Below are 57,671 nucleotides of genomic sequence, written 5' to 3'. Positions count from 1 at the left end.
GATGACTAGTCTTGAGTCTCGCCAAATCTTGACCGAAGAGGAATATTTAGATGCATTGGAAGAATTTGGAGACGAATTCGAAGCCAAAATGGGAGCAGAAGCTATTCAAATTTTACTAAAAAATACAAATTTAAAAAACGAATGCGAATTCCTACGAGACGCATTAGAAGATAGCAATTCTGAAACTAAACGCAAAAAAATAACAAAACGCATAAAATTAATAGAAGCATTTATATATTCTGAAAATAAACCTGAATGGATGATTTTAAATGTATTACCAGTATTACCTCCAGATTTAAGACCATTAGTTCCACTAGATGGAGGGCGGTTTGCTACTTCTGATTTAAATGATTTATATCGTCGTGTTATTAATAGAAACAACAGGTTAAAACGTTTATTAGATTTAGCTGCTCCAGAAATTATAGTGCGCAATGAAAAAAGAATGCTGCAAGAAGCGGTAGATGCGTTGCTAGACAATGGGCGTAGGGGTCGCGCAATTACTGGTTCTAACAAACGTCCGTTGAAATCTTTAGCTGACATGATCAAAGGCAAACAAGGTCGATTTCGTCAGAATCTTTTAGGAAAACGTGTTGATTATTCTGGTCGTTCAGTGATCACTGTTGGGCCTTATTTAAAATTGCATCAATGTGGATTACCTAAAAAAATGGCTTTAGAATTATTTAAACCATTTATTTATGGAAAATTAGAGTTACAAGGTTTCGCTAGTACCATTAAAGCTGCTAAAAAAATGGTAGATCGAGAAGAATCTGTAGTATGGGATATTTTGGACAACGTAATTCGAGAGCATCCAGTGATGTTAAATCGTGCTCCTACATTACATAGATTAGGAATTCAAGCCTTTGAACCGGTATTGGTAGAAGGAAAGGCCATTCAATTACATCCATTAGTCTGTGCCGCTTATAACGCTGATTTTGATGGAGATCAAATGGCGGTACATGTACCATTAACATTAGAAGCTCAATTAGAAGCCAGAGCGTTAATGATGTCTACTAATAATATCTTATCACCCGCTAATGGTGAGCCGATTATTGTCCCGTCTCAAGACGTAGTATTAGGTTTGTACTATATGACTCGTGAACGCGCAAATTCTAAGGGCGAAGGAATGGTGTTAACTGGTCCGAAAGAGGCAGAATGTCTTTATCGTTTAGGTTTGGCTGAACTACATGCTCGTATTAAAATACGTATTATTGAATATGAATATGACAAAAATGGAGAATGCGTAAAAAAAATAAATATTGTTAATAGTACAATTGGACGCGCTATATTTTGGATGATTGTTCCTAAAGGATTACCATTTACTTTGGTCAATCAAGTGTTAGGAAAGCAAGCTATATCTACAATGTTAAACAGTTGTCATCGTTTGCTAGGATTGAAAGCTACTGTTATTTTAGCAGATCAAATCATGTATACTGGATTTGCATATGCTGCTCGTTCTGGAGCTTCTGTAGGTATTGATGATATGATTATTCCTTCTAAAAAAGCTGATATAATCAGTGAAGCAGAGTCTGAAGTGGTAGAAATACAAGAACAATTTCAAACTGGATTGGTGACAGCAGGTGAGCGATATAATAAGGTTATTGATATTTGGGCGGCGGCTAATGAACGCGTTGCACAAGCGATGATGGATAATTTAGCTACTGAAACCGTGATCAATCGTAATGGGCAAGCAGAAGTTCAAGCATCATTCAATAATATTTTTATGATGGCAGATTCCGGGGCTCGAGGATCAGCAGCGCAAATCCGTCAACTTGCTGGCATGCGTGGTTTAATGGCAAAACCAGATGGATCAATTATTGAAACCCCTATCACTGCAAACTTTAGGGAAGGATTAAATGTATTGCAGTATTTTATTTCCACACATGGAGCGCGTAAAGGATTAGCTGACACTGCTTTAAAAACGGCTAATTCTGGTTATTTGACGCGTCGTTTAGTAGATGTCGCGCAAGACTTGGTTGTCACGCAAGACGACTGTAATACATTTGCTGGTATTGTGATGAGTCCTGTGATTGAAGGAGGAGATGTCAAGGAACCACTCAGAGAACGTGTATTAGGTCGAGTTTTAGCAGCAGATATTTTAGAATCCGATGAAAATAATAAAGTATTGATTGTACGCAATACTTTATTAGATGAGTATTGGTGTGATATTTTGGATGCATATTCAATTGATACGGTTAAAGTGCGATCTGTTGTGACTTGTGATACTGATTTTGGCGTCTGTTCTCAATGTTATGGTAGAGATTTGGCTCGAGGTCAACTTGTAAACAAAGGAGAAGCAGTTGGTGTCATTGCCGCTCAATCTATAGGTGAGCCGGGTACTCAATTAACTATGCGTACCTTTCATATTGGTGGAGCTGCCTCTCGATCTGCCTCGGAATCAAGTATTCAAATAAAAAACAAAGGTATTGTTCACTTAAAAAATATCAAATCTGTAATAAATGGAGAAGGAAAATTGGTGGTTACATCTCGTAACACTGAGCTTAAAATTATTGATCAATTTTCTCGAACAAAAGAAAGTTATAAAGTACCTTATGGGGCTATAATAACTAAGAAAAATGAAGAAGAGGTAACACATGGAGAAATAGTAGCTTATTGGGATCCACATACTATGCCAGTGATTGCAGAAGTGAGTGGATTTGTTCAATTTATTGATATGATAGATGGGCAGAGTATTGTTAAACAAACAGATGAATTAACAGGATTAACTTCTATTGTAGTATTAGATACTTCGGAACGTGTAAGTAGCGCCAAAGATTTAAGACCCACATTAAAAATAGTAGATGTTAATGGTTATGATATCTTTATTCCAGGTACAGATGTTCCTGTACAATATTTTTTACCTGGTAGAAGTGTGATCCAATTAATTGATGGATCTAGAGTTATCTGTGGAGATACGTTAGCAAGATTACCGCATGAAAGTAGTGGTACTAAAGATATTACCGGTGGTTTACCGCGTGTTGCCGACTTATTCGAAGCACGTCGTCCGAAAGAGTCAGCAATTTTAGCAGAAATTAGCGGAACAATTTCTTTTGGAAAAGAAACTAAAGGCAAACGTCGTTTAATGATATCTCCTATTGAAGATGGAGATATTTATGAAGAAATGATCCCAAAATGGCGTCATCTTAATGTTTTTGAAGGCGAATATGTAGATCGTGGAGATATTATTTCCGATGGGCCGGAGTCTCCTCATGATATTCTGCGATTACGTGGAGTACACGCAGTAACTCGTTATATTGTCAATGAAGTACAAGATGTTTATCGTTTGCAAGGAGTAAAAATTAATGATAAACATATAGAAGTTATTGTCCGTCAAATGTTACGTAAAGCTACTGTTATTCGATCAGGGAATTCTGATTTTTTAGTAGGTGAACAAGTAGAATATTCGCGTATTAAAATTGCCAATAAAAAACTAGAAAACGAAGGAAAAGTCAAAATAAGTTTTATACGTAATTTGTTAGGTATTACTAAAGCATCGTTGGCTACGGAATCATTTATTTCTGCGGCATCTTTTCAAGAAACAACACGTGTTTTAACAGAATCATCTGTAGCGGGAAAGCGAGATGAATTACGTGGTCTGAAAGAAAATGTCATTGTTGGAAGATTGATTCCAGCTGGAACTGGTTATTCTTATCATAAGGAACGCATAGATCGTCATGCTAGTGATCAGAACGCAGCAGATAAATCTTCTACAATAACAACAGCAACAAATATTTCTGCTCAAATTACTGCAGATGAAGCATCAGCAAATTTAACCGAATTATTAAACGCAACTTCTTCTTAAATGAATTTTAATGTTTTAAAATATGAATAGATAGCTATTATTCTATGTTATAAAAAATTGTGTTGTACAGTCATAACTATAGTATACCATACTATACTACTCGATATAATGTCATTTAATCCAGGATTAAACATAAGCAGAATATAATTACTTTTTATTTTTTAAAATTAATTTTTATATGAAGATTAGTATATAATAATCAATCTCCATGAACAAAAGTTTTCTGCATAATACACATAATATTTAGTAATTGATTGGCAAACTCGTTGTATAATTTATTTAACAATATAAATTGTATATTTAAAATTAAATAGACATTTAATCGACTATAATTATTGGATACATTTGGGTCAAATATAAACGTTTATTTTTTTAAGTAAGATTTAACACCACTCCAATCAAATAAATTTAGTTTCAAGGTATATTTGAGTTTTCTATATACAAAAAAATTAGTCTTAAATTAAAACTTACAAGAACAACAAAATTAAATTTTTCATTAACAATGTATTTTAGAAAACATTGCTTACAACTTTTAAAGACAAAAAGATATTCATTAATAGTTATTAGACACAATTACGTGCACTCAAATATTCAAATAATTATAATTTTTTCCATACTTTTAATTATCAGAAATGTTTTGTGTTCTTACTTGATACTCAAGGCTAATACAATAATTTTTAGTTTTGCATGTATGGTATGATTAATGCCTAAAATGACGGATATGTGTAAAAATCATTGCGATACTATACCGATTGGCAGTTCTAACGATTTCTTGATCTCGAATAGATCCTCCTGGTTGTATAATACAACTAATACCTTTTTCAGATGCAATATGTATTATATCTGAAAAAGGGAAAAAAGCGTCAGAAGCCATTACTGATCCTTGAATATTTAATGTATCCTGTGTTGCTTTATTAAAAGAAGAAGTAGCTATTTTTGCTGCAGATACCCGATTCATTTGACCGGTTCCAATTCCAGTTGTTTGACAATTTTTGCCGCAAACAATTGCATTAGATTTAACAAATTTAACTACTTTCCAACAGAATAATGCATCTCTCATTTCTTCTTCTGTGGGTCGACGAATAGTAACTATTTCTAAATGTTCTAAATTTGTCATGCCATCATAATCTTGTATTAATAATCCTCCATTAATTCGTTTGAAATCTACATCTGACGTTCTCGAGGTCCATATACCACATTTCAATACTCGTATATTTTTTTTATTTGATATGATATCAAAACAATTTTGATGAATACTTGGAGCAACGATTGCTTCTACAAATTGTTGTTCAATAATAGATTGAGCCGTATTTTTATCTAAAGACCGATTAAAAGCAATGATTCCTCCGAATGCAGAAATGGGATCGGCTTGATAAGCTTTAACATACGCACTGCAAATAGTATCCGATGTAGCTACAGAACATGGATTAGTATGTTTAACGATCACACAAGTTGGTTCATCGAACATTTTTACACATTCCAAAGCTGTATCCATGTCTATTACATTATTGTAAGATAATGGTTTTCCTTGTAATTGCTGAGCAGTAGCAACAGATCCTGTTTGTCGCGTGCATGCATCTACATAAAATGCCGCTCGTTGATGTGGATTTTCCCCATAGCGCATATCTTGTTTTTTTATAAATTTAAGGTCTACAAAAGTTAATTTTTTAGGAAAACGACGATAAGATTGATTGTAATTGTGCTCATTCGTGACAGCTGTATGGCAACTATTTCGTAATTGATGATCGAAATAATCAGAAATTTCATTATCATATTCAGCGACATATTTAAACGCTTTTACGGCCAAATGAAAACGAGTGTTGAGGCTAAGCAATCCGTTGAAACAATTAATTTCATCTAAAATTTTATTATAATCACAGTTATTGACCACAATAGCCACATTTTTATAATTTTTTGCTGCTGCTCTCACCATGCTTGGACCACTGATATCGATATATTCTAACATTTCTTCCTGAGAATATTTTTTATTTTTTGAAAACGAAGCAGCAAATGAATAAAAATTCACCACTACCATATCAATTGGTAGGATATTATATTGATGCATTACCGCATCATCTAATCCCCGTCTACCAAGAATTCCAGCATATATTTTGTAGTGTAATGTTTTAATGCGTCCGTTCATGATTTCAGGTAGTTTAGTGTAATTAGAAATTTTAAGCACTGGTAATCCAGCATCAGACAACATTTGAGCCGTGCCTTCAGTAGACAACAATTGAATACCACGTTGAATTAATGACTTAGCAAATTCTAAAATATTAGATTTATCGTATACACTAATTAGTACACGACGAATTAACAACGATGATTGCGTCATGATATCCTCATAACAATAATTAAACTACGATATTAATGCAAATTTAACAAATATTACATATAGTAACATAATTATAAAATGTAGTTAAATATGTTCAATTAAAACTTCAAATTATAGAAATAGTATTTAAATACTATTGACATCGATTCAAATCAATGGTAATGATATACTGTTTTGTTTTATAAATAGTATAAAGTATTATGATTAGATATATTGTTCTTTAACAAATAGAGTTTTTAGATAATTGATGTGGGCACTTGAGCGCATATAAGATATAGTACAATGCTGTTTTAAAAATATAAAGAGTTAATTTAATTAGTAATTTGTACATAAAAGTTAACAAAATTATATTTTTACAAATAGAAATTTGATTTAAATTGAAGAGTTTGATCATGGCTCAGATTGAACGCTGACGGTAAGCTTAACACATGCAAGTCGAGCGGCAACAGAGAGTAATAGTTTTTAATTGCTCTGCTGGCGAGCGGCAAACGGGTGAGTAAAGTCTGGGAATCTGCCCGGTGGAGGGGGATAACTATTGGAAACGGTAGCTAATACCGCATGAAGTCATTACGACCAAAGTAGGGGACTTTTATTAATAAAATAAGAAAAGCCTTATGCCATCGGATGAGCCCAGATAGGATTAGCTAGTAGGCGGGGTAATAGCCCACCTAGGCTACGATCCTTAGCTGGTCTGAGAGGACGATCAGCCACACTGGAACTGAGACACGGTCCAGACTCCTACGGGAGGCAGCAGTGGGGAATATTGCACAATGGGGGAAACCCTGATGCAGCTATACCGTGTGTGTGAAGAAGGCCTTCGGGTTGTAAAGCACTTTCAATGGGGAAGAACTTAATATTGCTAATATCAATATTAATTGACGTTACCCATACAAGAAGCACCGGCTAACTCCGTGCCAGCAGCCGCGGTAATACGGAGGGTGCAAGCGTTAATCGGAATTACTGGGCGTAAAGAGTACGTAGGTGGTTTGTTAAGTCAGATGTGAAATCCCTAAGCTTAACTTAGGAACTGCATTTGAAACTAGCAAGCTAGAGTTTCGTAGAGGGGGGTAGAATTCCAGGTGTAGCGGTGAAATGCGTAGAGATCTGGAGGAATACCAGTGGCGAAGGCGACCCCCTAGACGAAAACTGACACTCAGGTACGAAAGCATGGGGAGCAAACAGGATTAGATACCCTGGTAGTCCATGCCGTAAACGATGTCGATTTGAAGGTTGTAGACTTTGAGCTGTGACTTTCGGAGCTAACGCGTTAAATCGACCGCCTGGGGAGTACGACCGCAAGGTTAAAACTCAAATGAATTGACGGGGGCCCGCACAAGCGGTGGAGCATGTGGTTTAATTCGATGCAACACGAAGAACCTTACCTACTCTTGACATCCAAAGAATCTCATAGAAATACGAGAGTGCCTTCGGGAGCTTTGAGACAGGTGCTGCATGGCTGTCGTCAGCTCGTGTTGTGAAATGTTGGGTTAAGTCCCGCAACGAGCGCAACCCTTATCCTTTGTTGCCAACGAGTAAAGTCGGGAACTCAAAGGAGACTGCCGGTGATAAACCGGAGGAAGGTGAGGATGACGTCAAGTCATCATGGCCCTTATGAGTAGGGCTACAAACGTGCTACAATGGCGTATACAAAGAGAAGCAATCTCGTGAGAGCAAGCAAACCTCATAAAGTGCGTCTTAGTCCGGATTGGAGTCTGCAACTCGACTCCATGAAGTCGGAATCGCTAGTAATCGTGGATCAGAATGTCACGGTGAATACGTTCCCGGGCCTTGTACACACCGCCCGTCACACCATGGAAGTGGGTTGCAAAAGAAGTAAGTAGTTTAACCTTCGGGAGGGCGCTTACCACTTTGTGATTCATGACTGGGGTGAAGTCGTAACAAGGTAACCGTAGGGGAACCTGCGGTTGGATCACCTCCTTACTTATCAAAATAATATGAGTAAAGTGCCCACATAAATTATCTAGCGCTCTTTTGTTAAAAATTATAAATATTATGTGTATTATGCATGTAAATACCAATTTTAATTCTGTTGTTACCAGCAGAGATCGGTCCCCTTCGTCTAGAGGTCTAGGACACTGCCCTTTCACGGCGGCAACAGGGGTTCGAAGCCCCTAGGGGACATTGTAGGTTTGTATACAGATATAGAATAAATAAGTTGCTATTTAAAATTAAAATAAAATAAGAATTGGTGTTTTTGCTCTTTAACAATAAGGATAAAGCTTAAAACTTGAACTTTAAAATATTAGTATGAACACTATGTTTACGATAGCTCATAGGAAACAAGTTATATTATTTTTATGCGTCTAAAGAAATTATAGAGTAATAGTAGCGTCTTTTATATTAGATTTTATATTATACAATATTTGCGATATTGCATAAATATAAAATAGATTTTACTGAAGTATTTATATCATAGACGTGATTGAGTTCATATAATAAAAAATTAGAAGTCTGAGGATTGCGAAGTTAAGTAATTTAAGCGTACACGGTGGATGCCTTGGCAGTCAAAGGCGATGAAGGACGTGCTGATCTGCGAAAAGCATCGGTAAGCTGATGTGAAGCGTTTTAACCGGTGATTTCCGAATGGGGAAACCTAATGCAATTTTAAATGTGCATTATCATTTAGTAAATTCATAGCTGAATGAAGCAAACCAGAGGAACTGAAACATCTTAGTACTCTGAGGAACAGAAATCAATTTGAGATTCCCTTAGTAGTGGCGAGCGAACAGGGAACAGCCCAGAGTTATATAGTATCACTGGTATATTAAGAGAATAATTTGGAAAAATTAGCAATATAGAGTGATAGCCTCGTATCTGAAAATATATTAGTTATCATAACTCAATGAGTAGGACGGGACACGTGATATCTTGTCTGAAGATGGGGGGACCATCCTCCAAGGCTAAATACTCTTGACTGACCGATAGTGAACCAGTACCGTGAGGGAAAGGCGAAAAGAACCCCGGCAAGGGGAGTGAAATAGAACCTGAAACCGTGTACGTACAAGCAGTAGGAGCGTAAATTATGTTGTTTATTTGCGTGACTGCGTACCTTTTGTATAATGGGTCAGCGACTTATATTCTGTAGCAAGGTTAACTAAATCAGGGAGCCGTAGGGAAACCGAGTCTTAATTGGGCGTTAAGTTGCAGGATATAGACCCGAAACCCGGTGATCTAACCATGAACAGGTTGAAGGTTAGGTAACACTAACTGAAGGACCGAACCGACTAATGTTGAAAAATTAGCGGATGATTTGTGGTTAGGGGTGAAAGGCCAATCAAACCGGGAGATAGCTGGTTCTCCCCGAAAGCTATTTAGGTAGCGCCTCGTAAATTCATCTTTAGGGGTAGAGCACTGTTTCGACTAGGGGTCCATCCCAGGCTACCAACTCGATGCAAACTACGAATACTAAAGAATGCTATTACGGGAGACACACGACGGGTGCTAACATTCGTCGTGGAGAGGGAAACAACCCAGATCGCCAGCTAAGGTCCCTAAATCATGATTAAGTGGAAAACGATGTGAGAAGGCTTAGACAGCCAGGATGTTGGCTTAGAAGCAGCCATCATTTAAAGAAAGCGTAATAGCTCACTGGTCGAGTCGGCTTGCGCGGAAGATGTAACGGGGCTAAATCATGTACCGAAGCTGCGGCAATAAATATTTTATAATTAGATATTTTTTGTATTTATACACTTCTTATTTAAGAATAAGATTTATTTATTGGGTAGGGGAGCGTTCTGTAAGCCTGAGAAGGTGTGTTGTAAAGCATGCTGGAGGTATCAGAAGTGCGAATGCTGACATAAGTAACGATAAAGCAGGTGAAAAACCTGCTCGCCGAAAAACTAAGGGTTCCTGTCCAACGTTAATCGGGGCAGGGTGAGTCGACCCCTAAGGTGAGGCCAATAGGCGTAGCTGATGGGAAACAGGTTAACATTCCTGTACTAGATATGGCTGCGATGGGGTAACGGAGAAAGCTAGGTTCGCCGAGGATCGGTAGTCTCGGTTTAAGCGTGTAAGCGGAAGAACTAGAAAATCTATTCTTCTTAACGCTGAGGCGTAATGACGAGCCATCTCGATGGCGAAGGAATTTATGCTATGCTTCCAGGAAAAACCTCTAAGCTTCAGGTTATATCTAATCGTACCATAAACCGACACAGGTGGTTAGGTAGAGAATACTCAGGCGCTTGAGAGAACTCGGGTGAAGGAACTAGGCAAAATGGTGCCGTAACTTCGGGAGAAGGCACGCTGGCATGTAAGTGAAGGAACAATAAAATATTGCTTCTGGAGCTGAAGCCAGTCGAAGATACCAGCTGGCTGCAACTGTTTATTAAAAACACAGCACTGTGCAAACACGAAAGTGGACGTATACGGTGTGACGCCTGCCCGGTGCCGGAAGGTTAATTGAGAGGGTTATCTTTGTAAAAAAAAGAAAAGCTCTTGATCGAAGCCTCGGTAAACGGCGGCCGTAACTATAACGGTCCTAAGGTAGCGAAATTCCTTGTCGGGTAAGTTCCGACCTGCACGAATGGCGTAATGATGGCCAGACTGTCTCCACCCGAGACTCAGTGAAATTGAATTCGCCGTGAAGATGCGGCGTACCCGCGGCAAGACGGAAAGACCCCGTGAACCTTTACTATAGCTTGATACTGAATATTAAATATTGATGTGTAGGATAGGTGGGAGGCAGTGAATTAAAAGCGCTAGCTTTTATGGAGCCATCCTTGAAATACCACCCTTTAATATTTGATATTCTAACTTAGATCCGTTACCCGGATCAAGGACAGTGTCTGGTGGGTAGTTTGACTGGGGCGGTCTCCTCCCAAAGAGTAACGGAGGAGCACAAAGGTTAGCTAATCACGGTTGGAAATCGTGAGGTTAGTGCAAAGGCATAAGCTAGCTTAACTGCGAGAGTGACGATTCGAGCAGTTGCGAAAGCAGGTCTTAGTGATCCGGTGGTTCTGTATGGAAAGGCCATCGCTCAACGGATAAAAGGTACTCCGGGGATAACAGGCTAATACCGCCCAAGAGTTCATATCGACGGCGGTGTTTGGCACCTCGATGTCGGCTCATCACATCCTGGGGCTGCAGTAGGTCCCAAGGGTATGGCTGTTCGCCATTTAAAGTGGTACGCGAGCTGGGTTTAGAACGTCGTGAGACAGTTCGGTCCCTATCTGCCGTGGGCGTTGGAAAATTGAGAGGGGCTGCTCCTAGTACGAGAGGACCGGAGTGGACGCACCACTGGTGTTCGGGTTGTCATGCCAATGGCATTGCCCGGTAGCTATGTGCGGAAAAGATAACCGCTGAAAGCATCTAAGCGGGAAACTTGCCTCAAGATGAGTTTTCCCTGAGGATTAAAATCCTCCTGAAGGGACGTTAAAGACTATGACGTTGATAGGTCGGGTGTGTAAGCGCTGTGAGGCGTTAAGCTAACCGATACTAATGGCCCGTGAGAGCTTAACTTCGCAATACCTGAGATTTTTAAGAGTTAATTGTTATTGATTGATATTGATGGTTTCTATAATGTCAGGAGTAATAGAACACGAAAAAGTTATATTCATCATTTAATTATTACTATCACAAAATACGATTAATCAAGCGATCAAATTTGATCTTATGTATTCTGTAAAGTAATTGCCCTACTTTTTCAGGATAATCAGATATATTTTGTAATGACGTATAATGCATTACAGCATTCGTATATGTGCGAATTGTATTTAATTCTTTATTTTTTTGGTAAAGTAACACTTTATGTGGATCATGTATAAGCAAAGCATTTTCTAAATCAAACCTTGCAGCTCTAGGATTTAAATTATTTCCAGTAAGTAATTGCCATTCATCATCTATCCAAATACCTTTAACATGATATCCGTTATCTCTTTCTTTCCACATACGTACCATTAATTGTTTATTATCAACATATTTTTGTAACTTTTTCAAAAAGTGACGCAAATTTAATTCATACAAATATGGTAAAGCACTAATTAATTTAAATGGCTGATGCACAGGGATATAAAAATCATTAGCAATTTTATCTCCTACAATAATTTCTATATTTACACCTTGACTTAATAAACAAATCAAAGCACGTATTAGCATATTGGACATATTAAAATAAGGTGTACACAATACAACTTTATTTTTTGCCGAATAAATCAAATGATAAATGGTTTGATTTAGCGTACTATTCTTACCTAAACCAACTAATGGAGTAATTGATAATTCATCAAATCCAGCGTTACCTTGAAAACAATAACAAACTTTTCGTAAATTACGACGCAATAAACGAATATTGTTTCTACTTTTGTTTAATTTATTTAAAGAATTTTTATATCCTAAACAATTAATCGCCTTTGAAGATAATAATTCTTTGTTAATATAATTGAGCATGATGTCAGATAATTGTTGATTGCGTATCATATGATATCGATCATATCGATACTTAGTATTTATATGTAAATACTCATTGCTTAAATTAGCTCCGCTATATAATATCTGATCATCAATAATAAATCCTTTCAAATGAAGTACTCCTAATGCTTCATTTACATTAATTGGTATTCCATAGATTGCAATCTCAGTATTGGGATATTTTTTAATGATATCTACATACCAATCAACATTTGTATATTTTTTAGATGAACCGATCCGATTTCTCTGAGCACGATGCCAATCTACTAAGATTTGAATTTTAATTTGAGGACGCATTTGTTTAACTTGAAGTAAAGCATCAATAATTTTTTTACCACCTTGATCACCATCTAAATACAATGTAACTAAACAAATATGATTATGTGCTTTAGAAATAGCACATAGTAATTCATCCCTAAATTCCTTAGGACTATACAAAATCTTAAAATAATCTATTTTCTGAAAAATTTTGGGTAATTCTACAAGAAATTTTTGGTGATCAGTATACTTATTCAAAGTATTATGTTTTCTGTTTTTTATCATAGTAAATAAAAATATTTTTAATTTTAAAAATGCATATTTCAATACATTAATCATTAAATATTAAAATAATGATTTAATAAATTAATTTCATCTGATATATATATGTGTGTGTATAAAAATTTAAATATTGCAATATTTAAATTTTTAAAAAATAATTTTTTATTCATAGTTGCACTATCATAAAACTACGCTGGTATTTAATTATTAATACTATATTACATGAATATATATATATTTTAATTTAGATAAAATTTGATAATAATTTTTAATGATACATAGATTATAATAATAATATGGTTATTAAATACTTCAATTATGAAGTAAAACAAATCACAAGCAAATATTAAATTTTAAACTATATATTTACTTTATACTGTGTATGATGTTATCTATTTTATAGAACATACAAATTGAATTGATTAGAGCGCTGTTAAATATATATGTTTTAACGTGTATTTTGTGTACATCTCACAATATAATAAATAAAAAATTACTTTTTTAAAAGCACATAAAATATATATAATTGTAACTAATGTTCTATTGTTCTAGAAAATACATTAATTAATATAACACCAATAATAATCAAAGTAATACCGATAATCGCTAAACTATCTAATTTTTGATCATAAAATACATATCCTGCTACAGTGATAAATATAATACCAAGTCCAGCCCAACAGGAATACGCAATACCCATTGGGATAGTTTGTAATACTAAAGATAATAATATAAAAGAAATAGTGTAACCAATCACCACTACAATAGCAGGATATAATTTACTAAATCCTTCAGATGCTTTTAAAGAGGCGGTAGCAATAACTTCTGAAAGAATAGCAATAAATAAATATAAATAATCCATAGAATTTCATTTTTCGTTCTTAAAGTTTTTTGTAATTACGTACAATAGATATTTTTGTATTGAATAAAATTATCTTACGAACGAATAGCTATCATGCTATTCGTTCGTAAGATAATAACAACAAGAAAATAAATATGACCTCATTAAGAAGTTTTTGAGTGATACAATAAGAAAATTTTGTATATTGAATAAGTTATAAATGCAAGATTCAAATAATATCAGAATATAAACACCTTATTTTAATTTATATCAACATATTAATTATCATAAATAGACTGTTCAAATAATAAAAGACCATATAAACATATTATCTTTCATCACTCAATTTTATTTTTTTTCTGTATTGATTGAATACTTAAAATCTTGGTGGAGCTGGCGGGATTCGAACCCGCGTCCAGAATACTTTTTATTTGCAGTAACCTACATGCTTAGGTCTTAAATTACATTTCGTTGGTTTAGATATATTAAGACCAATCACTGAACCAACTAGCTCTTTCCAACTTAGCGTTAAGCTAAAAGCAAGCACTCACGCGCACTCTTATATATATGACCTCTCATTATCTATTTTAACGCTTAAGAGTAAACATTGTGTCAGAGAGGGAATCTTCAGGTTTTTAATCTGACTTAAGCTGCTAAAGCAACAGATTCATTATGTGTTCTATTTGCATTTATTTTTTGAGGCTTTTTTACGAGGCCTACCTCACCTCGGCATGCACTTCAAACATGAGACATTCCGTCGAATCCAAAATCAGCCCCATCTTAAACACTAAACACAGTTATTGTACCATCAAAATACTATATATACAAATATTATTTATTTTATATATTTTAAAATATGTGTTTTTTCTTGCTTCCATTTATGTTTATATATTTTATTTCTTTTGTCATATTTTTTTTTGCCTCTAGCAACTCCAAGATTTGCTTTAATCCAAGAATTTTTCCAATACAAATCCAAAATAATTATGGTATAACTTTGTAGATTAACTTTTTCCATTAAAAATAATAATTCATGTTTTTTTAATAATAATTTACGGATTCGAACTGAATTGTAAATTTCATGATAAAATTGGGTTGTATTTGATTGAAATACAGAATTATAAAGATATGCTTCTTTGTTATAAAAGGAGACATAACTATTATCAATTGTTACCATGTTAGAACGTGCAGATTTTACTTCCCATCCTAACAATGAAATTCCAGATTCAAGTTTTTTTTCAATGAAATATTCGTGATATGCACGCTTATTTTGTGTGATTTTTGTTAAAATTGATTGATTCATGAATTTTCAAAAAATAATTTTTTTATTATTTTAAAAATATTATATTATTAGTATAATACGTCACGTACTTTATGATATAACTAATTTTTGCCTATAATAATATAGTTGACTATTAGTATAAGTGTAAACAATTAAAATACGCAATAGGGTAGATATGTCTTATATCAAATGTTTTATCTCAGTTCCGTATAGTGTAGAGCAAATGTTTCATTTAGTAAATGATGTTAATTCTTATGATAAATTTATACCTGGGTGCAATATAAGCAAAATTTTAGAACAAAGTAATAACGAATTAATTGCTGAAATGAATATAATTATTAATGGAATCGTTAAATCATTAGTTACTCATAATTTTTTTGTGAATAACAAAAGTATTTCAATCCTTTTAATACAAGGACCATTTAAATCGTTTTATGGGTGTTGGAAATTTATTCCTATTACTTCTACTATTAGTAGAATTGAATATTTTTCTCATTACGAATTTAAATCAATATTTATTGAAAAATGCTTTGATTATATTTTTAAGGAAAAGTATAAAAATATAATCAAAGCATTTATTTCTAGAGCCTATGCAATATACGACGATACGACATGTATTGTAAGTCAATAATCGATATTACTTTATCTCTTAATAATAATCGTAAAAATTATATTAAATATGAATAACTTTATTATTTAAAGTATCACAATTATTATTTCTTGCTAATAATCACTAAAACATCATGAGCATCAAATTTCAGTGTTAAAATTTGATACTCTGTCATTTTATTGCCTCTACGATGATAAAAAATATAATACCATGTATTTGATTCTGACACACTTTGTAGTGTTGGATCTCCAATATTAGAAGATATTTCAAATTTTGTCATGCCAACACGAATTTTTTCGATATCGCATGCGCGCAAATAATTACCCTGTTTGATATCAAAAGATTTGGATGTATATTTTAGAATAGTACTAGTACAATTCACGTTAAGCACCATCGTTGTTGTAATTACAATGGTGCTTAACATATTGTAAAATACCTTCAAATGCATAATCTCCTACTTAATATATGTTTAGTTATAATATTATAAAAATTAATATTTGTATAAATAATTAATTGTATTTATAATTATTTTATTGTAGTTGATAATAAAATTATCAACTACAATGTTTATTTTTTTATTTTAGAAATGTTCTTTGACCAACCAAGTTTAATATTTAGTGTTCTAAAGTAGTTATAGTTATTAGGATGAATCAAATCAAGATAATGATTACTACGTTGGATAAAAATTTTTTCTTCCTTACATATAAAAATAGGAGTTTGATTATCATAACCGATTTTTAATTCGGATGTTACTTTAGAAAATTTCAAACAAATTATACTTTTGCTATTGATCACAACTGGCCGAGATGATAAAGTATGAGGGCATATTGATACTAATACAATAGCATCTACTGTTGGACTAAGGATAGGTCCTCCAGCAGATAAAGCGTATGCAGTTGACCCGGTTGGAGTAGCAATAATTAATCCATCCGATCTTTGAGAAAAAATAAAATTATCATCAATGTATAACTCAAACTCGATCATATGTCTGATTGTATTTGTATGTAAAATAACTTCGTTAATCGCACTACCTAATCTAGTAAAATTGTTGTAACGTTGTACTGTTACATCTAATAAAAAGCGTTTTTCATTAATAAAATGACCGGATAGAACCTCGGATAATTCCATTAATGCTGAATTAGGATCTAAATCAGTGAGGAAACCAAGGGTTCCGCGATTAATACCAATAACTTTAATATCATGTTGTGCTAAGATATTTGCAGCTCTTAGCATATTGCCATCTCCACCTATAACTATAGCTAAATCTGCGAAATTACCTATATCATTTAAATCACCTACAACTGCATTTTGTGCATTTAATAAACTAGCAGCATGATGTTCAATCATCACTGTAATCCCTTTGTTATACAACCAACGATATAAAATATCATATGTATGTACAGCCTGCGGATAACGAGAATATCCTATAATACCAACAGCACTAAAAATAGAAGCAGTCATATTTTTATTGAATCCTTTCTGTTTCGTTTATAACTCTTATTCATAATAAATGATATCTTGAATACCTGTTATTCATCCTTATAATAACTGAATTATAGAACATATGATCAGGAATCGGAGGAGAAAATTCATGATAGACAACAATGCAAAAAATAATATTGATGAAAACATATTACAAGGCGAAACAGTAGAAAAAGAAGAGTCATTAGAATCTATTTCTACAACAGATAGTGTTGTTGATCCCAAAAATGATCAAATTATCCAATTAAAAATCGAATTAGCTCAACTGCAAGAACATGAGCGTAATACAGTATTGCGTCTTACAGCTGAAATAGAAAATATTCGTCGACGTAACCTTCAAGAAATAGAAAAAGTTCATAAATTTGGATTAGAACGATTTATCTTCGAATTATTGCCAGTTATTGATAATTTAGAACGTACATTAGATATTTCAGATAAATCTAATACCTTGCTATCTGTTATAATAGAGGGTATTGAATTAACATTAAAATTATTTTTAGATACTGTGCACAAATTTGGATTAAAATCCATACATGAAATTTATGTTCCATTTAATCCTGAGATACATCAAGCAATATCTATAGTAGAATCTGAAGATCAAAAACCAAATCAAGTATTAACAATTATCCAAAAGGGGTATATCTTGAATGGTAGATTAATTCGACCTGCTATGGTTACAGTATCAAAAGCCAAAAGCTAGGTGCTATGTTTATAAACATTGTTACTAATAAATAGCGCCACTGCTATTTACATGTATTTCTTGTACGTGTATTAGGTATAAACATAACGTACAGTAGTTATGCTTTAACTGAATATTATAATGTTTTATAGAGAATTATTGTAAAATAATATAACTGTTGTTGTGCAGTTTAATTGCAATCAACTGATCATTTAATCATTTAATCATTTAATCATTTAATCATTTAATGAAAGATGATATCTTACATAAGATATTACAAGTTCTTAATTTAAGATATGTTATGTATTATAATAAACAAATAGTTTTTTTAAATATAAAATATAAAAACTATTTAAAAAAAACCGTATGATGATGTTAGTGACATTCTTTTAAAAATTGTAAAAAAGGAAACATTCTTTAGAATATATTTTAACTTGTATAAATTTCCAGTTAATTATTTTAGGTGCCAATCAATAATTTGTTTATTTTGTTGTTTCAACAACATATTAGCTTTAGAAAAATGGCAACATCCTAAAAATCCACGTTGAGCTGATATAGGCGAAGGGTGCGATGCAGTTAAAATATAATGTTTTTTATGGTCAATGATGTTTCCTTTTTTTTGAGCATACCTACCCCATAACATAAATATAATTTTTTCCTTATAAGTATTTAGTATGTGTATTATTTTATCTGTGAATAGCTCCCATCCAATATTAGCGTGAGAACAGCTTCTTCCTGCTTCAACAGTTAGAATACTATTAAGCAGGAATACTCCTTTCTGCGCCCAACTTTGTAAACAACCGTGATCTGGTATTATAAAATTAGGTATATCGGAAGCGAGTTCTTTATAAATATTCTCAAGTGAAGGAGGTACCGAAACACCGGGTAATACGGAAAAAGCGAGACCATGTGCTTGATGCGGTCCGTGATATGGATCTTGCCCTATAATTACAACCTTAATGGATTCAAAACTAGTAAAACGAAATGCATTAAAAATATCTTGTTTTCTTGGATAAACCGTGATACCTCTTTTTTGACGTTCTTCTACAAAAAACAATATATTCTTAAAGTATAATAGTGTTTTTTCTTCTGATAAAAAATAGGGCCAAGTTAATTCGTGAATCACAACATATTCCTATATTATACACATTATATAATAGTGAAAATAAATTGTATTATTTATCGTCTCAATTTGATTAATTACTAAAATTTAGAAATTTAAATAAACATAAACTATTGTGCATAACATTTTAATTTTAATTATTCAAATCGGAATAAACAATTAATATTTGACATCATACATAATTTATCAAATTACTTACTGTAATTAATTTATGATAATGTAATATAACTTATTGTATCCCCAATTGTGTACACTGCATATAATTCCTTATAAAATATCGTAAACGATCATTTTCATATCTATTTACGATATCGTATTATATACTAACTAATTATAATTTTATACTAACTATATTTAGTTTTTAGATTCAATTAATATTAATCATGATAAGATACATACGTAATTTTTCTATTATTGCGCATATTGATCACGGAAAATCGACGTTATCTGATCGATTTATTCAAACTTGCGGTGGGTTAAATTCACGTGAAATGACATCTCAAGTATTAGATTCTATGGAATTAGAACGCGAACGCGGTATTACTATAAAATCACAAAATGTAACACTTAATTATACATCTAAAAATGGTCAATCTTATCAATTAAATCTTATTGATACTCCCGGACACGTTGATTTTTCTTATGAAGTTTCTCGATCGCTGGCGGCATGTGAAGGTGCTTTATTAATAGTAGATGTTACCCAAGGAGTCGAAGCACAGACTGTGGCTAATTATAAAATTGCCACAGAAATGAATTTAAAAGTTATTGTGGCGTTAAATAAAATTGATTTATCCACAGGTGATCCTAAGCGAGTATCTCAGGAGATTAAAGACATCGTTGGTATTGATGCAGATAACGCAATACAGTGTTCAGCTAAAACTGGTTATGGTATATCGGAATTACTAGAATCTTTAATTCATAATATTCCTCATCCTAAAGGAGATTTATGCGCTCCTCTACAAGCACTAATTATCGATTCTTGGTTTAATAAATACTTAGGTGTCGTATCTTTAATATGCATTAAAAATGGAAAATTATATAAAGGTGATGTATTACAATCCATGAATACAGGTCAAAAATATACTGTTGACCAAATAGGCATTTTTACTCCAAAACAAGTAAAACGTGAAATGTTAGTGTGTGGAGAAGTAGGTTGGTTGGTGTGTGCTAATAAAAATATTATACGGACTCCTGTCGGAGATACATTAACACTATCAACTTATCCTGCGAAAAATGCATGCCATGGTTTTAAGAAACTTCAGCCTTATGTTTATGCAGGGTTATTTCCTATAGGATCTAAAAATCAAAAAATTTTTCACGAAGCTTTATACAAACTGAGTTTAAATGATGCTTCTTTATTTTATGAACCAGAAAGATCAGAATTTTTAGGTTTGGGTTTTCGTTGTGGATTTCTTGGATTATTACACATGGAAATAATTCAAGAAAGATTAAAACGTGAATATTCACTCGATTTAATTGTTACAGCTCCAATGGTAATTTATGAAATATTAACTATTGAAGATAAAATAGTGTATGTAGACAGTCCGTCGAAACTACTTTCTTTAACTAAAGTTAAAGAAATACGTGAACCCATTGTTTTATGTAACATATTACTTCCAAAAACGTATCTTGGAGAAATTATTTCTTTATGTGTGGCGAAAAGAGGTACTCAAATTTCCATGGTATATCACGATACTCAAATTACACTGATTTACGAATTACCTATGTCTGAAATAATATTAGATTTTTTTAATCAAATAAAATCAGCATCTCGTGGATATGCTTCATGTGAATATAAGTTTAAACGTTTTCAGGCGGCAAATATAGCATGTGTAGAAATATTAATTAATAAAAAACGTATTGATGCATTAACAATAATCACACATCAAGCACAATCTATATATCGTGGACGTGTATTAGTTAACAAATTACACAAATTAATTCCAAGACAACAATTCGATATTGTGATTCAAGCAACCATTGGTAAACGAATAATATCACGTGATACTGTAAAACAACTACGAAAAAATGTTGTAGCGAAATGTCATGGAGGTGACATAACACGGAAGAAAAAATTATTATATAATCAAAAAGAAGGGAAAAAACGTATGAAACAAATAGGTAATGTTAATTTACCATATACTGTGTTTTTAACAATTTTTGACATCAATAACAGTAAAAAATAACTTAAAGGATTTTATTTGTATGATTAGTACATTTTCTTTAATCTTAGTAATTATTACAGGAGTATCAGGTATTTTCTGGAGCATAAAACAGCTATGTACTATGATGTGTAATCGTTATAAAAATAAAAAAATATTTCTTCAAAAATCAGATAATATTTATCAAGAATCAAGAAATACTTATTCGTTAATAATTTCATATTTTTCAAAAATTTATGAATTTATATCCTCAATTTTTCCGATATTATTGTTAGTATTTATAATACGATCATTTGTTTTTGAACCGTTCCGAATACCTTCTGGATCTATGATGCCAACTTTATTAATAGGAGATTTTATCTTAGTTAAGAAATTCGTATATGGTATTAAAAATCCTATTACTCAAAAAACATTAATTGATACTGGACATCCAAAACGCGGAGATGTAATAGTCTTTAAATACCCCAAAAATACTACATTAAACTATATTAAACGAATAATTGGGGAACCAGGGGATAAAGTGATCTATAATGTCATTACTAAACAGTTAACAATATATCCCAATACTAATAATAGTATTACAACATGTATTCAGCCATTACCGATTGTTTATAGTAATGTTGCTTCTAGCAATTTTATTCAAGTATTTGATAGTGATGCAAATGGAAAAGTTAACTCTACTTTTGTTCAAATAGGAGAACGTCAAGAATATTCTCATGGAATTCGATTAATTCGTACTACAGAATCGTTCAATGGCATAGAACATAATATTTTAACAATGATACCACCCGGTGATCAAAACTTAATCAAAATGTATGATCAACAAATAAAACATTTAATATCTGAATGGTTAGTACCCGCAGGTGAATATTTTGTAATGGGAGATAATAGGGATAACAGCTCGGATAGTCGTTACTGGGGATTTGTTCCTGAACGTAACATAGTGGGAAAAGCAACAATAATTTGGATGAATATAAAAAAACAACAAGCAAGCATATGGCCAATTGATATCCAACTCAATAGAATTGGTAGCATACAATAAGATATTATCTTTGCTAATTATAGATTAAACATTCTTGTATTATACTTGTTATAATTAATCCTTATTGAAGTTTGATCATAAAAGTTTCTATTATAGACATTGTATATAATATATAATACATGAAGATTATGTTAGTTAATGTACTTCAAAAAAAACTTGGTTATATTTTTACTCGATATGATTTATTATTACAAGCGCTGACCCATAGAAGTTCTAGTAATCAGCATAACGAAAGATTAGAATTTTTAGGAGACGCTATTTTAAATTATGTGATCGCTAACTTGCTATATCATAAGTTTCCTCATATCTCCGAAGGAGATATGAGTAGGATGCGCGCAAATTTAGTACGCGAAAATACTTTAGCAGCGTTAGCACGAGGATTTAGTTTAGGAGATTATCTGCAATTAGGACAAGGAGAATTAAAGAGTGGTGGATATCGACGTGAATCTATTTTAGCTAATACAGTTGAAGCGTTAATAGGTAGTATATTTTTAGATAGTAACATCCAAACCGTTGAAATATTAATTATTAATTGGTATAAAATTCGTTTGGATACAATGGACCCTTGTGATAAACAAAAAGATCCAAAAACTCGTTTACAAGAATATTTGCAACATCGTCGTTTACCGTTACCTGTATATTGGGTTAATCAAATCATCGGAGAAGCACATAATCAAATATTTAGCATAAACTGTCAAATTAGTGAGTTAATGCAACCGATTATTGGGTGTGGTTCTAGTCGACGTAGAGCTGAACAAAATGCAGCAGAAAAAGTTTTAAAAGTATTAGAACATAATAAAAAAAGATAATTTAATTACATTACTATTTATATAAATGATATTTTGGACGCCAAAAATAACCTAATGCTAATTAGGTTTGTTGGGTAGACAGGTATATTTTTATAAAAAATATGTCTGCTGTTCTAACACATAACTGCACAGTATTAAAATTAAGTTAAACAATTATTGATTAATTATATTCTCAAAAATATATGAGTTATATACTCATATAATGGAGTAACTTTTTATATCATCACAAATACATGTGTATGCATACATTAATTATTTAATTCGTTATTGTTTTCAGTAATTCTATATTCATAATTTTAGTAAATAATAATAATCTTCCGAAACTTGCATACTCATATGTCTAGTATTGTAAGTGAATTTACACTAATGACATTTATGTAAATAAATACATACAATTATGTAGGTACTCTTATAAAATGTAAATTTGTATGTTCTAACAAAATTTATTCAACAATTAAGAATTAAACATAAAATACAATTTTGAAAAATAATAATATATTTGTATATATAACTATATTTTAATAGATAATATCACGGCATAATGCATTTTAATTAAGTAGAAATAGCGAAAAAGCAGATGTATATATATTTATATGGCAATAAGTCACACATATTAAACTACATTTAAGGATATCATATAATGTCAAATTTATTATTGGGTGTAAATATTGATCATATTGCAACATTACGCAATGCAAGAAGTACTACCTATCCTGATCCTGTATATGCTGCGTTTGTTGCAGAACAATCAGGAGCAGATAGTATTACTGTGCATTTAAGAGAAGATCGTCGTCACATTACAGATCGAGATGTCAAAATGTTACGTAAAACCATACAAACAGCTATGAACTTAGAAATAGCAGCAACAGATGAAATGATTAACATCGCGTGTGTATTAAAACCGCATTATTGTTGTTTAGTTCCTGAAAGACGTCAAGAACTGACAACTGAAGGTGGTTTAGATGTTGTGAATCAATCAAATAGATTACGAGATATAATATTTAAGCTTGCTGATGTTGGAATTAGGGTTTCACTCTTTATTGATCCTGACGAACAACAAATTAGCGTTGCATATAGTATAGGTACTCCTTGTATAGAAATACATACTGGTATGTATTCTGACGCTATAGATCCAATGACTCAAAATTTAGAATATAAACGTATTAAAAAAAGTGTACAATACGCTGTAGATCATGGTTTAAAAGTTAACGCTGGACATGGTCTTAATTATTATAATGTACGACCTATCGCGATGCTATCCGGGATACAAGAGTTAAATATAGGGCATTCTATAATTAGTCGATCAATGTTTTGTGGATTACCTAAAGCCATTCAAGATATGAAGAGATTAATACAAGATTCAGCAAGAGGTTAATAGTGATTCACGGAATTGGTATAGATATTGTTGATATTAGAAAAATAAAAAAAATAATAACACATAGCGGAAACAAACTAGCTAAACGTGTACTTAGTTCATCAGAATGGAAAATATATGAGAATAAAAAGTGTCCTGCACATTTCCTGGCAAAACGTTTTGCCGCAAAAGAAGCAGCAGTTAAAGCGTTTGGTACAGGAATAACTCAAGGAGTGACATTTAATCAAATTGAAATATTTAACGATAAACTGGGAAAACCAATGTTACATTTATTCTCATATGCGGCTCTATTAGCTGATAAATTATCGTTAAAAAAAATGCATATTACTCTATCTGATACTAATTCATATGCATGTGCGTTCGTGATATTGGAGCGATAAATCAAAAATAGGAATGTAATAAATAATTGTAATTTAAACATTCAGTTTCACAATATAGATATCAATGACTTATTTAAGTAGAAACTATTTTCATGTTTTGTAGTAGCAAAAGATCAATATATAAGTTTGATGTGTATCAATTGACATTGATAATGTTTTGTATTACTTCAGAGAAAATTGTATGTATGAAATAGAAAATATAGACGTGATATGGATGCGTCATGCTATTGCGTTAGCTGCTTATGCTGAAATTATTGGAGAAATGTCGGTAGGGGCTGTTTTAATTCAAGATAGCAAGCTTATAAGTTGCGGTTGGAATTCTTCTATTATACACCATGATCCAAGTGCTCATGCAGAAATTATAGCATTACGTACAGGGGGGGAAATTTTGGGTAATCATCGATTACTAGGTACTACTCTTTATGTTACTCTAGAACCGTGTATGATGTGTATTGGAGCAATAATCCATGCTCGTATTCGTCGATTAGTTTGTGGCGCAAAAAATAATAAAATCGGACGAACATCATGGCTAAAAAATGTACTCCAGTATCCAATGATTAATCATCATGTGTCTTTAACAACTGGAGTGTTAGAAAAAGAATGTGCTTCTCAGTTAAATAAATTTTTTAAGCGTCAGCGTCAAGATGTGGTTCTATCATAAAAATATTAATAAAATTTACAATAGAATATATATATATTTTATATCTCACAATGATACGGTGTTACATTTTTTATACAAAATATCTGAAAACAACAAGATACCACCAAACATTACATGTTTGAATATTTAAATCACTATATAAGAACAATATTTTTAATTTAAATAAAAATAAACCACTTTCATCATCTGATCACAATCAATATTTAACAACATAAATGTATAATATACGTACCATCTATATTGATAGATGTATCATATTATTCAAGTGTAAATATAAAATAACTATTTTATATTTACAAGAAAAATGTAAAATTAACTTTTAATGTTACTTTATTTTGTAAAAAAATGGACGGTATTTCCATTGATTTAATTAAATTTTTAAACAATATGTTTAGTATATTATTATAGGTAAATTTTTACTATAATACTTATTATTTCATTTCAATTAAAATAATCCTATATATTATATATAAAATGTATTTTTTGATATAGCAAAGATAGGTGGTTATTATGTCCATGTGTACAAATTATGATGTTGAATTATGGGAAATAATAAAACATGAAATCATTAGACAAGAAGAACATATTGAATTAATAGCATCTGAAAACTATGTTAGCCCTCAAGTTATGCAAGCACAAGGCTCACAACTTACCAATAAATATGCTGAAGGATATCCAGGTAAGCGTTACTATGGTGGATGTGAATATGTCGATATGATTGAACAGTTAGGTATTAACCGTGCAAAAAAATTATTTTCTGCAGATTATGCAAATATACAGCCACACTCTGGATCACAGGCTAATTTTTCTGTGTATAACGCTCTATTACATCCCGGAGACACAATTTTAGGTATGCACCTAAACCATGGAGGACATCTAACACATGGCTCACAAGTAAACTTTTCAGGAAAAATATATAATTCTGTATTTTATGGCGTCGACGAAACTGGCTATATTAATTACGAAAAACTGTATCATTTGGCTAAAAAACATCAACCACAAATGATTATAGGAGGGTTTTCTGCATATTCTGGTGTTATAAATTGGTCTAAAATGCGTCAAATTGCTGACGCTGTTCAAGCATATTTATTCGTTGATATGGCTCATATCGCAGGATTAGTTGCAGCGGGTATATATCCAAATCCACTTCCACATGCACATGTAGTAACTGCTACTACTCATAAAACGTTAGCAGGGCCTAGAGGTGGTTTAATTTTAGCTAATGGAGGTGATTCTGAATTATATAAAAAACTAGATGCTTCAGTTTTTCCTGGTTCTCAAGGAGGGCCTTTAATGCACGTCATCGCGGCTAAAGCAATTGCTTTAAAAGAAGCAATGGAGCCATCCTTTAAGCTGTATCAACAAAAAGTTATTCAAAATGCTAAGGTAATGGTTAAAGAATTTTTATTGCGCGAATTTACAGTAATTTCTGGAATGACTCATAATCATCTTTTTTTGTTAGATTTAAGAAATAAAAACATTACTGGACAGGCTGCTAGTGCAGCATTAGAACAAGCCAACATTATTGTTAACAAAAATAGTATACCAAATGATTTTAGAAGTCCTTTCGTTACTTCAGGTATACGTATTGGTACACCAGCGATAACCAGACGCAATTTTAATGAAAATGATGTTAAAAAATTATCACATTGGATCTGTGATATACTAAATCATATCAATAATGATGAAGTTATTTTATCTATAAAAACCAAAGTTCTACGTATATGTTCTCAGCGTCCTATATATAATGAATGTTATAATAAAAAATCAATTAAGTAATATCATTGTAGATATTATATATTTTATGTAATAAAAATTGTTCTTTTAAAATTAAAGAAAATTTATTAGAAACCTATTCAAGTTATCTGTTCAGATAACCGTATAACTGTTAAAATGGTTCGGATTATTTTTATGTTACCTGCGATTATATTTCCAGACAGTAAATAATTATCAGTTCCAGCAAAATCGATAATTAATCCTCCCGATTCACGAATTATCAAAGTACCGATAGCCAATGATGTATTTTTATGGTCAGGTTTTTCAAAAAAAAAGGTAATACATCCATCTATGCGCCCAACTGCAACGTAAGCTAAATCTAAAATAGTTGCTCCAGTGCAACGAAAATATATATATTTATTGCTAAATTTATTTAGTAGACTAATCATTATATGTTGCTTTTCATTAGAACAAGATATAGAAATAACAGCCCCATGTAAATTATTAGCGGTACCTACACGAATCCGATAACCATTAAGATGAGCTCCTTTTCCACGACAAGCGCTAAATAATTCATTATGGATAGGATCATATATTACTCCTATTTCGATATGTCCTTTAATAAATACAGCAATAGATATAGCAAAAAAAGGAAACTGTTTAATAAAATTAATATCATTATCTATAGATCCAATGATCCAACAAATATTTTCTTTGTAATTTGTATCATTAATATTCTGATTCTTCTGTATAGTAACAATAGTATGCAATGGATAAAATTTTTGAATGACTGTTTTAATAATGTAATATGATTCCTTATTTGTTTTGTAAATAATTTCATTTATAAAATTTGGCTGTATGTTATTTTTATTGAACAATTCATATTGTTTAACAATAAAGTTTCCTGCTTTTCTTATAGCTTGAATAGCAATGTTAAGCATCGGATGCATAAATCATTTATCCAGTAATTCTCATAAATTAAAAAATTAAATATAAAACATATATAATTGTATTAAACATTATAAAGCTATGTTTTCCAAATAACATTAATATTATATTGCGTGCAGTATCGCATAATGTATATGTTCTTGAACATATATAATTATTAAAAGATCTTTAAATTCATCATATTCTAAATTAGAATATTTATTTTTATTACAAATATAATCATGAATATATAATACAAGATCTAAATTTTTATGCTTAATTTTAATTAAGTATTTTGTGTGAGTATATTGATAGAAACTAGAAATAATGATGATTATATATGATATATAATCATCGTCTGATATTTTAGTATAAACGATATTAATACTTTCAATTATTAGCTGTTATATTAAGTTTTAACAAAAAATCATACGAAACAAAGTGTCGTATGTAATTTAAAATAACATTTTTTTGCAATCAATTAATTGAAATTAATTAAAGCGCATATATATAAAATAAGAAATATATTTATTTTAATAGACATAGTTACATACATTTATCTATATTTAAATTAAGCATATATAAATATACAAATACAAAGTAGGTTCGAATATTTTCTATAGTAACGAATAATAATTTCATATAGAATAATGCTTGGGCGCAAAATATATATCAAACCTAAGAATAAATATATTTTAAAATATTTAATCTAATATGTTATATAAATGATGCTGATTATACAATTTCTTTATATTTTACATGTTAGAACAAGTTTTTATTTCTGGAGTATGTTAGATGAAGTTACCAATATATTTTGATTATGCTGCTACTACTCCGGTGGATCCTAGGGTAGTAGAAAAAATGATGCAATATCTTACCTTAGATGGCATATTTGGTAACCCGTCTTCTCGCTCTCATTATTATGGATGGAAAGCAGAAGAAGCGGTAGATGTATCTCGCAAACAAATTGCTCAGTTGATAGGCGCTGAATCATGTGAAATTATTTTTACTTCAGGCGCTACTGAATCAGTAAATTTAGCTATTAAGGGAATAGCCCAAGCTTATCATAAAAAAGGGAAGCATATTATCACCAGCATGACAGAACACAAGTCAGTGTTAGATACTTGCCAATATCTTGAGAACAAAGGATTTGAAATTACTCGTATAATGCCACAATCTAATGGTTTAATTGATTTTGAACAAATCAGTAATGCACTGCGTGACGATACAATTCTATTATCTATTATGCATGTCAATAATGAAATCGGCATAATTCAAGACATAACAAAACTTGGTAAATTATGTCGTCTACATGATATAATATTTCATGTGGATGCAACTCAAAGCGTTGGTAAATTACATATTGATTTATCTGTTTTGCCAGTAGATTTAATGTCTTTTAATGGACATAAACTATATGGACCAAAAGGTATAGGCGGTTTGTATATACGACAACATAGACATCCAAAAATTCATATTATTGCTCAAATACATGGAGGAGGACATGAATGTGGTATACGTTCTGGTACATTGCCGGTTCATCAAATTGTTGGAATGGCTGAAGCGTATCGTTTAGCCAAAGAAACGATGGCAACAGAAATGATTTATTTAAAAAAAATGAGAGATCGGTTATGGCAAGGATTACAACAAATTGAAGGAGTATTAATTAATGGTGATTTGGATCATAGTATAGGCACATTATTAAATATTAGCTTTAGCCACATCGATGGCGAAACATTAATAATAGCATTAAAAGATTTTGCATTATCTTCTGGTTCTGCTTGTGCCTCTGGCACTTTAAATCCGTCACATGTATTACAAGCATTAGGAAGAAATAAGGAGTTAGCATATAATTCAATTAGATTTTCTTTGGGTCGTTTTACAACTGAAGAGGAAATAGAATATGCCATTCATCATATAGCTACTACTGTTATAAAATTAAATGCAATGGTACATTTATTATAAATACTATAATAAAATACATACATGTGTTTCTAAACATGTAATTATTAGAATAAACAATGTGTCTATAAAAGATTTATAATTTTATTAATATTATTTAGAAATACATAAAAAAAGATTCTTTTTGAAGAATATCTTTCATACATTAGGTTGTATATTTTTAATTTTTTAACGTTTTTGTTATTGATTGTGCAAATAATTAATGACGATTTTAACATTTTTGAATATTATTATTTAATGTAAAACTAAACATTTCGTCAAAATTAGTTGTAACTGGTAAGATTTTATTAATAATAATCATCCCGCTTGTACAATTAAGATTAGCAATAAGATGCTATAAAAATATATACATATACGTAATATATTTACTTATCTGTGTTGTGTTTATTCTAAATTTAATTTATGTTTTATTAATTATGTATATTTTATATAAAAACATACAGTAATGTTATATAACGATAGTTATCGTAGACTTATTTCTATATAATAGTAGGGATAGAGGTTAATAGGAGCTTTTATGTTTTGTAAAGAAAACACACTGTCGATCATAAAACCAGATGCGGTTGCCAAAAATATAATCGGATCTATAATTAGCAGATTTGAGGTTTCTGGTCTTATTGTGGTGGGAGCTAAAATGTTGCAATTAACATGTATACAAGCTTCTGAATTTTATTTTGAGCACCAAAAAAAAACTTTTTTTGACAGTTTAATAAATTTTATGACTTCTGGTCCAATATTCATACAAATATTGGAGGGCAATAATTCAATACAACGCAATAGAGAAATTATGGGAGCTACTAATCCAGCACATGCGTTAGCAGGTACTATCAGAGCTGATTATGGGTATGATTATACTAAAAATGCCATTCATGGATCAGATTCTAAGACATCTGCTGCACGTGAGATTTCCTATTTTTTTTGATACATAAAAATGAACATATATAAATATTTTATTATTTATCAGTACGAAAAATAGTTTCAAACAATAAATTATTTAATAAAACATAATACTGGTAGACAATGTAAACATGTTTTAAGTATGAAAAATGGTGATGATTTAATTAAAATTCTATTAACTTCATGCTAACAAAATATTGATATTCATCTCATTTTTTAAAAACATTAATAGTGAGAGATATATTTTATGTACACAAAAAAAGTCAATCTTCTTAATATGAACAAAGAAGAGTTACTAAATTTTTTTACTAAATTAGGGGAAAAACCTTTTCGTTCTCATCAGATAATGAAATGGATATATCATTGTTACTGCGATGATTTTAATCAGATGACAAATTTGAGTAAATCTTTAAAAATAAAACTAAATCAAATAGCGGAGATTCGTGCGCCAATAATTGCAAAAGAACAATTATCTGCAGATGGAACAATTAAATGGGCTATGAAAATTGGTGAACAACAAGTTGAAACAGTTTATATTCCTGAAAATATGAGAACGACCTTATGTATTTCATCCCAGATTGGATGTCCATTAGGATGTAGTTTTTGTGGGACAGCACAACAAGGTTTTAATAGAAATTTACGTGTATCAGAGATAATTGGTCAAGTTTGGAGAGCAGCGCAACTTATTGCTTTTAATAAAAAAATAAATATAAAAAATAGATTTCCTATTACTAACATAGTATTTATGGGTATGGGAGAGCCGTTGTTAAACATTATTAACGTTGTATCAGCGATAAAAATTATATTAGATGATTTTGGTTTTAGATTATCTAAACGACATATTACTCTTTCAACTGCTGGTATTGTTCCAGGTATAGACAAACTAAAAGATATGATCGATGTACCATTAGCTATATCCTTACACGCTCCAAATGATATGATCAGAAATAAGATTATGCCAATTAATACAAAATATAACATTAATAATGTATTGGAAGCAGTACGTAGGTATTTAAAAAAAAACAAATCTAACCATGGTCGAGTAACAATAGAATATGTATTGCTGAATCATATAAATGACGAAGTTCTACATGCCCATCAATTAGCCAAACAACTTCATGGTATTCCGTGTAAAATTAATTTAATCCCATGGAATCCCATCCCGAATATACAATACGCATGTAGCTCACACGTTCGTATGCATGCGTTTCTTAAGGTTTTATTACAACATAATATAACAACTATTATACGAAAGATAAGAGGCGCAGACATTAACGCTGCCTGTGGACAATTAACAGGAGAAGTGATTAATCGCATAAATTACAATGTACCTCGTTATAAAAAGACAACACCATTACATTATATTGAATATCATTAGATGATTAATAAAATGGCATATTTTAAAATATTCCCAATTTATATGATAGGGTTTATCTTTATTTTAAGAAAAATAAAAAATAGTAAATCTAATATAGTAGCTACATATATTTATATATATATATAAAATTGTAAAAATTATGATTTCTATTCAATATAAGAGTAATCTCTTTGATTTTGTATAATCACGTATTTATTGTTTAAAACATGAAAATATCGGAGAAAATATGAATAATATTACGAACATTATTCGTCGAAAGTCTACACGTATTTATATTGGTAATATCCCTATTGGAGATGGCGCGCCTATTGCGATACAATCTATGGTAAATACTCGTACTACAAATATTGCTGAAACAGTTGCACAAATTAATAACTTAAAAAAAGCAGGAGTAGACATTGTTCGAATATCAATACCCACCATGGATGCAGCTGAAGCTTTTAAAATAATTAAACAACAAATAATTAATGTTCCATTAGTAGCAGATATTCATTTTGATTATCGTATTGCATTGAAAGCAGCTGAATACGGAGCGGATTGTTTACGTATCAACCCTGGTAACATCGGGAATAACAAACGTATTCGATCTGTAGTGCATTGTGCTCGAGATAAAAATATATCTATTCGTATTGGTGTAAATTCTGGATCTCTTGAACGTGATTTACAAAAAAAATATGATGGAAATCCAACAGAACATGTATTATTAGAATCAGCAATGAGACACGTAGATATTTTAGATAAATTAAATTTTCATCAATTTAAAGTCAGCGTTAAATCTTCTGATGTGGCAATCACAGTGCAAGCATACCGTGCATTGGCATTAAAAATAGATCAACCACTGCATATAGGTCTTACTGAAGCCGGAGCTTTACGTAATGGCACAGTAAAATCTGCAATAGCTTTAGGTTTTCTATTAAACGAAGGTATTGGGGATACAATACGCATATCATTGGCTACAGATCCTATAGAAGAAGTAAAGGTAGCGTTTGACATTTTAAGAACTTTAAAGATTCGTGCTCATGGCATCAATTTTATAGCTTGTCCGGGATGTGCGCGACAAGAATTTAATGTAATGAACGTAGTTAATACGTTAGAGCAAAAAGTAAGTGATATCACGACACCTATGGATGTGTCTATTATTGGATGTGTAGTTAATGGGCCAGGAGAAGCATTAAAAGCAACAATTGGTGTCGCTGGGGCACATAATAAAAGTGGTATATATGAAGATGGTGTACGACAACAAAAACGCTGTGATAACGTATTAATAATTGAAGAATTAGAACGTCGTATTAGAGCTAAATCTGAATTATTAAACAAAAATCATCACGTTACTGTATCGCATACAATAAACAAATAATCGAAAAAATTAATGCATGATTAATTAAGTATGGCAAAAAATATTCAATCTATCCGTGGTATGCATGATTATTTACCAGAAGATACTATTATCTGGCAATATATAGAAAATATACTTGTAACTATATTAGACAGTTATGGATATAAGGAGATTAGGTTTCCTATTGTTGAAAATACAGATTTATTTAAACGTTCAATTGGAGAGGTGACGGATGTAATAGAGAAAGAAATGTATAGCTTTAATGATCGTAACGGTAATAGTTTAACATTACGCCCCGAGGGTACATCTGGATGCGTTCGGGCAGGTGTTAAGCATGGACTGTTCTGTCACCACCAAGAACAACGTTTATGGTATCTTGGTCCGATGTTTCGCTATGAACGCCCTCAGAAGGGACGTTATAGACAATTTCATCAATTTAGCGCTGAAGCTTTTGGTCACATAGGCCCTGACATAGATGCTGAATTAATTTTAATTACTGCTCGTTGCTGGAAAAAATTAGGAATTAATCATCATTTGTCGTTAGAATTAAATTCAATCGGTTCTTTGTCAGCTAGATTAAATTACCGAAAAAAATTAATAGCCTTTTTAGAAAAAAAATCAAGCAAATTAGACCATAATGCTCTACGTCGTTTATACTCTAATCCAATGCGAATCTTAGATACTAAAGATAGTAAAACTAAAGAATTACTGCTTCAGGCTCCCATGTTAAACGATTATTTAGATAATGATTCGCATGTTCATTTTTCCGAATTATGTCAGTTATTGGATTTTTTAGGGGTGTCGTATACAGTTAATCCGTATCTGGTACGTGGTTTAGATTATTATAACAGAACGGTTTTTGAATGGGTCACTGATAGCTTAGGGGTAAAAAAAACTATCTGTGCTGGAGGGCGTTATGATGAATTAGTACAAGAGTTAGGAGGGAATGCAGTACCTGCGATAGGGTTTTCCGTAGGATTGGAACGTGTAATATTGTTAATGAAAGAAATTAATAATAATAATAACAATACTATTTTAAATAAAAATATATATATCGATGTATGTTTAATTAGCGTAGGACATGATGCTCAAAAATATTCAATGCTATTATCTGAACATATTCGTTCAATGTTACCATCTATACGATTAATGGTACATCATGGAGGAGGTAATATAAAAAAACAATTTTATTGGGCTAATAAGTATAAAACACAAATTATATTAATCATGAATGAAAAGAATGCCCTTGAAAAAACAATTATTTTAAAAAATTTACAAACAAAAACTCAAGAAATATTAAAGCACGATGAAGTTGTTTATAAATTAAAACGTATATTGCATATTGCATGAAATCATGCTCATAATAGGTGAATATATATTAATGATTATTAATTGAATTTATATTAGAGGCATTAAGAGTGTGTATATAAATAAAAAAATCATAGAAATGCAGATTAATGATATAACATACAAATTTCCTATACATGCGATATATAAAAATTATAAGCTAATTTGCAATATTGTTTTTATAAACGTTAATTTAATTAATGCTGATACTTTTAATTTATTGTATTATATTATCAATTATAAATCATAGCTTAACATGGAAATAACTTTATTATGTTATTTAACGCTGATATCGTTATTCGTAAATATGTTGTGTTATGTGTTTGAGGAATAATAAATTAATGTTACCTATCATTACACTGATTGGACAAAAAAATGTAGGTAAATCTACTTTATTTAATAGACTAACACATACACACGATGCTTTAACATCTAATTACCCAGGATTAACACGAGATCGACAATATGGTTATTTTCAATGCAAACAGTTTAAGTCCATTCTTATTGACACTGGAGGTATTGAGGAATTTTTTAATATAAAAACAGAAGGTATTCAAAATTGTGTGTCCTATCAAACAACTCTTGCAATAAAAGAAGCTGATATTATATTGTTTATAATGGATAAACAATCTGTGGGAACAGATATAAATTATAATTTTTTTAAAGAATTAAAAAAATTAAAAAAAAATATGTTTGTAGTAATTAATAAAATGGATCACATCCCATATCATATACATACTATGATATGGGATTATTGTTTTTTTAGTATAAAAAGTATTATTTTTATTTCTGCAATTCATGGATACGGAATTGATAATTTATTAAAAAATATATCCTCATTAATTTCAAAAAATAGATTTTTTTATAAAAAAAAAATACCTACAGTTGATATAAATAAAATTATTTATAAAAAACACAGAAATTCATCTGTTCTTAACAAAACAGAAACAGATCCTACTATTACATTAGCTGTCGTAGGGCGTCCTAATTCTGGTAAATCTACATTTGTTAATCATATCTTGGGAAAAAAACGTATGATTACTTGTAGTACACCAGGAACTACTCGGAATTGTATTTATGTTCCTATAACATACAACGAACAACAATATATATTAATAGATACGGCAGGAATACGAAAAATAAAAAAAATAGATCATATAGCACCAGAGATAGAAGTAGAGCAAATTTCTATATTAAAAACACTTCAAATCATCAAAACTGCGCATATTGTATTATTTATGGGAGACGTAAAGCTGGGGATATCTGATCAGGATTTATATTTGTTACGATTTGTTATAGACAATGGTAAAGCATTAATAATTGTTTTTAATAAATGGGATAAGATATCCCCAGCTTTACGTGATAAAATAAGGAGAGAATTATACGAAAAAATAAGTTTTATCAACTTTACTCAAATACACTTTATTTCAGCATTATACGGCAGTGGTATTAAAACATTATTTCAATCAATTAAAAAAACACAACTTTGTTCTCGTGCTATAAAAACCATTAACACTGCATGTTTAATTCGTGTAATGTATACAGCTATCGCTAAATGTCCTCCCCCATTTTTATATGGGAGTAGAATCAAACCCAAATACATTCATGTTGGCAAGTATAACCCATTAACTTTGATAATCCATGGAACTCATGTTAGCAAATTACCCGATGATTATAAACGGTATCTAAAAAAATATTTTTACCGCGTGTTAAATATCACAGGTATTTTATTGCAAATAAAATTTAAAGATACTGCTAACCCATTTTTAATAAACAAAAATACTTAATATAAATTATATACAAGAAAATGGGAATCTTTAATAATATAAAATAACAGTATTTAAGTAGTAGTAGTAGTAGTAGTAGTAGTAGTAGTAGTAGCTTGCTTATCAGCGCATTGGGGTACGTGATCCGTCGCTTCTATATAATTTAACTCCAAAATATTACAAGTATATTGTCTGATTTTATTTACCAACGTAAGGTTACCATTTAAACTCTTAGTATACGATGGTATCATGTCTGCAAGTTTATTTTGCCACGAATCACTATTAATTTTATTATTAAACATCGTATCCAAAAGTTTTAATATTATTGCAACCACAGTGGATGCTCCTGGGGATGCGCCAAGAAGTGCAGATAAAGTACCATCACTAGAATTAACCACTTCTGTTCCAAATTGTAACATACCTCTTTTATCGTTACTTCTTTTAATAATTTGAACACGTTGCCCTGCTTTCACTAAAGTCCAATCTGAAGGATTAACTGTGGGATAGTATTCTTTGAGCTCATTAATACGTTCCATATCCGACATAATGAGCTGACTAATCAAATATTTAATTAACTTAAAATTATCTATTCCAGCTTGCAGTATCGGAATGAAATTATGTTTATTCAAAGAATGGAATAAATCTAACCATGACCCATGTTTTAAAAATTTACTGCTAAAAGTAGCAAATGGACCGAACAACAAAATCTTATTACCATTTAATATTCTAGTGTCTATATGAGGTACTGACATTGGAGGTGCATCGACAGACGCTTTCCCATATACCTTAGCTAAATGTTGCGCAACTATTTTTGGGTTTTTTGTAACTAAAAACTGACCGCCTACTGGAAATCCAGCATATCCATTAACTTCTGGAATACCAGAAGTTTGTAAAAGATTAAGAGATTTTCCTCCAGCACCTATGAAGATATAATTTGTGCGAATACATTTTTTTTGATTAGATTGTTTATCAATTACATGTACATCCCAAGTTGTATCGTCATTATGTTTAACATAATTAACATCATGTTGTAAATACATTTTAAAATTTATATTTTTTTTTAATTCATTTAACAACTGTTGAGTAAGTGCTCCAAAATTAATGTCTGTACCCATCTCCATACGAGTAACTGCAATTTTCTGAGATGTATTACGTCCGTTGATAATAAGAGGGATCCACTGACGAATTTGTTCTAAATCTTCCGAGTACACCATGCCACTAAACAAAATACTATTTTGTAGTGCCTGAAAACGTTTTTTTAAAAATTCAACGTTTTCTTCGCCCCACACAAAGCTCATATGGGGCACATTGTTAATAAAAGAATTCGGGTGCTTAAGTGTTTTAGTTTGTACTAAATATGCCCAGAATTGGAGTGATATTTCAAATGCTTCATTAATAGAAACAGCATTTGAAATATCAATTGAATCATCTTCATTGTTATAGTGAGTATAATTAAGTTCGCAAAATGCAGCATGTCCAGTACCAGCGTTATTCCATACATTAGAGCTTTCTTGTGCTGGTTTGTTAAGACGTTCATATATGCGAATCTTCCAAGTCGGTTCAAGAAGCGTTAAAAATATACCAAAAGTTGCACTCATAATCCCAGCTCCAACTAATACCACATCTACTGAAGATGTAACTTTAATCGAACGCTGTTGCTTAGTAGCTACAACAGTAAGATCACTTGTTTTCATTCCTCAATAATACCATATATCTAGTGTATTTAATTATTTTTAATAATAAATAACAAAACCTTTAATGATAATATGTATCGTTTATAAAACACCTTACTATATCTATATTGTATCTCTATAAAGATATATAGATAAACTTCAAAGCGTATTAAATAACACTAAATTATATTTAAAATTTTTAATCAGCAAATGCATAATTAAGATAATAAAAAACTCTGCATAGTAAAACAACATATATTGCAGTACTGGTATAACCAGTACCTATATAAGTCTCAATAAAAACCTATAATTATTAATTCCTATAACTTATATGCTAAAACTTGATTAATTACGTAATTCATGCTAGAAATAATACCTTTAGGTATGAACGTACATGCTACAAGTATCTTTTAGTTATTGAGGTTAAGATTGTTGATACTAAATATGGATGTTTGTTTAATTTTAAAATTTATTTAGCTGATGTCTATACTGATAGTGTGTGCTATTTTAGGTTTGAGTTTTTTGGTGGTGGAAGGTGCGAGGAGGGTGGTGTGACTGGTATAATTTTAGCTGTTGCGTTAGTTAATGACAATGATGCGTTTTGTTAAAGACGCTTTGACTTTTGATGATGTGCTGATCGTTCCTTCTTGTTCGAGAGTGCTGCCTGCAGAAACAGTTTTGGCAAGTTTTTTAAGTAACTCTGTTTCTTTGAATATTCCTATTATATCGTCGGCAATGGATACGGTGACTGAATCGGGTTTAGCTATTGCTTTAGCACAAGAAGGTGGTGTTGGTTTTATTCATAAAAATATGTCTTTAGAGCAACAAATTAATGAAGTACTTCGGGTTAAACGTTATGAAAGCGGAATAGTGGTTAATCCGCAATGTGTTACTCCTGACACGACTTTGTTGCGAGTAAAGGAGTTAACTTCTCTTAATGGATTTGCTGGATACCCGGTTGTGGTGGATTCGAATGAGTTAGTGGGAATTGTTACAAGTCGTGATGTTAGATTCGTCAGTGATTTATCAAATTTTGTTTTTTCTGTTATGACTCCTAAAGAGCGTTTAGTTACAGTGTTAGAAAAAGAGAATAGGGAAATAGTGTTAAGTAAAATGCATGATAAAAGGGTAGAGAAAATTTTGTTGATTGATTCTTTATTTCATCTTAAAGGTATGATCACTGCAAAGGATTTTGAAAAGGCAGCACGTAAACCATATGCATGTAAAGATAATTATGGCAGATTACGTGTTGGTGCTGCTATTGGAGTGGGAAATGATTATAAAGAACGTGTTGAAGGATTGGTGAATGCTGGCTTAGATGTATTGCTTGTAGATTCTTCTCATGGGCATTCAGATAGGGTTTTGGGTTGTATTGAGACGGTTCGTAATATGTATCCTGATTTGTCCATTATAGGGGGTAATGTTGTTACGAAAGAGGGTGCGTTAGCGTTAGTAAAATCTGGTGCTAGTGCAGTGAAAGTTGGCATTGGCCCGGGTTCAATTTGTACAACCCGTGTTGTTACTGGCGTAGGAATTCCACAAATTACAGCTATTTCTGATGTAGCGGAAGCATTAAAAGGTACAAATGTTTCGGTGATTGCAGATGGCGGTATTCGTTTTTCTGGGGATATTGCTAAGGCGATAGCGGCTGGCGCGCATTGTGTAATGATTGGTTCTTTATTAGCCGGCACAGAAGAATCGCCAGGAGATATTGAATTTTATCAAGGTAGATCTTTTAAAACTTATAGAGGTATGGGTTCTTTAGGGGCTATGTATCAAGGTTCTGCTGATCGATATTTTCAACAACAGGATACTGTTAATGATTATAAATTAGTACCGGAAGGTATAGAAGGGCGTGTTCCTTATAAAGGTAAGCTAGAAACGATTATACATCAACTAATGGGTGGTTTACGTTCTTGTATGGGTTTGACAGGTTGCGCAACTATTGATGATTTAAGAACGCAAGCTAAATTTGTTCGTGTAAGTTATTCTGGTATTCAAGAAAGTCATGTGCACGATGTGATTATAACAAAAGAATCACCTAATTATCGTTTAAGATAATTAGTCGTTGAATATTATATTATATGAATGTGTTATTTGAATAATGTAGTGAGTGTTATTAGACATTAAATATTATGGTTAATGAATGATTAGTGTAAATAATGTAATAAGTCATAATATAAAATGTGATAATCATCGTATTTTAGTAATAGACTTTGGATCTCAATATACCCAATTACTGTTAAGAATAATTCGTGAATTGGGAGTATATTCTGAACTTTGTTCTTGGGATATTAGTGAATCTCAAGTATATGCATTTAATCCTAATGGTATTATTCTTTCTGGAGGCCCTTATAGTGTTATCGATAGTGATTATCCGTGTATTCCTGAATTTTTGTTTCGATTAGGTATACCTATATTTGGAATTTGTTATGGTATGCAAATTATGTCGTTGCAATTAGGCGGACGAGTGAAACGTGCAATTGCACAGCGTGAATTTGGTTGCACTCAAATCACAATTATTTCTAGAAGTGCTCTTATAAACGATATTTATGATTATGTTGATGATGTTACAGGGCGTTTAATGCTTGATGTGTGGATGAGTCATGGGGATGTTGTTACTACTGTTCCTAAGGATTTTACTGTTATTGGCATTAATAAATATCAGCAAGCTGTTATGATGATCAATGAGGAGCGTCATTTATATGGTGTGCAATTTCATCCGGAAGTTACTCATACTAAAAAAGGAAAAAATATTTTAGAACGTTTTATTATGCATATTTGTCATTGTAAATCTTCTTGGAAAACAGTTAATATCATTGATAGTATTGTTATGGATATTCGTATAAAAGTAGGCAATGACAGAGTAGTTCTTGGTTTTTCAGGCGGGATTGATTCTCTTGTTACAGCTTTGTTATTACGACGTGCGATTGGTAATCAATTTATTTGTATTTTTATTGATAATGGGTTATTGGAAAAGCATGAATTTGATCGCATTAATAATTTTTGTCTTAAAAATTATAATTTAAGTATCATCTATGTATCGAAAGAGCAACGATTTTTAAATGCTTTAATTGGAATTAGTGATCCAGAAGAGAAAAGAAAAGTAATTGGTAGAGTTTTTACAGAAGTTTTTGAGGAACAAATTAATGAATTAGTGTCTGTAAAATGGTTAGCTCAAGGTACTATATATTCAGATGTTATCGAATCTGGTATGTCTTTATTCTCTTTTAAAAATGTTATTAAATCGCATCACAATGTAGGTGGTTTCTCCGAAATTATGAACGTTCAGTTGCTAGAACCTATAAGAAATTTATTTAAAGATGAAGTTCGTAGTATTGGATTAGATTTAGGGCTACCTTATGATATAGTTTATCGTTATCCACATCCAGGTCCTGGATTAGCTATTAGAATATTAGGTGAGGTAAAAAGAGAATATTGCAATATTTTACGTAAGATAGATTTTATTTTTATTGAAGAACTTAGGCGTGAGAATTTATATTCTAAAATTAGTCAGGCTTTTGCGGTGTTTTTACCAATACGTTCAGTAGGCATACAAGGTGATCAGCGTAAATATACATGGGTGATAGCTCTTCGTGCGGTAGAAACTACAGATTTTATGACGGCGCATTGGGCTTATTTGCCTTATGATTTTTTGAATAAGGTATCTAATCGTATTGTCAATGAAGTTGAGGGAGTATCTCGTGTAGTGTACGATATTTCCTCTAAACCTCCGGCTACTATTGAATGGGAATGAACATATAAGTTTATATTTTCGAGTTTTATTAGTTTGTGTTGTCAATGATTTTAATGATTTGAGATATGTGTATTCATTTATAATTATTAATAGGTATAATACAGTTCTTGCATATATATCATATGATGCATCATATGATAAGATTGATAAAAGCAAAAAATCACGTTGCAAGTGCTGTGTAAACTGAATGTCGTATATTATATACAAAGATCTTTGTTTATATAGATTTGTTACTGATTAGTAATGTCTGATTTATTTCTATTTAAAAATAAAATATGTATGCATATACACAACGGTTATATTGTCATGTTTAACACTATTTGGTATAGTTTATTTGTGATATTCAATTTTTGAATCTGGACGGATTTATTGTGTTAATTTAAAAAAATATTTAATAATCGTATTAATGAGTGATAAATTGTCTCAGAAATTAATTAATGGGTGGCTAGGAGAGTTGAGATTAAATTTTGCTTTGCGAAACGGACGTAGTGTGTTAACTAAATGCAAACATATTGGTCCGTTTTACGTGAAAAAAAGTTTTTATGCAGCACATGATAATACTCCGCATGTATATTTGTTACATCCTCCTGGTGGGTTAGTTGGAGGAGATAAATTGGTACTAGATGTTAAATTAGAACCAGGGAGTCGAGCATTGTTGACAACACCTGGTGCTGCTAAATTTTATCGTAGTAATGGTATATGTGCATCACAGAACCATACGTTTATATTAGAGCGTAACACCACTTTAGAATGGGTTCCTCAAAGTAGTATCTTTTTTCCTAAAACAAAAGCAAAAATAGATACTACTTTTATTATAGAACAAGAATCCAGAGTTATATCATTTGAAATGTTGTGTTTTAGAAATGTATCGTTAGGTATTCATTCTTATCCAGAAGCAGTAGATATTTGTTTGAATATTTGTTTATCTGGTTCTATTGGATTACAGGAACGCTTGAGGGTTAATGAATTAAATTGTGTTATGAAGTTAGGTGGATTTCAAATAAGTGCTTTTCTTTTTGCTGTCCCATCAGATGATAAAATATTAGATAAGGTCCGTGAAATAATCGCATCGGTTAAACACCTCCAAGTTGGAGGCGCTACGTTATTAGATGAGATACTCGTAGTACGATTATTAGGTAATGATCATCAGAGTTTAAAACAGTTGTTGCATCATATTTGGTGTACTATACGTCCTGTTATAATTGGAAAAGAAGCTACAATACCTCGTATTTGGTCGACATAATTTAGGAAAATTTATTTATGAAGTTATTACCCCGAGAAAAAGATAAATTATTGTTGTTTACAGCAGCATTATTGGCAAAAAAACGTCTCAATCGAGGGTTGAAATTAAATTATCCAGAAGCGATAGCATTAATTAGTTCTATAGTTTTAGAGGGTGCTCGTGACGGGAAAAATGTCGCTGAATTGATGGACATAGGCAAACATGTATTGACTAGAGACGATGTAATGGTAGGAGTACCTGAAATGATTACTAACGTACAAGTAGAAGCTACTTTTACTGATGGAACTAAATTAGTTACTATACATGATCCAATAATTTAATTAATGCATTAATGAGTATAACAATAATATGATACCAGGCGAATTACACATTTCTCATGGAAATATAGAATTGAATGCTGGAAGACAACAAGTATTAGTAACTGTTATAAATTATGGAGACAGACCTATACAAATTGGTTCACATTTTCATTTTTATGAGGTTAATGCTGCCTTGAGATTTAATCGAATTATTACTCGTGGTTTTCGTTTAAATATTCCATCAGGAACGGCAATACGTTTCGAACCAGGACAGTCTAGGACTGTAGAACTTGTGAGATATGCAGGTGCATGTAAAATTTATGGTTTTTGTAAAGCCATTATGGGTAGGTTAGATTAATTATGCATAATATAGTATCTAAACATGATTATGCTTCTCTATTTGGGCCAACTACTGGTGATTCTGTACGATTAGCAGATACTGAATTATGGATAAAGGTAGAAAAAGATTTTACTATATATGGGGAAGAGGTTAAATTTGGAGGAGGTAAAGTTATACGAGATGGTATGGGTCAGGGACAAATGAGCAGTAAAGATTGTGTTGATTTAGTTTTAACTAACGTAATAATTATCGATTACTGGGGGGTAATAAAAGCAGATATCGGTATAAATAATGGGCGTATATCAGGTATTGGGAAAGCAGGAAATCCAGATGTACAACCAGGTGTGACGATATGCATTGGACCTGGTACAGAAATAATAGCAGCAGAAGGGAAAATTGTTACAGCTGGAGGAGTTGATGCTCATGTTCATTTTATTTGTCCGCAACAAGCAGAAGAAGCACTGTGTTCTGGGATTACTACGTTTATTGGAGGGGGTACTGGCCCGACAACAGGAAGTAACGCGACTACCTGTACTCCAGGTCCTTGGTTTTTATATCGTATGCTACAAGTAGCAGATACTTTACCTGTTAATATTGGGTTTACTGGTAAAGGTAGTGCTTCTTTACCTGAAGCTTTAGAAGAGCAAATAATTGCTGGAGCGATTGGGTTAAAGGTGCATGAAGATTGGGGAGCAACACCCGCTGCTATTGATTGCTGTTTAAATGTGGCTGATCGTTTTGATATTCAGGTTTCTATTCACACTGACACTTTAAATGAATCAGGATTTGTTGAAGATACTTTATCTGCGATTAAGGGCAGAACGGTACATGCTTATCATACTGAGGGTGCAGGTGGTGGGCATTCTCCGGATATCATACGTATGTGTGGATTTAATAATGTATTGCCATCGTCTACCAATCCTACTATGCCGTATACTGTTAATACAATAGATGAACATTTGGATATGATGATGGTTTGTCATAATCTTAATCCTAATCTACCTGAAGACATGGCATTTTCAGAATCAAGAATTCGTAGGGAGACGATTGCAGCTGAAGATGTTCTGCATGACCTTGGAGCTTTATCTATGATTTCTTCTGATTCTCAAGCCATGGGACGAGTTGGGGAAGTTATTTTACGTACTTGGCAGACAGCTCATAAGATGAAACTACAGCGAGGTTTGTTATTAGGTGATGATAAATATAATGATAATGTTCGCATAAAACGATATATTGCCAAGTATACGATTAATCCGGCAATAACTCATGGAATTTCTCATGAAGTTGGTTCTGTTGAAATAGGAAAGTTAGCAGATTTAATACTATGGTCTCCTATTTTTTTTGGAGTTAAACCAGAGTTAATAGTTAAAGGTGGTATGATTGTCTCTTCTGTTATGGGAGACCCTAATGCTTCTATACCCACTCCACAACCAGTGCATTATCGATTAATGTTTGGAGCACGAGGCAACGCAAAACATTCTACACGTATGACTTTTGTATCTCAAATCGCTTATAATTCAGAATTAATAAATTCTTTAAAATTAGTTAGTTTGATTGGTGAGGTTCGTCAGTGCAGAGATGTTCAAAAAAATCATATGATTAATAATTCTTGGCAACCAATTATCGAGGTAGATTCACAGACTTATCAAGTACGTGCGAATGGAGAATTATTAACTTGTGAACCTGCATCTACATTACCAATGTCGCAACGTTATTTTCTGTTTTGATATGAAATAGCGTTGTGCTTGAAAATATATATGATAAAGGCAATATTGTTCTATGATTAGATGTTCGAAAAAATGTCTTTTGATATTGCGATAATGCTAAAAAAATATTAGGTTTTGATAAGTTTGAAGATGGTAAATATATATAATTGATAATTTGGTGATATTCAATTATATTTTTTAATTGCGTACATGATGGAAATCATAGACGTAAAACTATAATGATGTAGATATTATAATATCTACATCTAGAAGGCGGGTATTTGAGATATAAATAAGTGTTGAAATAATAAATATTATTTTACCTATATAAAACCTGTTGTTAATAAATTCATAATAAAAATGTATTTTTGCAAAATAAATAATCGTATTTTTGACGAAAATGACTAAAATCATATGTTATTTTTTAATAAAAATAGGAGTAAATTATGATTCTTATTTCTGTGGTAATTTAATTTTGAAACAATATTTATTTATGTCAGTAATTTATAAATAATTTTTAAATTATTTTATATTATGTGTGCTACTCAAGGTATTAGTTCATTATTATCTTTGATGCAATTGATTAGTTCTAATTTTCCTTTGGGGGGGTTTTCATATTCACGAGGCTTGGAGTGGGCGGTAGAATGTAACTGGGTTAATTCTATGGAAACCTTTTCTTCGTGGCAGCAACAGTGGATTGATGGACCATTAATTCATTTAGAATGGCCCATGCTTAAGCGTTGTTATTATTATACGCAAATTAAGGATGACATTAGTTTTTTTCAATGTGCATTAAGAATATTGTCACATCGTGATACTCGCGAGTTTAGATTGGAAGAACAACAGCGTGGAAAAGCGATGTCAAAAATAATATTACAATGGTATTCACTTACTGATGATGAGACTTGGTTATCGGCTTTAGAACATAGTGGTTTGGCGTCCATAGCGTGGTTAGGGTGCATGTGGGATATTCCTTTAGAAAATTTAGCGTTAGGATATGCCTATAATATGCTAGAATCTGCCGTGATGGTGGGACTAAAATTGGTGCCTTTTGGTCAAAACACTGCTCAGAAATTATTAAGATACCTTGTGGAGTTTCTTCCGAATGCTTGGAAGAAAGCTAATACGATTTCAGATCGTGAATTAGGTAGTAGCTTTCCATTACAATCCATAGCATCTTCTTGTCATGAAACACAGTATTCACGATTATTTCGATCCTAAAGATATTTACTTCCAATAATAATATATGTAGTATTATATATATTATGTGATGATTAATTTTATTGATGGAATTATTTTGTTATTTAATAAATATAAACAACCATTGCGTGTAGGCGTGGGTGGTCCGGTGGGATCAGGTAAAACTGCGTTACTTGAAGTTTTATGTAAAAGAATGAAGAATAATTATCAATTAGCAGTAGTAACCAATGATATTTATACTAAAGAAGATCAGCGTATTTTGATAGATTCAAATGCTTTATCGGCTGATCGTATTATTGGAGTAGAAACTGGAGGATGTCCGCATACTGCTATTCGTGAAGATGCTTCTATGAATGTATTAGCTATAGAAGAATTAATATCTAAATTTGATAATTTGGATATTATTTTTATTGAAAGCGGTGGTGATAACTTAAGCGCTACTTTTAGTCCGGAATTATCGGACTTAAATTTATATGTTATTGATGTGGCTGCAGGCGACAAAATCCCTCGAAAAGGTGGTCCAGGTATTACACGTTCTGATTTTTTAATAATTAATAAAGTTGATTTAGCAAGGTATGTAGGAGCATCATTGACGATTATGACTCGCGATACAAATCGTATGCGCCAAGGTTTGCCGTGGTCTTTTAGTAATTTGAAAACAGGTTATGGCGTGCAATCTATTATTGATTTTATTATAGCGCAACGATCATCTTGATAATATAAAATTTAATATTATTAAAAAATTTTAAATAATATTATTATAAATTATAAACATATAAATGTGTAAATTTTAAAAAATTATATATACATTTATACAATGTATAATTACTTATTTATTTTATGCTTTACATACATTTATATTTTTTATTTTTGAAATATTTTGTGACCGAGAAGGAAATATATATATTCCGGATTAGTATGGGATTAATTGTGTGCTCTGTATGCCATGGTATATGCTGATATTATGAATATACAATAGCGGTAAGTACAATTACGTACTATTATTTAATAATGTAGTAAGAGAGAGTAGTTTTAAGTAGAGTAGGATTATTATCGCTTTTATGATAATTCCAGGCGTTTATAGAAGCATATATCAATCTAGCAAACAATATTGTAAAACTGATTAATAATATCCATTTAGTAACACGTATTTTTTTTTTCTTTATTTTCATGCAAATAATTAGTAATGTACTGAGATAATCCTAATATAATATCACAAACTTCAACAAGGTATATATTTTTGTTTAATTTTAAAAATTGTTATTTATGAAATATATATTATATATATAATATATTTTGCTATAAGATATATTATCTTTTAATCTAAAAAATATTAGATTAAATTAATTAAAAGTTATTTTAAATTTTTATTTTTTTTTAAACGATTGATTAAATATAGGTGAATCATGTATTATTAACGACTTTTTGTTTTGAATTATTTATTATATGTAATATGAATTACACCAATATTATATACTATATACATAGATTGGTAAATAATTATTAAAAACTCATAATTATATATAACAGATATTTCTATTTTTAATAGGTTTAATTTATAATATTTTATATTAGTTTATTTGGAGCTAAATATGTTTATTATTATATATACTGTGTTTTAAAAAATTATTTTATACCAAACACTACATAGTATCATTTACATTGATATAATAGTGTTATAATTAAAAATGCTTATTTATTTAAATAATAATAATAATAATAAATAGATCATATTGTATAATTTCAAGATTTAATTTGGATTTGTATTACATAAGATAATAAATGATTTAATATATTTTATATGCGACCCTTACGTATCAATAATATTCTTCTAATATCAAATAAATAATATTCTATATTTATTTGATATTAGAAGAATTATTTCTCAAGTTTGAGTGTTTACTTTCATGGAGAACGAAATTGATATGAAAATAGTCGAGATTAAACATCCATTAGTACAACATAAATTGGGACTGATGCGTATTTGTGATATTAGTACTAAACGTTTTCGAGAATTATCTTCAGAATTAGGAAGTTTATTAACTTATGTGGCTACCGATGATTTAGAAATGGAAATAATAACTATCAAAGGATGGTGTGGATTAGTTGAAATTGCGCGTATTAAAGGAAAAAAAATAACAGTAGTACCAATTTTACGAGCTGGATTAGGTATGATGAACGGTGTATTAGAGCATCTTCCAAGTGCACGTATTAGCATAATAGGGATTTATCGTAACGAGGTTACTCTTGAGCCAATTCCATATTTTCATAAGTTAGTGTCCAATATTGATGAACGTATGGCTATGGTATTAGATCCGATGTTAGCTACCGGTGGATCAATAATTGCTGCTATTGATTTATTAAAACAGTTTGGATGTAATAATATAAAAGTTTTATCTATAGTAGCAGCTCCAAAAGGAATTGAAGCTTTGGAAAGAAAGCATCCAGATATTGAATTATATTTAGCTTCTATAGATAAAAAAATCAACAAAAACGGTTACATAATACCAGGATTCGGAGACGCTGGCGATAAAACATTTGGAACTAAATAACATATGATCCTTACAATTGTAATTGTCTATTTAAAAATTGCTTGTAAATTTTTTCTTAAAAATAATATCCTAGAATAGGATCATAATAATTTTGTGTGATTTTTTAAAATTTCATTATTATATAGATTTTATACGGTTAATTCTGTAAAATAATAATTGTTAAATATTAACAACATTGATTATTGTATTATATATTTATATATATAAATATATATACTATTTGGTATAATTATTTTTTCTCATGGAGATAACGTAATATGATCTGATCGTGATCAACGGGTTTAAAATGTTTAAATACTTGTTCGATAGTGCCAGTTTGGTCTATTATGAAACTAATACGATGTGTGCCGTTATATGTCTTTCCCATGAATTTTTTTTCTCCCCATACTCCAAATTTTTTAGTAATTTGGTGGTTTTCATCATAAAGTAAAGTAAAATTTAACATTTCTTTTTCAGAGAATTTTAAAAGTTTTTCCGGTTTATCGTTACTAATCCCAATGATTTCTATACTTAATTTTTTGAATGCATCTATATTATCTCTTAATTTACATGCTTGTATAGTGCATCCTGGTGTCATAGCTTTAGGATAGAAATAAATAAGAATTTTTTTTCCTATAAAGGAATCAAGATTAACCAAAACACCATCTTGATCGGGTAAATTAAATTTCGGTGCTGTATCTCCGGGTTGTAATAATGTCATAGCAATATCCCATTAATGATTAATAAATTATATAAGTTATTTAATAAATTTCGGTTAACTTTAATACTATTTTTAATATCTGTATAGAATATGATTAAATTAATTAACAAACATTTTTTATATTTATACATGAGTATGAAAAAATTAGAGTTTAATTTAAGAAGCAATAAAAACTATTTTTAAACTCTAGTTATGTGTTTTAATATATTGTTAACGAAGAATAATTTAGTTAATAATGAAAAATATAATGAAAATAATTTCTAGTTAATTTAAAATGATAGACGATAGTAAATGGTATACATATTCATGTACATATGTAATATTTAATATGATTATTGCTCGTTAACATAATTTATACATGAATCAATTGACTGTGTATTTATTGTATTATTAAAAATAACATATGTGTGTTACACGTAAATAATGGTTAATGTTTTTATTTGATGCGATTATTGTCCTATAAAGCATTTTTATGAAAAAGCGCTTTATAGATTTTGTTTATTGGAGATAATAGCTCATGTTTACGGGAAGTATAGTAGCGTTAATTACCCCGATGGATTTACAGGGTGCTGTAGATCGAATAAGTTTAAAAAAACTTGTTGATCATCATGTAATCAGTGGTACATCAGCTATTGTTTCCGTCGGTACAACTGGGGAAATGTCTGGACTTACACATGAAGAACATGTTGATGTGGTGATGCGAACCTTAGAATTTAGTGATGGTAGATTACCTGTAATAGCAGGTACTGGTGCAAATTCAACTGCAGAGGCTGTTTCATTAACTAATAAATTTAATAATAGTGATATAGCAGCTTGTTTAAGCGTAACTCCTTATTATAATCGTCCCAATCAGGAAGGATTATTTCAACATTTTAAAGCTATCTCAGAAAGTACGTCATTACCGCAGATACTATATAACGTTCCAGTGCGTACTGGTTGCGATATGTTACCGGTTACCGTTTCTCGTCTAGCAAAGATAAAAAATATAGTTGGTATTAAAGAGGCGACAGGAAACTTAAATAGAGTAAATCAGTTGAAACAGTTGGTGCACGACGATTTTATTTTATTAAGTGGAGACGATTTAAGCGCGTTAGATTTTATGAGACTTGGAGGTGTTGGGGTGATTTCTGTTACAGCAAATATAGCTGCAAAAGAAATGGCCGAGTTGTGTAAATTAGCGAATAAAAACGATTTTTTACATGCACAACATATTAATCAAAAATTGATGCCTGTGCATCGAGCGTTATTTATTGATTCTAATCCTATACCAGTGAAATGGGCTTGTAAAGAGTTAGGATTGATATCACATTATACTTTACGTTTGCCTATGACCTCTTTACCTGAGAGACATCGTAATGTGTTAAAAAAAGCTTTAATAGATTCAGGGTTATTTTATGCTAAATCTAATTATAAATAGTTATTTATATAAAGTTATAATGTTAACTTGTTTAGAGATCTTATGCGTGATACTGTTACCAGCTTGTTCTTACGGAACATATAAGGAAGATCGCTGTAAACTTAATGGTGATTTAGCATATTTAGATACTAAATCTTTATTGGAATTAAAGTCATCAGAAGATTTAGGTAGCGTAACGCTACCTAAATCTTCTGATGACTTTGTTGTTCCTTCTATTAGTGAAATTAATATTAGCGCTAAAAAAGTAGGTAAGCAATTGAACATATGCCCTCCGTTAGTCTTGTCTATGGATATATTAAATGAATCTTGTTTAATTAAAATTGAAGATTAATTAAATTTAAATTTATACATTTCTACGCTGTCCATATTTTTGTGTATAAGAATGCGTAACTTTTATTCGTTAAAATTATTCTCAATATATATATATAGTGTACCACTTGTATTTATGATCAATTTTATTAATATCGATTGAATCGTGTTTATATTTTATATGGTAATAATGATGAATTTTAGATCTGGCATCATTGCGTGTGTTATGTAATTAAGATATAATCATGTACTTAGTAGTAAATCTTCTATAATTTTTTGATATATGGAACTAAGTAATTTTAAATCAATGAGATCAATATGTTCGTTGACTTTATGGATAGTGTGATTAAGTGCACCTAATTCTATAATTTCTGCCCCCATTCTGGCTATAAAGCGTCCATCAGAAGTACCTCCTGTAGTTTCTAAACGAGGTTCAAATTTTTGGTAATATTTAATGGCATTGACTACGGCATTAGTTAATTTTCCAGGGTTGCTAAAATAAGGTTCTGCAGAAAGTTTCCAGTCAATATGGTAGGTTAAAGCATGATATGTAAGTATTTTATTTGTATGTTTTTTAATATTATTAATAGAACATTTATCATTAAAGCGTAAATTAAAATTTAATATAACTTTATAAGGTATAACGTTGTTGTTGTTGTTGTTAGAATAGATATTGCTAATTTGTATAGCAGTAGGAGGGAATAATATACTTTTCTCTTGATCCCATGTAGTATTTATTAAATCTGATAATGCTGGGATGATCAAATGTATCGGATTTTTTGAAAATTGAGGATATGCTACATGTCCTTGTGATCCGCATATTGTTAATTGTCCATTAAGTGAACCACGTCTACCATTTTTTATAATATCTCCTAGTTTATATTGACTTGATGGTTCCCCGACTATGCAGTAATCTATACGTTCGTCACGCATCATTAAAGATTCTACAACTTTTGTGGTGCCATTGATGCCCTCTCCTTCTTCATCAGAAGTGATAAGAAACGCAAGCCGTCCTTGATAATTAGGATTGTGGTGTATAAAATTATTAGCGGCTACTAACATAGCTGCTAACGCGCCTTTCATATCGACCGCGCCTCGTCCATGTAGTACATTACGATGTACTAATCCTGAGAATGGGGGGTAGTCCCAGTGTTGAAGGTTTCCAGGTTCCACCACATCAGTATGCCCGATAAATAATAATGTACGTTTTTGTTTATTTTTACAACCATGAAATGCCCAAAGATTAAGAGTCTCATCGAAACGCATTAGTTCTACATTAAAATCTAGTTTCTGTAAGTAATCTGCAATTATTGCATGACAATTATGATGTTTTGGGCTTATTGAGGGCTGTTGAATTAATTTTTGAGTTAATGTTATTAGTGGTGAGTAATCCATGTTGTATTTTCCTATTATAATAGTTGATATAACAAGTTATTCTGAGTTTAATAATTGCATACAATTAAATTATATATTCAATCAGTACAATATTGAGGCTAATAAACGCAATTTATATATTGTAAATATATAAATTGCGTTTATTCATATTGGTTGCAATATATACATAAACATATTTTTTGAATCAAAATATTTTTGACTGTCTGTTATTTAGGATTTGTTTAACAATTTATATGATTTGCTGATCACACAATCCACAGTAAAGTCAAAAAATTTGAATAATTGATTTGATGGAGCTGATTTTCCAAATGTATGCATACCAATGATTTCACCGTATAATCCAACATATTTATACCAATAATCAGCACTGCTAGCTTCAATGGCTACTCGATTAATTACCGCATTTGGTAATACGTATTCACGGTATGACTTATCTTGTTGATCAAATATATTAGTAGAAGGCAAAGAAATAACTCGTATTTTATATCCTTCATCGGTCAAACGGTGATATGAATGTATTGCTAGTGTTATTTCTGAGCCGGTAGCGATTATAATTAGTTCAGGAGTATTTTGACAATCTTTAAGAATGTATCCTCCGCGAGCAATGTTATTAATTTGTGTTGTTGTGCGTTCTTGTTGCACAAGATTTTGTCTAGATAAAATTAGTGCGGTTGGCCCGTGATGTTCAATTGCTGATTTCCAGGCAACTGCTGTTTCTACCTGGTCACAGGGACGCCATACTGTTAGATTTGGGGTCATACGTAAATTTGCTAATTGTTCTACGGGTTGGTGAGTTGGCCCGTCTTCTCCTAATCCAATAGAATCATGAGTGTAAATCATGATATGACGGCTGTTCATTAGCGCTGCCATACGCACCGCGTTACGTGCGTACTCAACAAATGTTAAAAATGTAGCAGTATAGGGTAAAAAGGTTCCGTAATTAGCAATTCCATTACCAATAGCAGTCATCCCAAATTCACGTACACCATAATGAATATAATTGCCGGCGGGATTTTTCATAATAGAAGAAGATTGGGACCAAGTTGTTAAATTGCTGGGTGTTAAATCTGCTGATCCTCCGAAAAGTTCTGGAAGTTTTCTAGAAAAAAACTCAATTGCAATTTGGGAAGCTTGACGTGTAGCAATATTTTGGGGGTTCATTTGTAAATTTTCAATAAATTTTTGTGTTTTTTTGTGCCAGTCAGCAGGTAATTTTTGTTGTATTCGTCTTGTTAATTCTTTTGCTAAATTAGGATAAGCGGTCTTGTATTGAAAAAATAGTTCTCGCCAAGTATTTTCTTTTCTTTGTCCTAGTGTTGTGGCATTCCATAATTCATATATCTCTTTTGGTATGACAAATTGAGGTTCATTCCAACAAAGCGTTTTTCGAGTAGCAGCAACCTCTTCTTGTCCCAATGGAGCGCCATGAGCGCTATGTGTCCCGCTTTTGTTTGGAGCTCCAAAAGCAATAATGGTATTGCATATTAACAATGATGGCCTATCTAATATAGCTCTGGCTTGATTAATTGCAGTTTTAATAGCATTCCTATTATGTCCATCTATGTTACGTATCACATGCCATCTGTAGGATTCAAAGCGCATGGCAGTATCATCTGTGAACCATTCTGTTACATTGCCGTCTATAGAAATGCCGTTATTATCATAGAATATGATTAATTTATTTAATTTCATGGTTCCGGCTAACGCGCAAGCTTCATGAGAAATACCTTCCATCATACATCCGTCTCCTAAAAATGCATAGGTATAATGATTAATGATATCAAATGGTGTACGATTGAATTGTGCTGCTAGCGTCCGTTCAGCAATTGCGAATCCAACAGCATTAGCCAGACCTTGTCCCAATGGACCTGTTGTAATCTCAACTCCATCGGTATGCCCGAATTCTGGATGCCCAGGTGTTTTAGAATTTAATTGTCTAAAATTTTTTAGATCTTCTATAGATATGTCGTATCCAGTTAAGTGTAGTATGCTGTATAGCAACATCGATCCATGTCCGTTAGATAAAACAAATCGATCTCTGTTAATCCAATTTGGATTGCTTGGATTATGGTTAATATAATCTCTCCATAGTACTTCAGCGATATCAGCCATACCCATGGGACAACCAGGATGTCCAGAATTAGCTTGTTGTATAGCATCTATGCTTAATATACGTATAGCATTGGCTAATGTTTTCTCTGATAACATAAAGTGTGTTTCCTAATATTAAATGTTTTAATCAAAAAATTATTGAATATTGTTGATCCATAGAGAATTGTAGAATATATATAATTAATTTTTTCATAGTTATTTTATTTATTATGTTTTAAAAAAGTTGATTTATATACAGAAATGGATTTATTAAATATTTTATTTACAAAGGGAACGTACAGTATTTGAGAGACTGCGTATGCAAATTTAATAGTTAATCAATCACATTCAGTTGTAAGTTTGATTAGTACAGCCATATTAAGATTAGCATTTATAATAATATTATGAAAACAATATTATTTGAGATAAGAATAGTTTTTATTTAGTATTTCCATATTAGAATAATTATAAATTCTATATTTGTGTAATAGATACATTAATTATACCAATTTTAAATAATATTTACAAATGTATAAATTAAACCTACATGTGCTTTGGTCCATACATATTTTCTTATCAAAAGAGAGTAAAATCTTTAAATTGATCTGGACATTATGTGTTTTGAAGTCTTCCAACGTTTTAACATTTTCTAATTAGTAGCAATTTTAATAAAAATATGAGATGCATGTGTACTTTGTTATTGATATATTATGATGAATCTATGATATTTCATTGATAATATGTTTATTATCAGAGTATTTTCTACTACTGCAATGGAGTATATCTTGGAGCATTCTCTAAAATATTGCTCGATATTAATTGTTAACTTATTGCTGACATTAATCGTGCATATGTATGTATCATTATTTTCTAACGTAGTAAATTTAGACTAGCGCATATTTAAGTGATTTTCAATAAGAACTGAAAGAATTGTTTTCAAATTAAAAGATGGATTAGCAATAGTAATAAGTGGATCGTCATAACGAATGATATTAGTAGTTATTAGCATTTTCGTTGTTTTCTGTAATTACGGATTTTTTTTATAAGTCATCTGACTGATTCATTACTGATTTCGTAGTGACATTTTTATAGTTGGATGAATTTTAGTGATGTTTGAAATTATCTTAACTCATAAAATCAATTATGCTTATAGTGAAATATTATTTGTTATATATCAGTTGCATGATAATGACAGTATGTCATATCTGAATTTTATGTATCTACAAGTAATGTATTAGTGAATTTATAAACATCTTTGCATCAGGATTATTTTACTGTTTAAGTAGAATAATTATTATTCGATAATAATTTAATATTTAGATGGACTTATTATTGGTATAATGACGATTATTATGTTTGCATTGCGGAAATGTATGAGCGCTAGGTTGGCGGATATATTGTCTTTTAGAGTGTGAGACTAAAAATTTATATTATTTACGTTATATGTAAGTAGATATTGTTGCCGTAATAAGATCGCCCTACAGTATGTAGTTTTATGTAATACGCAATGGTTGGTTGATATTGTATAGGAAATTTAATTTCTAATTTTTTATATTGTGTAATCTTGATTTAATAAAAAATTTATATGTTGTGTAGTACATGACTAATTAAGGTAAAATAATGTTTGAATTTATTTAGACACAGTATTTTTTATTTTTGAAATGACATGTTCTATTTAAAGCATAATTATGCTATAGCATAAATTTTATTATAACAATTAATTATATAAATCATTATTTAAATAGTATAAAAGTAATTGATTGTGTGTATAGATCTTTATACATCAAGAATGATTGTTTGTTACATAAATTATTTGTTGAAATAGAATTATTTTGATTTAAATTATAATGTTATATAAATAATAATTTCAGATTTTTTTGATTTTATTAATGAGAATATATGATTATTTATTTTTATATGTAATCATTTCATAATTTCTTTTATTGGTAAAAAAACTATTTTATATCTTTTAAAATAAAGATAATGTTATCATATTTTATATGTTATTGTAAATCATAATATTGAATATGGTGGTCTTTTCTCAGGAAAAGATGTAGAAAATATTAATTATTTATATATTATCAATTGATATCTAATTATTATAGTAATTTTATTTT

40 protein-coding genes, 1 tRNA gene, 2 rRNA genes and 1 other RNA gene (1 of these 44 only partly in view) are annotated in these 57,671 nt (G+C 31.1%); 31 read left to right on the top strand and 13 right to left on the bottom strand.

Translation table 11 applies throughout. The features are described from left to right. On the top strand, positions 1-3,799 hold the 3' portion of the coding sequence (rpoC, locus tag CBquer539_RS02880) for a DNA-directed RNA polymerase subunit beta' (RefSeq protein WP_500836363.1). The gene continues 452 nt to the left of window position 1, outside the view; the window shows 3,799 of its 4,251 coding nt (coding positions 453-4,251); the start codon falls outside the window, past its left edge; it ends in the stop codon at positions 3,797-3,799. A gap of 700 nt (positions 3,800-4,499) precedes the next feature. Here rpoC and purH read toward each other — a convergent pair. Further along, positions 4,500-6,134, bottom strand: coding sequence for a bifunctional phosphoribosylaminoimidazolecarboxamide formyltransferase/IMP cyclohydrolase (gene purH, locus CBquer539_RS02875; protein ID WP_500836362.1), 1,635 nt, complete (start codon positions 6,132-6,134; stop codon positions 4,500-4,502). 374 nt (positions 6,135-6,508) lie between these two features. Here purH and CBquer539_RS02870 point away from each other — a divergent pair. The 3 genes from CBquer539_RS02870 (at position 6,509) to CBquer539_RS02860 (ending at position 11,614) form a co-directional block, all read left to right on the top strand. Next, positions 6,509-8,075, top strand: a 16S ribosomal RNA gene (locus CBquer539_RS02870). 128 nt (positions 8,076-8,203) lie between these two features. Further along, positions 8,204-8,276, top strand: a tRNA-Glu gene (locus CBquer539_RS02865). 343 nt (positions 8,277-8,619) lie between these two features. After that, positions 8,620-11,614: ribosomal RNA gene (locus CBquer539_RS02860) — 23S ribosomal RNA — on the top strand. The 16S and 23S rRNA genes sit together here with 1 tRNA gene alongside, the layout of an rRNA operon. Before the next feature lie 112 nt (positions 11,615-11,726). Here CBquer539_RS02860 and pssA read toward each other — a convergent pair. From pssA to smpB, 4 genes are all read right to left on the bottom strand, one after another. Continuing rightward, positions 11,727-13,103 (bottom strand): CDP-diacylglycerol--serine O-phosphatidyltransferase, encoded by a 1,377-nt coding sequence (gene pssA, locus CBquer539_RS02855; RefSeq protein ID WP_500836755.1) that lies wholly within the window; start codon positions 13,101-13,103, stop codon positions 11,727-11,729. Between the two features lie 529 nt (positions 13,104-13,632). Then, positions 13,633-13,962: a DMT family transporter gene (locus tag CBquer539_RS02850; RefSeq protein ID WP_500836361.1), complete on the bottom strand. Its 330-nt coding sequence runs from the start codon at positions 13,960-13,962 to the stop codon at positions 13,633-13,635. Between the two features lie 364 nt (positions 13,963-14,326). After that, positions 14,327-14,718: a transfer-messenger RNA gene (ssrA, locus tag CBquer539_RS02845) on the bottom strand. 58 nt (positions 14,719-14,776) lie between these two features. Beyond that, entirely contained in the window at positions 14,777-15,241 is a 465-nt protein-coding gene (gene smpB / locus CBquer539_RS02840; RefSeq protein WP_500836360.1) for an SsrA-binding protein SmpB, read from the bottom strand. A gap of 154 nt (positions 15,242-15,395) precedes the next feature. Here smpB and CBquer539_RS02835 point away from each other — a divergent pair, with 154 nt between their 5' ends. After that, positions 15,396-15,851: a type II toxin-antitoxin system RatA family toxin gene (locus CBquer539_RS02835; RefSeq protein WP_500836359.1), complete on the top strand. Its 456-nt coding sequence runs from the start codon at positions 15,396-15,398 to the stop codon at positions 15,849-15,851. A gap of 82 nt (positions 15,852-15,933) precedes the next feature. Here CBquer539_RS02835 and bamE read toward each other — a convergent pair whose 3' ends face one another. After that, a complete protein-coding gene (gene bamE, locus CBquer539_RS02830) occupies positions 15,934-16,254 on the bottom strand; it encodes an outer membrane protein assembly factor BamE domain-containing protein (RefSeq protein ID WP_500836358.1) in 321 nt (106 codons plus the stop codon). Between the two features lie 143 nt (positions 16,255-16,397). Next, positions 16,398-17,291 (bottom strand): NAD(+) kinase, encoded by an 894-nt coding sequence (gene nadK / locus CBquer539_RS02825; protein WP_500836357.1) that lies wholly within the window; start codon positions 17,289-17,291, stop codon positions 16,398-16,400. Between the two features lie 130 nt (positions 17,292-17,421). Here nadK and grpE point away from each other — a divergent pair, with 130 nt between their 5' ends. Continuing rightward, positions 17,422-18,012: a nucleotide exchange factor GrpE gene (gene grpE / locus CBquer539_RS02820; protein ID WP_500836356.1), complete on the top strand. Its 591-nt coding sequence runs from the start codon at positions 17,422-17,424 to the stop codon at positions 18,010-18,012. Between the two features lie 433 nt (positions 18,013-18,445). On the opposite strand, the gene ung is transcribed toward grpE, so the two are convergent. Next, on the bottom strand, positions 18,446-19,117 hold the full coding sequence (gene ung / locus CBquer539_RS02815; RefSeq protein WP_500836355.1) for a uracil-DNA glycosylase: 672 nt from the start codon (positions 19,115-19,117) through the stop codon (positions 18,446-18,448). 380 nt (positions 19,118-19,497) lie between these two features. On the opposite strand from ung, the gene lepA reads away from it, so the two are divergent. The 7 genes from lepA (at position 19,498) to glyA (ending at position 27,322) form a co-directional block, all read left to right on the top strand. Next, complete coding sequence (gene lepA / locus CBquer539_RS02810; protein ID WP_500836354.1) at positions 19,498-21,300, top strand: translation elongation factor 4; 1,803 nt, start codon at positions 19,498-19,500, stop codon at positions 21,298-21,300. 19 nt (positions 21,301-21,319) lie between these two features. Continuing rightward, a complete protein-coding gene (gene lepB, locus CBquer539_RS02805; protein WP_500836353.1) occupies positions 21,320-22,318 on the top strand; it encodes a signal peptidase I in 999 nt (332 codons plus the stop codon). Between the two features lie 119 nt (positions 22,319-22,437). After that, entirely contained in the window at positions 22,438-23,127 is a 690-nt protein-coding gene (rnc, locus tag CBquer539_RS02800; RefSeq protein WP_500836352.1) for a ribonuclease III, read from the top strand. 640 nt (positions 23,128-23,767) lie between these two features. Beyond that, complete coding sequence (pdxJ, locus tag CBquer539_RS02795; RefSeq protein ID WP_500836351.1) at positions 23,768-24,502, top strand: pyridoxine 5'-phosphate synthase; 735 nt, start codon at positions 23,768-23,770, stop codon at positions 24,500-24,502. Beyond that, a complete protein-coding gene (gene acpS, locus CBquer539_RS02790) occupies positions 24,502-24,882 on the top strand; it encodes a holo-ACP synthase (protein WP_500836754.1) in 381 nt (126 codons plus the stop codon). The genes pdxJ and acpS overlap by 1 nt, the downstream gene beginning before the upstream one ends. Positions 24,883-25,063: 181 nt before the next feature. Continuing rightward, positions 25,064-25,543, top strand: a complete 480-nt coding sequence (gene tadA, locus CBquer539_RS02785; RefSeq protein ID WP_500836350.1) for a tRNA adenosine(34) deaminase TadA — start codon at positions 25,064-25,066, stop codon at positions 25,541-25,543. A 510-nt stretch (positions 25,544-26,053) separates the two neighbouring features. After that, positions 26,054-27,322: a serine hydroxymethyltransferase gene (gene glyA, locus CBquer539_RS02780; RefSeq protein WP_500836349.1), complete on the top strand. Its 1,269-nt coding sequence runs from the start codon at positions 26,054-26,056 to the stop codon at positions 27,320-27,322. A 77-nt stretch (positions 27,323-27,399) separates the two neighbouring features. Here glyA and CBquer539_RS02775 read toward each other — a convergent pair whose 3' ends face one another. Beyond that, the gene (locus CBquer539_RS02775) at positions 27,400-28,209 is read right to left on the bottom strand and encodes an inositol monophosphatase family protein (protein ID WP_500836348.1); all 810 of its coding nucleotides are present in this window, start codon (positions 28,207-28,209) and stop codon (positions 27,400-27,402) included. Positions 28,210-28,981: 772 nt separating this feature from the next. Here CBquer539_RS02775 and CBquer539_RS02770 point away from each other — a divergent pair. From CBquer539_RS02770 to der, 6 genes are all read left to right on the top strand, one after another. Then, positions 28,982-30,151: an IscS subfamily cysteine desulfurase gene (locus CBquer539_RS02770; RefSeq protein ID WP_500836347.1), complete on the top strand. Its 1,170-nt coding sequence runs from the start codon at positions 28,982-28,984 to the stop codon at positions 30,149-30,151. Between the two features lie 514 nt (positions 30,152-30,665). Beyond that, positions 30,666-31,070 carry a nucleoside-diphosphate kinase gene (gene ndk / locus CBquer539_RS02765; protein WP_500836346.1) on the top strand — a complete coding sequence of 135 codons (405 nt, stop codon included), beginning with the start codon at positions 30,666-30,668 and terminating at the stop codon, positions 31,068-31,070. Between the two features lie 222 nt (positions 31,071-31,292). After that, positions 31,293-32,423, top strand: a complete 1,131-nt coding sequence (rlmN, locus tag CBquer539_RS02760; RefSeq protein ID WP_500836345.1) for a dual-specificity RNA methyltransferase RlmN — start codon at positions 31,293-31,295, stop codon at positions 32,421-32,423. 226 nt (positions 32,424-32,649) lie between these two features. Further along, positions 32,650-33,780, top strand: coding sequence for a flavodoxin-dependent (E)-4-hydroxy-3-methylbut-2-enyl-diphosphate synthase (gene ispG / locus CBquer539_RS02755; RefSeq protein WP_500836344.1), 1,131 nt, complete (start codon positions 32,650-32,652; stop codon positions 33,778-33,780). A gap of 30 nt (positions 33,781-33,810) precedes the next feature. Beyond that, entirely contained in the window at positions 33,811-35,109 is a 1,299-nt protein-coding gene (hisS, locus tag CBquer539_RS02750) for a histidine--tRNA ligase (RefSeq protein WP_500836343.1), read from the top strand. Positions 35,110-35,447: 338 nt separating this feature from the next. After that, on the top strand, positions 35,448-36,893 hold the full coding sequence (gene der, locus CBquer539_RS02745; RefSeq protein WP_500836342.1) for a ribosome biogenesis GTPase Der: 1,446 nt from the start codon (positions 35,448-35,450) through the stop codon (positions 36,891-36,893). A gap of 53 nt (positions 36,894-36,946) precedes the next feature. On the opposite strand, the gene mqo is transcribed toward der, so the two are convergent. Further along, positions 36,947-38,566 carry a malate dehydrogenase (quinone) gene (mqo, locus tag CBquer539_RS02740; RefSeq protein WP_500836341.1) on the bottom strand — a complete coding sequence of 540 codons (1,620 nt, stop codon included), beginning with the start codon at positions 38,564-38,566 and terminating at the stop codon, positions 36,947-36,949. 320 nt (positions 38,567-38,886) lie between these two features. Between mqo and CBquer539_RS02735 the strand changes: the two genes are divergently transcribed. The 10 genes from CBquer539_RS02735 to upp all read left to right on the top strand — a co-directional run bounded on the left by CBquer539_RS02735 (position 38,887) and on the right by upp (position 49,642). Then, entirely contained in the window at positions 38,887-39,153 is a 267-nt protein-coding gene (locus tag CBquer539_RS02735; RefSeq protein WP_500836340.1) for a hypothetical protein, read from the top strand. Then, positions 39,137-40,606, top strand: a complete 1,470-nt coding sequence (guaB, locus tag CBquer539_RS02730) for an IMP dehydrogenase (protein WP_500836753.1) — start codon at positions 39,137-39,139, stop codon at positions 40,604-40,606. Before CBquer539_RS02735 ends, guaB begins: the two co-directional genes overlap by 17 nt. A gap of 85 nt (positions 40,607-40,691) precedes the next feature. Beyond that, positions 40,692-42,302, top strand: a complete 1,611-nt coding sequence (gene guaA / locus CBquer539_RS02725; protein WP_500836339.1) for a glutamine-hydrolyzing GMP synthase — start codon at positions 40,692-40,694, stop codon at positions 42,300-42,302. Positions 42,303-42,708: 406 nt separating this feature from the next. After that, positions 42,709-43,545 (top strand): urease accessory protein UreD, encoded by an 837-nt coding sequence (locus CBquer539_RS02720; RefSeq protein ID WP_500836338.1) that lies wholly within the window; start codon positions 42,709-42,711, stop codon positions 43,543-43,545. Between the two features lie 17 nt (positions 43,546-43,562). Next, positions 43,563-43,865 (top strand): urease subunit gamma, encoded by a 303-nt coding sequence (locus CBquer539_RS02715; RefSeq protein WP_500836337.1) that lies wholly within the window; start codon positions 43,563-43,565, stop codon positions 43,863-43,865. Positions 43,866-43,893: 28 nt separating this feature from the next. Continuing rightward, a complete protein-coding gene (locus CBquer539_RS02710) occupies positions 43,894-44,202 on the top strand; it encodes an urease subunit beta (RefSeq protein WP_500836336.1) in 309 nt (102 codons plus the stop codon). Between the two features lie 2 nt (positions 44,203-44,204). Further along, the gene (gene ureC / locus CBquer539_RS02705) at positions 44,205-45,911 is read left to right on the top strand and encodes an urease subunit alpha (RefSeq protein WP_500836335.1); all 1,707 of its coding nucleotides are present in this window, start codon (positions 44,205-44,207) and stop codon (positions 45,909-45,911) included. Positions 45,912-46,424: 513 nt separating this feature from the next. Continuing rightward, positions 46,425-47,111: an urease accessory protein UreF gene (locus CBquer539_RS02700; RefSeq protein WP_500836334.1), complete on the top strand. Its 687-nt coding sequence runs from the start codon at positions 46,425-46,427 to the stop codon at positions 47,109-47,111. A gap of 49 nt (positions 47,112-47,160) precedes the next feature. After that, complete coding sequence (gene ureG, locus CBquer539_RS02695) at positions 47,161-47,805, top strand: urease accessory protein UreG (protein ID WP_500836333.1); 645 nt, start codon at positions 47,161-47,163, stop codon at positions 47,803-47,805. 1,210 nt (positions 47,806-49,015) lie between these two features. Further along, the gene (gene upp, locus CBquer539_RS02690; protein WP_500836332.1) at positions 49,016-49,642 is read left to right on the top strand and encodes a uracil phosphoribosyltransferase; all 627 of its coding nucleotides are present in this window, start codon (positions 49,016-49,018) and stop codon (positions 49,640-49,642) included. A gap of 229 nt (positions 49,643-49,871) precedes the next feature. On the opposite strand, the gene bcp is transcribed toward upp, so the two are convergent. Further along, positions 49,872-50,342 (bottom strand): thioredoxin-dependent thiol peroxidase, encoded by a 471-nt coding sequence (gene bcp, locus CBquer539_RS02685; RefSeq protein WP_500836331.1) that lies wholly within the window; start codon positions 50,340-50,342, stop codon positions 49,872-49,874. A 517-nt stretch (positions 50,343-50,859) separates the two neighbouring features. Here bcp and dapA point away from each other — a divergent pair. Both dapA and CBquer539_RS02675 read left to right on the top strand, forming a co-directional pair. Further along, positions 50,860-51,759 (top strand): 4-hydroxy-tetrahydrodipicolinate synthase, encoded by a 900-nt coding sequence (dapA, locus tag CBquer539_RS02680; RefSeq protein ID WP_500836330.1) that lies wholly within the window; start codon positions 50,860-50,862, stop codon positions 51,757-51,759. Between the two features lie 46 nt (positions 51,760-51,805). Further along, complete coding sequence (locus CBquer539_RS02675) at positions 51,806-52,090, top strand: hypothetical protein (RefSeq protein WP_500836329.1); 285 nt, start codon at positions 51,806-51,808, stop codon at positions 52,088-52,090. A gap of 221 nt (positions 52,091-52,311) precedes the next feature. Here the strand turns inward: CBquer539_RS02675 and dapE are convergent, their stop codons facing one another. Both dapE and tkt read right to left on the bottom strand, forming a co-directional pair. Continuing rightward, positions 52,312-53,463: a succinyl-diaminopimelate desuccinylase gene (gene dapE / locus CBquer539_RS02670; RefSeq protein WP_500836328.1), complete on the bottom strand. Its 1,152-nt coding sequence runs from the start codon at positions 53,461-53,463 to the stop codon at positions 52,312-52,314. 210 nt (positions 53,464-53,673) lie between these two features. Then, positions 53,674-55,671 carry a transketolase gene (gene tkt, locus CBquer539_RS02665; RefSeq protein ID WP_500836327.1) on the bottom strand — a complete coding sequence of 666 codons (1,998 nt, stop codon included), beginning with the start codon at positions 55,669-55,671 and terminating at the stop codon, positions 53,674-53,676. Positions 55,672-57,671: the final 2,000 nt, after the last annotated feature.

It is taken from the genome of Blochmannia endosymbiont of Camponotus quercicola (assembly GCF_059935335.1).
The sequence above is the reverse complement of the archived record's forward strand: the minus strand, read 5'-3'. Positions and strand labels throughout refer to the sequence as shown.

Coding starts and splice junctions, on each gene's coding strand:
- purH (WP_500836362.1), bottom strand. CDS start 6,134: ATGACGCAATCATCGTTGTTAATTCGTCGTGTACTAATTAGTGTATAC.
- pssA (WP_500836755.1), bottom strand. CDS start 13,103: ATGATAAAAAACAGAAAACATAATACTTTGAATAAGTATACTGATCAC.
- CBquer539_RS02850 (WP_500836361.1), bottom strand. CDS start 13,962: ATGGATTATTTATATTTATTTATTGCTATTCTTTCAGAAGTTATTGCT.
- smpB (WP_500836360.1), bottom strand. CDS start 15,241: ATGAATCAATCAATTTTAACAAAAATCACACAAAATAAGCGTGCATAT.
- CBquer539_RS02835 (WP_500836359.1), top strand. CDS start 15,396: ATGTCTTATATCAAATGTTTTATCTCAGTTCCGTATAGTGTAGAGCAA.
- bamE (WP_500836358.1), bottom strand. CDS start 16,254: ATGTTAAGCACCATTGTAATTACAACAACGATGGTGCTTAACGTGAAT.
- nadK (WP_500836357.1), bottom strand. CDS start 17,291: ATGACTGCTTCTATTTTTAGTGCTGTTGGTATTATAGGATATTCTCGT.
- grpE (WP_500836356.1), top strand. CDS start 17,422: ATGATAGACAACAATGCAAAAAATAATATTGATGAAAACATATTACAA.
- lepA (WP_500836354.1), top strand. CDS start 19,498: ATGATAAGATACATACGTAATTTTTCTATTATTGCGCATATTGATCAC.
- lepB (WP_500836353.1), top strand. CDS start 21,320: ATGATTAGTACATTTTCTTTAATCTTAGTAATTATTACAGGAGTATCA.
- rnc (WP_500836352.1), top strand. CDS start 22,438: ATGAAGATTATGTTAGTTAATGTACTTCAAAAAAAACTTGGTTATATT.
- pdxJ (WP_500836351.1), top strand. CDS start 23,768: ATGTCAAATTTATTATTGGGTGTAAATATTGATCATATTGCAACATTA.
- tadA (WP_500836350.1), top strand. CDS start 25,064: ATGTATGAAATAGAAAATATAGACGTGATATGGATGCGTCATGCTATT.
- glyA (WP_500836349.1), top strand. CDS start 26,054: ATGTCCATGTGTACAAATTATGATGTTGAATTATGGGAAATAATAAAA.
- CBquer539_RS02775 (WP_500836348.1), bottom strand. CDS start 28,209: ATGCATCCGATGCTTAACATTGCTATTCAAGCTATAAGAAAAGCAGGA.
- CBquer539_RS02770 (WP_500836347.1), top strand. CDS start 28,982: ATGAAGTTACCAATATATTTTGATTATGCTGCTACTACTCCGGTGGAT.
- ndk (WP_500836346.1), top strand. CDS start 30,666: ATGTTTTGTAAAGAAAACACACTGTCGATCATAAAACCAGATGCGGTT.
- rlmN (WP_500836345.1), top strand. CDS start 31,293: ATGTACACAAAAAAAGTCAATCTTCTTAATATGAACAAAGAAGAGTTA.
- ispG (WP_500836344.1), top strand. CDS start 32,650: ATGAATAATATTACGAACATTATTCGTCGAAAGTCTACACGTATTTAT.
- hisS (WP_500836343.1), top strand. CDS start 33,811: ATGGCAAAAAATATTCAATCTATCCGTGGTATGCATGATTATTTACCA.
- der (WP_500836342.1), top strand. CDS start 35,448: ATGTTACCTATCATTACACTGATTGGACAAAAAAATGTAGGTAAATCT.
- mqo (WP_500836341.1), bottom strand. CDS start 38,566: ATGAAAACAAGTGATCTTACTGTTGTAGCTACTAAGCAACAGCGTTCG.
- guaB (WP_500836753.1), top strand. CDS start 39,137: ATGATGCGTTTTGTTAAAGACGCTTTGACTTTTGATGATGTGCTGATC.
- guaA (WP_500836339.1), top strand. CDS start 40,692: ATGATTAGTGTAAATAATGTAATAAGTCATAATATAAAATGTGATAAT.
- CBquer539_RS02720 (WP_500836338.1), top strand. CDS start 42,709: ATGAGTGATAAATTGTCTCAGAAATTAATTAATGGGTGGCTAGGAGAG.
- CBquer539_RS02715 (WP_500836337.1), top strand. CDS start 43,563: ATGAAGTTATTACCCCGAGAAAAAGATAAATTATTGTTGTTTACAGCA.
- CBquer539_RS02710 (WP_500836336.1), top strand. CDS start 43,894: ATGATACCAGGCGAATTACACATTTCTCATGGAAATATAGAATTGAAT.
- ureC (WP_500836335.1), top strand. CDS start 44,205: ATGCATAATATAGTATCTAAACATGATTATGCTTCTCTATTTGGGCCA.
- CBquer539_RS02700 (WP_500836334.1), top strand. CDS start 46,425: ATGTGTGCTACTCAAGGTATTAGTTCATTATTATCTTTGATGCAATTG.
- ureG (WP_500836333.1), top strand. CDS start 47,161: ATGATTAATTTTATTGATGGAATTATTTTGTTATTTAATAAATATAAA.
- upp (WP_500836332.1), top strand. CDS start 49,016: ATGAAAATAGTCGAGATTAAACATCCATTAGTACAACATAAATTGGGA.
- bcp (WP_500836331.1), bottom strand. CDS start 50,342: ATGACATTATTACAACCCGGAGATACAGCACCGAAATTTAATTTACCC.
- dapA (WP_500836330.1), top strand. CDS start 50,860: ATGTTTACGGGAAGTATAGTAGCGTTAATTACCCCGATGGATTTACAG.
- dapE (WP_500836328.1), bottom strand. CDS start 53,463: ATGGATTACTCACCACTAATAACATTAACTCAAAAATTAATTCAACAG.
- tkt (WP_500836327.1), bottom strand. CDS start 55,671: ATGTTATCAGAGAAAACATTAGCCAATGCTATACGTATATTAAGCATA.